This is a genomic window from Paenibacillus sp. Y412MC10, assembly GCF_000024685.1.
Lineage (GTDB): Bacteria > Bacillota > Bacilli > Paenibacillales > Paenibacillaceae > Paenibacillus_AQ > Paenibacillus_AQ lautus_A.
In genome coordinates this window covers 1,132,672-1,190,342 of the sequence record NC_013406.1, presented here as the reverse complement: position 1 = coordinate 1,190,342, position 57,671 = coordinate 1,132,672, and the positions used below count along the sequence as shown (strand labels likewise).

General features: G+C 51.5%; 48 protein-coding genes (2 of these 48 only partly in view). 12 read left to right on the top strand and 36 right to left on the bottom strand.

The annotated features are described in order from the left end of the window. Positions 1–154, top strand: the 3' portion of a protein-coding gene (locus tag GYMC10_RS05040) for a hypothetical protein (protein ID WP_012819151.1). Its footprint begins 32 nt before the window's first position; the window shows 154 of its 186 coding nt (coding positions 33–186); its start codon lies beyond the left edge, outside the window; it ends in the stop codon at positions 152–154. A 216-nt stretch (positions 155–370) separates the two neighbouring features. Here the strand turns inward: GYMC10_RS05040 and GYMC10_RS05035 are convergent, their stop codons facing one another. The 8 genes from GYMC10_RS05035 to GYMC10_RS04995 form a co-directional block, all read right to left on the bottom strand. Next, entirely contained in the window at positions 371–937 is a 567-nt protein-coding gene (locus tag GYMC10_RS05035) for a hypothetical protein (RefSeq protein WP_012819150.1), read from the bottom strand. A gap of 463 nt (positions 938–1,400) precedes the next feature. Continuing rightward, positions 1,401–2,630 carry an alpha-L-fucosidase gene (locus GYMC10_RS05025; protein WP_012819149.1) on the bottom strand — a complete coding sequence of 410 codons (1,230 nt, stop codon included), beginning with the start codon at positions 2,628–2,630 and terminating at the stop codon, positions 1,401–1,403. A 78-nt stretch (positions 2,631–2,708) separates the two neighbouring features. Further along, positions 2,709–4,415 carry an ABC transporter substrate-binding protein gene (locus tag GYMC10_RS05020; RefSeq protein WP_012819148.1) on the bottom strand — a complete coding sequence of 569 codons (1,707 nt, stop codon included), beginning with the start codon at positions 4,413–4,415 and terminating at the stop codon, positions 2,709–2,711. Between the two features lie 132 nt (positions 4,416–4,547). Further along, the gene (locus GYMC10_RS05015; RefSeq protein ID WP_012819147.1) at positions 4,548–5,447 is read right to left on the bottom strand and encodes a carbohydrate ABC transporter permease; all 900 of its coding nucleotides are present in this window, start codon (positions 5,445–5,447) and stop codon (positions 4,548–4,550) included. Positions 5,448–5,501: 54 nt separating this feature from the next. Then, the gene (locus GYMC10_RS05010) at positions 5,502–6,497 is read right to left on the bottom strand and encodes an ABC transporter permease (RefSeq protein WP_009593427.1); all 996 of its coding nucleotides are present in this window, start codon (positions 6,495–6,497) and stop codon (positions 5,502–5,504) included. Between the two features lie 224 nt (positions 6,498–6,721). Continuing rightward, a complete protein-coding gene (locus tag GYMC10_RS05005) occupies positions 6,722–8,986 on the bottom strand; it encodes a helix-turn-helix domain-containing protein (protein WP_012819146.1) in 2,265 nt (754 codons plus the stop codon). Between the two features lie 170 nt (positions 8,987–9,156). After that, positions 9,157–11,454 carry a thiamine pyrophosphate-dependent enzyme gene (locus GYMC10_RS05000; RefSeq protein WP_012819145.1) on the bottom strand — a complete coding sequence of 766 codons (2,298 nt, stop codon included), beginning with the start codon at positions 11,452–11,454 and terminating at the stop codon, positions 9,157–9,159. After that, complete coding sequence (locus tag GYMC10_RS04995) at positions 11,451–12,473, bottom strand: 2-oxoacid:acceptor oxidoreductase family protein (RefSeq protein ID WP_012819144.1); 1,023 nt, start codon at positions 12,471–12,473, stop codon at positions 11,451–11,453. The genes GYMC10_RS05000 and GYMC10_RS04995 overlap by 4 nt, the downstream gene beginning before the upstream one ends. A 207-nt stretch (positions 12,474–12,680) precedes the next feature. Here GYMC10_RS04995 and hcp point away from each other — a divergent pair, with 207 nt between their 5' ends. Then, positions 12,681–14,366, top strand: coding sequence for a hydroxylamine reductase (gene hcp / locus GYMC10_RS04990; RefSeq protein ID WP_049788670.1), 1,686 nt, complete (start codon positions 12,681–12,683; stop codon positions 14,364–14,366). A gap of 163 nt (positions 14,367–14,529) precedes the next feature. On the opposite strand, the gene GYMC10_RS04985 is transcribed toward hcp, so the two are convergent. Further along, complete coding sequence (locus GYMC10_RS04985) at positions 14,530–15,546, bottom strand: carbohydrate-binding protein (protein ID WP_012819142.1); 1,017 nt, start codon at positions 15,544–15,546, stop codon at positions 14,530–14,532. Positions 15,547–16,003: 457 nt separating this feature from the next. Continuing rightward, entirely contained in the window at positions 16,004–16,945 is a 942-nt protein-coding gene (locus GYMC10_RS04980; RefSeq protein ID WP_012819141.1) for a zinc-binding dehydrogenase, read from the bottom strand. A gap of 120 nt (positions 16,946–17,065) precedes the next feature. Between GYMC10_RS04980 and GYMC10_RS04975 the strand changes: the two genes are divergently transcribed. Continuing rightward, positions 17,066–17,968: a hypothetical protein gene (locus tag GYMC10_RS04975; protein WP_012819140.1), complete on the top strand. Its 903-nt coding sequence runs from the start codon at positions 17,066–17,068 to the stop codon at positions 17,966–17,968. A 344-nt stretch (positions 17,969–18,312) separates the two neighbouring features. Here GYMC10_RS04975 and rlmD read toward each other — a convergent pair whose 3' ends face one another. From rlmD to GYMC10_RS04955, 4 genes are all read right to left on the bottom strand, one after another. After that, entirely contained in the window at positions 18,313–19,884 is a 1,572-nt protein-coding gene (rlmD, locus tag GYMC10_RS04970; protein WP_012819139.1) for a 23S rRNA (uracil(1939)-C(5))-methyltransferase RlmD, read from the bottom strand. A 395-nt stretch (positions 19,885–20,279) separates the two neighbouring features. Next, entirely contained in the window at positions 20,280–21,161 is an 882-nt protein-coding gene (locus tag GYMC10_RS04965) for a diacylglycerol kinase (protein WP_009592325.1), read from the bottom strand. Positions 21,162–21,179: 18 nt separating this feature from the next. Continuing rightward, on the bottom strand, positions 21,180–21,944 hold the full coding sequence (locus GYMC10_RS04960) for a sirohydrochlorin chelatase (RefSeq protein WP_012819137.1): 765 nt from the start codon (positions 21,942–21,944) through the stop codon (positions 21,180–21,182). Positions 21,945–21,947: 3 nt separating this feature from the next. Continuing rightward, positions 21,948–22,238, bottom strand: coding sequence for a YerC/YecD family TrpR-related protein (locus GYMC10_RS04955; RefSeq protein WP_009592310.1), 291 nt, complete (start codon positions 22,236–22,238; stop codon positions 21,948–21,950). 292 nt (positions 22,239–22,530) lie between these two features. Here GYMC10_RS04955 and GYMC10_RS04950 point away from each other — a divergent pair, with 292 nt between their 5' ends. Continuing rightward, entirely contained in the window at positions 22,531–23,121 is a 591-nt protein-coding gene (locus tag GYMC10_RS04950; RefSeq protein ID WP_012819136.1) for a hypothetical protein, read from the top strand. 215 nt (positions 23,122–23,336) lie between these two features. On the opposite strand, the gene GYMC10_RS04945 is transcribed toward GYMC10_RS04950, so the two are convergent. The 6 genes from GYMC10_RS04945 to GYMC10_RS04920 form a co-directional block, all read right to left on the bottom strand. After that, entirely contained in the window at positions 23,337–23,702 is a 366-nt protein-coding gene (locus GYMC10_RS04945; protein ID WP_012819135.1) for a YrhK family protein, read from the bottom strand. Positions 23,703–23,908: 206 nt separating this feature from the next. Continuing rightward, positions 23,909–24,865, bottom strand: a complete 957-nt coding sequence (gene corA / locus GYMC10_RS04940; RefSeq protein ID WP_012819134.1) for a magnesium/cobalt transporter CorA — start codon at positions 24,863–24,865, stop codon at positions 23,909–23,911. A gap of 116 nt (positions 24,866–24,981) precedes the next feature. Continuing rightward, positions 24,982–25,971: an inorganic phosphate transporter gene (locus GYMC10_RS04935; RefSeq protein ID WP_012819133.1), complete on the bottom strand. Its 990-nt coding sequence runs from the start codon at positions 25,969–25,971 to the stop codon at positions 24,982–24,984. Positions 25,972–25,985: 14 nt separating this feature from the next. Beyond that, entirely contained in the window at positions 25,986–26,600 is a 615-nt protein-coding gene (locus tag GYMC10_RS04930; RefSeq protein WP_012819132.1) for a DUF47 domain-containing protein, read from the bottom strand. A 231-nt stretch (positions 26,601–26,831) separates the two neighbouring features. Then, entirely contained in the window at positions 26,832–27,965 is a 1,134-nt protein-coding gene (locus tag GYMC10_RS04925; protein WP_012819131.1) for a DUF3048 domain-containing protein, read from the bottom strand. A 344-nt stretch (positions 27,966–28,309) separates the two neighbouring features. Continuing rightward, on the bottom strand, positions 28,310–29,299 hold the full coding sequence (locus GYMC10_RS04920; RefSeq protein WP_012819130.1) for a zinc-binding dehydrogenase: 990 nt from the start codon (positions 29,297–29,299) through the stop codon (positions 28,310–28,312). A gap of 131 nt (positions 29,300–29,430) precedes the next feature. Here GYMC10_RS04920 and GYMC10_RS04915 point away from each other — a divergent pair, with 131 nt between their 5' ends. The 4 genes from GYMC10_RS04915 (at position 29,431) to GYMC10_RS04895 (ending at position 33,500) form a co-directional block, all read left to right on the top strand. After that, positions 29,431–30,285 carry a LysR family transcriptional regulator gene (locus GYMC10_RS04915; protein WP_012819129.1) on the top strand — a complete coding sequence of 285 codons (855 nt, stop codon included), beginning with the start codon at positions 29,431–29,433 and terminating at the stop codon, positions 30,283–30,285. A gap of 287 nt (positions 30,286–30,572) precedes the next feature. Then, entirely contained in the window at positions 30,573–31,109 is a 537-nt protein-coding gene (locus GYMC10_RS04905; protein WP_012819127.1) for a DoxX family protein, read from the top strand. A 261-nt stretch (positions 31,110–31,370) separates the two neighbouring features. Next, positions 31,371–31,895, top strand: coding sequence for a DoxX family protein (locus GYMC10_RS04900; RefSeq protein ID WP_012819126.1), 525 nt, complete (start codon positions 31,371–31,373; stop codon positions 31,893–31,895). Positions 31,896–32,960: 1,065 nt separating this feature from the next. After that, positions 32,961–33,500 (top strand): DoxX family protein, encoded by a 540-nt coding sequence (locus GYMC10_RS04895; RefSeq protein ID WP_009592282.1) that lies wholly within the window; start codon positions 32,961–32,963, stop codon positions 33,498–33,500. Positions 33,501–34,469: 969 nt separating this feature from the next. Here GYMC10_RS04895 and GYMC10_RS04890 read toward each other — a convergent pair. The 6 genes from GYMC10_RS04890 to GYMC10_RS04865 form a co-directional block, all read right to left on the bottom strand. Next, positions 34,470–36,347: a M56 family metallopeptidase gene (locus tag GYMC10_RS04890; RefSeq protein ID WP_012819124.1), complete on the bottom strand. Its 1,878-nt coding sequence runs from the start codon at positions 36,345–36,347 to the stop codon at positions 34,470–34,472. Next, complete coding sequence (locus GYMC10_RS04885; RefSeq protein WP_012819123.1) at positions 36,347–36,760, bottom strand: BlaI/MecI/CopY family transcriptional regulator; 414 nt, start codon at positions 36,758–36,760, stop codon at positions 36,347–36,349. Before GYMC10_RS04885 ends, GYMC10_RS04890 begins: the two co-directional genes overlap by 1 nt. A 227-nt stretch (positions 36,761–36,987) precedes the next feature. Further along, on the bottom strand, positions 36,988–37,728 hold the full coding sequence (locus GYMC10_RS04880) for a hypothetical protein (RefSeq protein WP_012819122.1): 741 nt from the start codon (positions 37,726–37,728) through the stop codon (positions 36,988–36,990). A gap of 337 nt (positions 37,729–38,065) precedes the next feature. Beyond that, positions 38,066–38,842 (bottom strand): DODA-type extradiol aromatic ring-opening family dioxygenase, encoded by a 777-nt coding sequence (locus GYMC10_RS04875; protein ID WP_012819121.1) that lies wholly within the window; start codon positions 38,840–38,842, stop codon positions 38,066–38,068. Positions 38,843–38,919: 77 nt separating this feature from the next. Then, positions 38,920–39,747: an alpha/beta hydrolase gene (locus GYMC10_RS04870; RefSeq protein ID WP_012819120.1), complete on the bottom strand. Its 828-nt coding sequence runs from the start codon at positions 39,745–39,747 to the stop codon at positions 38,920–38,922. A gap of 307 nt (positions 39,748–40,054) precedes the next feature. Next, positions 40,055–40,309: a hypothetical protein gene (locus tag GYMC10_RS04865; RefSeq protein ID WP_012819119.1), complete on the bottom strand. Its 255-nt coding sequence runs from the start codon at positions 40,307–40,309 to the stop codon at positions 40,055–40,057. A 266-nt stretch (positions 40,310–40,575) separates the two neighbouring features. Here GYMC10_RS04865 and GYMC10_RS04855 point away from each other — a divergent pair, with 266 nt between their 5' ends. The 3 genes from GYMC10_RS04855 (at position 40,576) to GYMC10_RS04845 (ending at position 42,635) form a co-directional block, all read left to right on the top strand. Further along, on the top strand, positions 40,576–40,911 hold the full coding sequence (locus GYMC10_RS04855; RefSeq protein WP_009592352.1) for a PadR family transcriptional regulator: 336 nt from the start codon (positions 40,576–40,578) through the stop codon (positions 40,909–40,911). A 2-nt stretch (positions 40,912–40,913) separates the two neighbouring features. Beyond that, on the top strand, positions 40,914–41,576 hold the full coding sequence (locus GYMC10_RS04850; RefSeq protein ID WP_012819117.1) for a DUF1129 family protein: 663 nt from the start codon (positions 40,914–40,916) through the stop codon (positions 41,574–41,576). A gap of 126 nt (positions 41,577–41,702) precedes the next feature. Then, positions 41,703–42,635: a hypothetical protein gene (locus GYMC10_RS04845; RefSeq protein ID WP_012819116.1), complete on the top strand. Its 933-nt coding sequence runs from the start codon at positions 41,703–41,705 to the stop codon at positions 42,633–42,635. A gap of 121 nt (positions 42,636–42,756) precedes the next feature. Here the strand turns inward: GYMC10_RS04845 and ilvA are convergent, their stop codons facing one another. Beyond that, on the bottom strand, positions 42,757–44,025 hold the full coding sequence (ilvA, locus tag GYMC10_RS04840) for a threonine ammonia-lyase IlvA (RefSeq protein ID WP_009592278.1): 1,269 nt from the start codon (positions 44,023–44,025) through the stop codon (positions 42,757–42,759). Positions 44,026–44,172: 147 nt separating this feature from the next. Next, on the bottom strand, positions 44,173–45,075 hold the full coding sequence (locus GYMC10_RS04835) for a LysR family transcriptional regulator (protein WP_012819115.1): 903 nt from the start codon (positions 45,073–45,075) through the stop codon (positions 44,173–44,175). Positions 45,076–45,222: 147 nt separating this feature from the next. Between GYMC10_RS04835 and GYMC10_RS04830 the strand changes: the two genes are divergently transcribed. Continuing rightward, positions 45,223–46,314: an NADH:flavin oxidoreductase gene (locus tag GYMC10_RS04830; protein ID WP_012819114.1), complete on the top strand. Its 1,092-nt coding sequence runs from the start codon at positions 45,223–45,225 to the stop codon at positions 46,312–46,314. Between the two features lie 80 nt (positions 46,315–46,394). Here GYMC10_RS04830 and GYMC10_RS04825 read toward each other — a convergent pair whose 3' ends face one another. The 8 genes from GYMC10_RS04825 to GYMC10_RS04790 all read right to left on the bottom strand — a co-directional run. Then, positions 46,395–48,281 carry a DUF2264 domain-containing protein gene (locus GYMC10_RS04825; RefSeq protein ID WP_012819113.1) on the bottom strand — a complete coding sequence of 629 codons (1,887 nt, stop codon included), beginning with the start codon at positions 48,279–48,281 and terminating at the stop codon, positions 46,395–46,397. A 102-nt stretch (positions 48,282–48,383) separates the two neighbouring features. Beyond that, positions 48,384–49,520: a glycoside hydrolase family 88 protein gene (locus GYMC10_RS04820; protein WP_012819112.1), complete on the bottom strand. Its 1,137-nt coding sequence runs from the start codon at positions 49,518–49,520 to the stop codon at positions 48,384–48,386. A gap of 16 nt (positions 49,521–49,536) precedes the next feature. After that, on the bottom strand, positions 49,537–51,567 hold the full coding sequence (locus GYMC10_RS04815; protein WP_012819111.1) for a heparinase II/III family protein: 2,031 nt from the start codon (positions 51,565–51,567) through the stop codon (positions 49,537–49,539). A 62-nt stretch (positions 51,568–51,629) separates the two neighbouring features. Continuing rightward, positions 51,630–53,252 (bottom strand): helix-turn-helix domain-containing protein, encoded by a 1,623-nt coding sequence (locus GYMC10_RS04810; protein WP_012819110.1) that lies wholly within the window; start codon positions 53,250–53,252, stop codon positions 51,630–51,632. Beyond that, positions 53,245–55,056 (bottom strand): sensor histidine kinase, encoded by a 1,812-nt coding sequence (locus GYMC10_RS04805; protein WP_012819109.1) that lies wholly within the window; start codon positions 55,054–55,056, stop codon positions 53,245–53,247. The genes GYMC10_RS04810 and GYMC10_RS04805 overlap by 8 nt, the downstream gene beginning before the upstream one ends. 98 nt (positions 55,057–55,154) lie before the next feature. After that, complete coding sequence (locus GYMC10_RS04800) at positions 55,155–56,525, bottom strand: ABC transporter substrate-binding protein (protein ID WP_012819108.1); 1,371 nt, start codon at positions 56,523–56,525, stop codon at positions 55,155–55,157. Positions 56,526–56,675: 150 nt separating this feature from the next. After that, complete coding sequence (locus GYMC10_RS04795; RefSeq protein ID WP_012819107.1) at positions 56,676–57,515, bottom strand: carbohydrate ABC transporter permease; 840 nt, start codon at positions 57,513–57,515, stop codon at positions 56,676–56,678. Between the two features lie 15 nt (positions 57,516–57,530). Continuing rightward, positions 57,531–57,671 carry the final stretch of a carbohydrate ABC transporter permease gene (locus tag GYMC10_RS04790; RefSeq protein WP_012819106.1) on the bottom strand. 807 nt of this gene lie beyond the right edge of the window, so the window shows 141 of its 948 coding nt (coding positions 808–948); its start codon lies beyond the right edge, outside the window; its stop codon occupies positions 57,531–57,533.

The window sequence follows — 57,671 nt, the reverse complement described above, 5'->3', positions numbered from 1 at the left end:
CGAAACGAAAGCCCGCAGCCTCACTCATCATGTCGGAAGGGCACTGATCATGGTGGGAGTGGCACTTGGCGGAGCCATCGTCCTGATCGCCATCGTACTTGGTATTTTGTTCTTTTCCGGAGAAACGCAGGAATTTATTTATATGAACTTCTAATGTACATGAAAGCGGCGTGCAATGACTGACTTCCTGTCCTGCATGCCGTTTAGCAATTCATCGTAACGATTGGAACGAAGACGCGATTGCCGCGCAACCCCATTCTCGTCCCCAACTATTTTTAGCATCCTACATATTTGCGTTTGGACCCAAGCTGATCTTAATCTACCGCTTTTGATATTATCGGAAGCGAGTAACGAAAATGATTTATGCTCATCACGCACGGCGCCGCAGTTCATAAAAATATTGCACAATCGGATGCTTTAGCTTCATCCTATCTGCCATGTTTACAATCCGCTTTTTGCCAACTCGTCTGTCTACCAAAGCTAGAATATTCAATAAGATATCATCGCTCTCCATGCTTTCTTCTATAGAAGTAGATAAGAACTTATTCGCTGTAGCAACAAAATTGGATTTACTTAATGCAGCCTGTGCTGACAAAAGCTCCTTTGCGAGGACCGATATTTTTCTATTTCTTGCAATGACGTTGAGACGATCCTCGGGAACGGTCCCTTTGGTTTCCTTTCTGACGGCTTCCAATTCATCGTCGCTGATCGGAATTTGGATATGGGGATCATTCTTAATTTCCAGCTCCGTCTGATACCACCTTATGGAGTTGGTTTTATCACTCATATGGAGTACGTTCTTTTTATCTACCGATATATAACAAAGCCCTGCTTTATCAGGTAAATAACGATAACCGGTTGCGCGATATTCAACTCTTCCGGCTAATGCAGGACTGAGAAAACTCTCCAGCTGTTGTTTCAATTTGCTCCAGGACATGGTTCCTCCTATGTTTTCAAACCCTGAGGGGTGCGGGATCAATCTGCACATCTTTTTCAGTATGAATAAACCCCTGCCAAAAAACAACCCATAACATGTCCCACCTATTGAATGGAATCGGTCGAATCCAAAATGGCATCCTCGAACTTGAGCCCGAAGGGTATCATGAAGCATATGATGATGATTACGATGAAGAATATGTTGACGAATACGATGATGTGGAATATGAAGACGAAAGCGAGGATCGGGGGTGCGGATCTAGATCCATGGAATGTCCGAGCTGCGGAGCCAGGATCATCGTGTATGTTAACGATGAGAAGGAATGCGACTATTGCGGTAACGTGATTAGCGCGTAAACTCAAGATACCCAGGCCGTATTTTCTAAGCTCCACTTAAGAAATATACGAGGTACCAAATACCAAAAACAGACTGCCGTGGCAGTCTGTTCTTGGTTTTACTAATTTCATTCCACGTGATATGCAGCTAAATTGCGGATCAAGGGCTGCTCCACGCTGGAAAGAATACGAACCCGCAATTGATCGGTTTCGATGGTATCGAACCGGTCGATTTTTTTATGCCCGATCGCACTTCTGCGTACAAGCTCTTTCCATTCGCCTTGGCTGTATGCTTCGAGCACGTATTCACGCACACGCTCCCCATGGGCAATGTCTTCCATGATGATGACGTGATTGACTGGCTGAATATACTCCAGCTTCAGCAGCAGCTCGGTTCCTTCTCCACTCGTTTGGCCAACCGGCTGCCCGAATCTGCGGCGGATTTCATCTCCGAATTCAATGACACGCTCCACATCCACTTCAGGCAGCAGCCCGCGGTTGTCCGGGGATATATTCAAGAGCAGCGTAGCGCCATGGCCGACCGAACGGTAATAAATATCCAGCACGTCCTCCAGGCTTCTTAAGCTTGCTTCATCGTCAGGATGCCAGAACCAGTGACGTTTGCGTATCGGAACATCGCATTCGGCCGGTACCCAGGCCGGGGTTCCTTCCATCCAGGTCATCATGTCACTGGTGAACATGCTCTCCCTCGCTGTGGTGGCCGTATTCCAGCAGGGATAAGGCGCAACGCCGTCTTCATTTCCTACCCAGCGGATCGTTGGGCGCCCCATATTAAAGACCATTGCATCCGGCTGATATTGATCTACCAGACCGATGATTCTGTTCCAATCGTATTCCCTGCCTTGGGAACCGGCTCCGTCGAACCATACTTCGACCAGGGGTCCATACCCGGTCAGAAGCTCCGTTAATTGCTCCGCGTAAAAATCGTCATAAGCCTCTTTATCGGGATAGCAAGGTTCATGCCGATCCCAGGGGGACAGATACAACCCGAACTGGAGCCCTTCCTCTCTGCAGGCATCGGCAACTTCACGGACGACATCTCCTTTGCCGCCCCTCCATGGGCTGGACTTCACAGAGTAATCGGTCGTTTTCGTCGGCCACAGACAGAACCCGTCATGATGCTTTGCGGTCAATACCAGATACTTAAAGCCTGCGCGTTTTGCGGTCCTGGCCCACTGCCGGGCATCCAACTGCTCTGGATTGAAGATCTCCGGCGAATCCGTTCCGTCTCCCCACTCCTGATCGCAAAACGTGTTCATACCGAAATGGCAGAACATACCCAGCTCCATATCCTGCCATGCCAGCTGCTGCGGAGATGGCTTTGCAAGTTCATTCATTGAATCATACACCTGCTTTCTATGAAAATGATGATCCCCTGCGCAAGGGAAACCCGTGCGCAGGGAACCGATTCAGCATTATTTTCCGGCATCCAATGCCTTTTGATAGATTTCCAGGTACTGGTTCAGCTGCATGCCATCCAGCCCTTTCACATATGCATCCCATTCTTTGTTAATATCTTTGGAGCCTGTAATAAACTGGGCCATATTGGATTTCACGTAGTCGACAAGCGTCGTCTTGATCTGAGCTACGAGCTCGGCATCTTCAAGCGCGATGAACAATCCCCCTGGATATTGCTCCTTGGATTGATACGGTTCATATTCCTCGGAGACTTTATTCAGACGGGTACCGTATCCATCGGGAGCGAGCGGATCCTGAGGAGCTGTCCAGGACGCACGATAAGCGTAGGTTCTCAGTGATGGACCGATCTGCTCCCAACCGTCATTATGCGTCGGCTTTTTGTCGGGGATAGGAATAGCTGTATATTTAGCCTGCTTTCCATCCATACCCTTTTCTCCGGATTCAGCTTTCCGCCACCCTTTGCCTTCAGGGCCATGTTCCTGCAACACGATCGCTTCTTCCGTATACAGATAATCCGCTAACCGGATGGCGGCAATCTGCTGCTCGCTCGTCGCTTTATTCGTAATCGCAAATTGTGAGACAGCGATTCCCGCAAAATTCAGCGTCTGCTGCACACCATTCGGGCCTTTCAGCGGAGGCAGGGCAACATAATCTTTATGACGCGGCGCCTTATCATCCATGCTGTAAGCATAACTAATTAATGCAGTTGATAACGTACCCATAATATTGTCCGGTTCCCGGTTGGCCATTTGCTGAACAGCATCGGCATTCTGGGTAAAGGCTGCGGGATCAATTAATCCCTCTTTGTACAATTGATTCAGATAAAGGAGGCCTTGCTTCCACTCTTCTTTGTTTGCCGTAAAATCAACTTTGCCATCCATGACGCGGAGGAACGTACCCGAACCCTTGTCGACGTAATCATCAAGGATAAACGAGTTCATCAGGAAGGCGGAGACGTTGCCTGCCCACATTTCATCCGAGCCTGTCAGCGGGATTTCATCTTGTTTGCCGTTGCCGTTCGGATCCTTCTCTTTGAACGCTTTCAGCACAGTATAAAATTCGTCAGTTGTCGTTGGAACAGGCAGTCCCACTTGATCGAGCCATTCTTTATTGATCCACATTTTGAGCGCATTGTCACAATGGTAGCATTCATTGACCTGCGGCAATGCATAGATGTTGCCGTCCGGAGTCGTGATGGAGGCTTTCATGTAAGGGATATCCTCCATCGCTTTCTTGATATTGGGTGCATATTGGTCTATCAAATCATTCAGAGGGATAAACACGCCCTGCGACCCATACTTCATCTGCTCTTCCTTGGTCAAATTCCCTTGGAGAATGACTTCAGGATAATCGCCGCCGGCCAGCATGAGCTGCTTGCGGTCGTTCAAAGCATTTTCCGGTACAAGGTCCCAAGCGATATTGATGTTCGTCTTCTCTTCAAGATGTTTGGTAAATAGGTTGGTATCCATGTTTTCGATTGACGCAAACTGAGGCGCGAACATTTTAATGGTCATCGGCTCCTTCACGATCGGATAGGAACCAACAGCATTAAATAAATCTTCATTGGCAGCACCGGTGTCGGCCGTCTTGCCATTTGACTGATTGCCGGAATTGGTTCCGCCGCAGGCACTAAGCAGCAGCATGCAAGCCATTAGGCAGCTAATGATACCTAGCCAGTTTTTCTTCTTCATGCTCTTTTCCATCGAATATACCCCCCGTTTATCATCCGTATTTCGGGCGTTTGGCCCTTTCCTATGCTTTTGCCTCCACCAGCTTTTGCCGTATCTGAATAATGTACAGCCTCACCTCCTTGAAACATTATCGCTCTGTCATGATCAGCCCTTTAGCGAGCCGATCATGACGCCTTTGACAAAATGTTTCTGGACGAAAGGATATATGATAAGCACAGGCAAGCTCGCAACAACGATCAAGGAGTATTTCAGCAAATCCTTGAGCCCCTGCTGCGCCTGCATCTGGCTCACATCCGCCATCATGGAAGCATCGACCGAATTCAGAATTAGAATGTTTCTGAGAATGATTTGAAGCGGGAACAAGTCAGGACTCCTTAAGAAGATCAGTGCATCAAAATAAGCATTCCAATGCCCGACTGCATACATCAATGTCATGACCGCAATAATGGGTTTGGACAGCGGCAGGACAATGCTGAATATGAACCGGATGTCGCTGCATCCGTCCAGCTCCGCGGCTTCCGCCAATTCATCGGGAATCGTGGTTTGGAAAAACGTCCTTGCAACGATAACCTGGAATACCCCCAGTGCCCCCGGTAAAATCATGGCCCACCGCGTATCCAGCAGATGGAGATTCTTAACGACGAGGTAATAAGGAATCAGTCCTCCTTCGAACATCATCGTGATCACCAACAGAACCATGAAGAAATTGCGGCCGTAAAGCGACTTCTTCGCCAGCGGATAAGCCAGCATAATCGTGAGCGTAACATTGATGAGGGTGCCGACAACGGTATAAAAGAGGGAATTCAGATAGCCGACGCCGATCTGCGGATTATTGAATACCGCCTTGTAGCCGTCCAGCGTAAAATCTACGGGAAACAGCCAAACCTTCCCCGATGTAACTGCCTGAGGCGAGCTGAAGGACGAGCTTACGATGTAGATTAATGGTACTGCTACGGCAATAAGAACCAGGGTCAAGAACAGATAGATCAAGAACATGAATAGGCGGTCGCCTTTCGATTCACGTATAGCGGCTTTTTTGAACATAGGGTCTCCTCTCTTTCCAAAGTTGCTATTGTTTACTGGCTGCGTAGAACAGGCCTACCACAAGCTGCTGTTCGACAGCTTTCTGGCGATGTAATTGACGGACACCAGCAGAATAAGATTGATGACCGAGTTGAAGAGACCGATCGCCGTTGAGAAGCTGAAGCTGGAGCCCAGCAAACCAACCTTGTACACATAAGTGGATATGACTTCCGACGTGCTTAAATTAAGCGGATTTTGCATCAGGTATATTTTTTCAAATCCTAGTTTCATGATGTTGCCCAGATTGAGAATGAGCAGAATGACCGATACGGGAATAAGGCTTGGTATATCGATGTTCAGAATCTTCTGGATGCGGGACGCGCCATCTACTTTGGCTGATTCGTACAGCTCCGGGTTAACGCCGGATAGTGCCGCGATGTAGATAATCGCTCCGTAACCTGTAAATTGCCAAACATCGGACCAGACGTAAATGGACTTAAACAGGCCCGGTATACCCATAAAATTCGTATTACTCATACCAAGCATCTCGAAAAATTTACTGATCATCCCCACATTTGGCGTCAAGTTGACGATAATGATCGAAACCATAATCACCGTAGATATGAAATAAGGGGCATATGAAACCATCTGTACCGTCTTCTTGAATAGGCCGTTGCGGATTTCATTCAGCGCGAGTGCCAGCAGGATCGGTGCGGGAAAGCCTACAATCAATCCGTAGAAGCTAATGCCAAGCGTATTCTTAATGTAGAGCCAGAAGTTCGGCGAATCGAAGAACTGGCGAAAATATTTCAGTCCGACCCAGTCGCTGCCCCAGATTCCCTGGATGACGTTATAATTCTTGAATGCGATTACAATACCGGCCATCGGTATGTATTTGAAAATAATCAAATAAAGAACGGGTAACAAGAGAACGAGATACAACTGCCAATGACGCTTAATTTGTTTTCCTCTGGACCTTCCTTTCTTCACTTCTGGCAGCGCTTTTAATATTATGGGAGGTTTCGGTTCCAGGCTTGGTTCGGTTTGAAGCCTAGCGTTCAGTCTCGGCATGCGGGTTAACTCCTTTCGTCCATTCCTACTTTCAGGTCCTTGCGATGTAAACCGAGTGTATACAACAACGACGCCCGGCAACAAGAAACAAAAATAAAATCGACTAACCATTTTCGCCTGGGCCTACTCATAGAAAGCGAATCAGGGTTCATTCCAGACGGACGGAACGACCTAACAACGGGTTCATTCTCAATCAAAAAAGGCAGCGATCCATGATCGCCGCCTTAACCGTTTTCTACTGCTGAATCATTTTCTCCCCGTTCCTTGGCCTTCCGGCCATTCCTGTATTCGCCCGGGGTAACTCCAGCCGTCCTCTTGAAAACGCGGGTAAACGAAATAGCATGGGCATATCCGACCCGCTCTGCGATCTCCTGCACGGAATAATCGGTTTCCGTCAGCAGCCGCTTCGCTTCCTTCATACGGATATCAATAAGGAAATCAACGAACCTTTGTCCGGTATTTTCCTTAAACAATTTGCTCACATATTTGGCGTTCAGCTGATGCCGATCGCCCAGCATTTCAAGGGACAGATCCGGATTCGCATAGTCACGCTCAATTAAATCGCATATGTTTCTAATGATGCTGGAGTATTGGTTGTCATTATGAATCTGCTTCATCTGTTCATAATGCTCCGTCAGCACTTGTTTGATTTCCTGTCTCAGCTGTTCCAGGGAATGGGAATTATCTACCTTAACCGTCAGCTTCGGCAATCCCTCCTGTGTCCACTTGTTGTAAATTTCCTTGCCGAGTCCCGACATTTCGCGGCCGGTGTAATAAACCAGATAATTCATCAGGCTGAATATTTCATCATTGGTCAAGAGGCTGTTCTTCAGCTGTTCAAACCATTGATCGTAATCCTCGCTCCACTGCTCCTTCTGCATTCTGAAGGACTGGATAATGGCACGAATCTCACCTAAATGCGTATAAACCTCGACAATGCCATGGCTCGAAATATCCTCGCTGCGGATCAAACGATTCTCACCGAGCACGATTTTATACTTTAAGGCTTGCATCGCATCTTTATAGGATTGCGGAATATCGCCAATCTGATCTGTCGACCGACCCATTCCCATCGTAATTGTAAATTTCAAGTTTTGGTGCGTCCATGCCAGGATTTGTTCCGCAATCGGAACCAGTACGGCCTCCTCAAACTTGTCCTGATCCCGTTCTTCAAACAGAATAATGGACAGGTTGGAAGGTGATGTCCATTCCGACCACAGCTTGCAGTCCCATTTCGAAGCGATCTCATCCACGACCGTCCGCAGAGTGAATTTAAGCAGATCTTGATCGGTCTTGGAATAATCCCGACAGAAATCCCCGTACTTATCAATCTCCAGGATGAGCATACGATATCGATCCAGTGGCAGCGGCAAATTCAGTCGAGCCGCTTCAGACTTCCATTCGGATACAGATAGGGGCGAGTCCCCTTCGATCAGCTGGCGGAACATAAACCGGGTCCTCACATGGAGATCCTCCCGGTATTTCTCCTGATATTCCTTGGATTGTTCCAGTATGTTGTCAAAGGCGGATTCGATAAACGCGAATTCATCCAGCTTCCCCTTACGTCGGTTACTGCTCACCACCGGAAGCGAATAGCTGCTGAAACGGGCAGCGATCTCCTCAATGGGCTTGGAATTTCGCCTGGAAACATAAATCATCCATATGAAGCCGATGGCAATCATGCCAAGACCTATGATAAACCAAAGATTATAGAGATAAGAGACAGCGCTTACAAAACCGTTGTTCAACAAACCGCTTCCATAGTTCCAATTCGTATAGCTTGATACATACTGGGAATTGACTTGGGATGGCGGACGATCCGCTTTGGTGCCGAACAAATGATTTCCGGAGGTATCCTGAACCTGAATGAAGCTCATGTTGGAATCCAGCATCTCTTCGGTAAGCTTGTTCAAGGATTCCGTGCTCACATTGACAACGATCATGCCTAAGTCGTTTTTCATGTAAGGCGATCCTCTGACCAGGCTGACCACCTGCTTGCCGCCCTTCATTTTAAATTGTTCGAAATTTCTCGCGCCTGTCCATTTGGGCGTTTTCGATAATTGATATTGCTCGATAAAATCACGATCCGGATATGTACTTACGTATCCATTCGTGGCATTGCTGAGCACATAGCCGTCCGAATTCCTCACCAGATAAATCGAATCGATCAAGGGATAATAATTAATAATCTCCTTGAGCTTCTGAACAGCTTGAATATTAATATATGGATCGCCAACGGCAGATGATTTGAAAAAATCATTCAAAGCCTTGCTGTTGATGCTTTCGAGGACGATCATATTGTCGATCACCTTCAGGGACGTGTCCACCATGCGCATCGCTTGCAAGGAAAGAGATTTATTGGCGTTAAGCGCCTCCCGCCGGCTCTGTTCGCTGAACAACTGAAAGAAAACAAAAAATATAAAGGTAATCACAATAACAAAAATGGGCATATAGGAGAGCAATAGACGCTTGTACCAGGATCTCTGCATGATCAACCCTCCCACCGTTTTTTCACAAATTTTTAATTATTATAACTTAAAAAGCATCTCTTGGGTTATAGTTCTCCATAGTCATAACGATACGCCAATACCTAAACAAAAAAAGAAGCGGGACAATGCCCGCTCCGTTGTTGTAATCCTGGTATGCTGAATTGAATATATTATAGCAGCGGGTTCTCGTGTTTCGCTTTCAGAATCGACCAGCGCCGCTCCACTTCTTTTTCAAATTCGCCAAGCATTTCTTTGTTTTCTTCCTTGAGCAGATGCCTTGATTTGCCCATATATTTCAGCCAGTCGCTGAGCGGCACCTGTTTTTTCTTCGCTTCAGGATCGTACGTAATGTTCGTTTCTCCCTGCTCTACTTCATACAGTGGGAAGAAGTTTGAATTCACGGCCGCGCGGACGATGTTCTCCCCATCCTTGTCGCTCGATTTCCAGTTCAGCGGGCATGTGATCAGCAGCTTGCCGTAGACGGTACCTACATTCTGAGCGTACCACTGCGCTTTGGCCGCCTTTTTCACAAGATCCTGCGGAAATGCTTCCGTCCCCGTGAATACGTATGGAATATGTGCCGCTGCCATCATTTGCACCGTATCTTTATGATGGAACGCTTTGCCCTGCTGCTGTTTGCCGACACCGGACGTACTGGTCATATGCCCTAATGGCGTAGAATACGAAAGCTGTGCACCGGTGTTCATATAGCCTTCATTATCATATTCCAGAATGATCAGGTTATGGCCCCGCAGCGCCGTCCCGATGGCCGAACCCATCCCGATGTCCATGCCGCCGTCGCCGGTCACCATCACAAAAGTGAAATCCTCGGGAACTTCGATTTCCCCGCGGCGTTTCTTCTCAAGGAACGCCTCTACCGTGCCGGATAAAGTAGCCGGTCCGTTCTGGAACAAATTATGAATGAAGCTCTGCTTATGCGAGTTATACGGATAACCCGTTGTTGTGATATAAGCGCAGCCGGTATGGAATAAAGTAACGACATGGCCTTCAATCCCTTTGAAAAAGAGCTCCAGCGCCGGGAAAATACCGCAGCCCGGGCAGGCTCCGTGACCGGAAGCAAACCGTTTCGGTTTCGCGGCTAGCGCCCGCATCGGCGGCACTTTAACGGATAGTTTACTTGTCCCTTCATCTACCTTTACGGTGATCAGGCCAGATTTAAAGCTGTCTCCATTCATCGGGGCAATGACCGGCTGCAGCCTTTGCTCCTCAGCTCCCGGTGTTTGGCCGTAATAATCAAACGGAACTTTGGCATAACCGAGCTCCATGGCCTCGATCGTCAAGGCAAAAAAAGCTTCCGCGTCATCCGCGTAATAGTCTTTCCCCCCAAGTCCGAATATGCGCGACAGCACAATCGGCTGCGGACCACGGATTTCCTGTAGGGCCGCTTTGACCTCATGGGTCAGATTGGCTCCGTGTGCGCCGTAAGAATCGGCACGTTCGCCAACCAGCAGCGCTTTGACACCTGTCAACGCCTCGCGGATTTCTCTTGCCGGGAACGGCCGAAGAATATTCGGGCTGATTATGCCTGCTTTAATTCCTTTCGCCCGCAGTCGGTCCACGACGTCTTTGGAGGATTCGGCCGCCGAATTGAGGAGGAATAAAGCCACCTCTGCGTCTTCCATTCGATATAGATCAAGCGGCGAATAGGATCTTCCGGACAAAGCCGCGTATTCCTCTGCCACTTCCTTGAATACCTCGCCCGCACGGTATATGGCGTTTGACTGTTGGTAGTGGTTGTTCATCAAATCGTCGCCGTTCATATAAGCCCCAACAACGATCGGGTTGTTCTCGTCCAGCACATGTGGATATTCAGGCGCCTGTTCCCCTACAAACCCCTGAACGGTTTCCCGGTTGGTAAATATGTGTACCCGGCGTTTCTGATGCGATGTAAAAAACCCGTCATAAGCTACAATGACCGGCAGGCGCACGTCTTCATGTTCCGCGATTCGCAGCGCCATGATATTCATGTCATACACGGCCTGCGGTGAACGGGCGGTCAAAATCACCCAGCCGGTATTCAGACCGTAGTAAAGATCCGAATGGTCACCGCGAATATCGAGCGGTCCGCTGACTGCACGCGTCACCAAATTCATGACCATCGGGAAACGTGTGCCCGCCTGCACAGGAAGCTGTTCGATCATATACAGGAAACCATTCGCGCTGGTAGCGTTGAATACCCGTGCTCCGGCTGCGGCCGCACCGTAGCAAATCCCCGCCGATCCATGTTCGCCGTCAGCGGGAATCAGCTTGATGTCATGTTCGCCGCGTGTACGCATCATGTCGAGATATTGGGCAATTTCCGTAGAAGGCGTAATCGGAAAATAACCCATAATGTGATAGTTAATCTGGGCAGCCGCCATGGCAGCCATTTCGTTGCCCGATTCGAAGACTGCCGTTTGAGCGGCCGCCAGCTTATTCTCCGTTGTTTCTTGAATTTGCATATTCATGATCGGACTCCCTCCGCAGTTAAATAGGGAAACGATTGCGGCACACGGTGCTGCTCCGCATAATGCGGTTCTTCTAACAGGGCAGCCAAAGCGGTGGTCGGACAAGCTTCGATACACTTCAGGCAGCCTTTGCAATACTGATAATCGATACCTTTCATAAACATCTGCATATTCCCGCGCTTATCCGGCTTCGTCTCCCACACGATGCAGAAATCCGGACATACCGTATCGCAGGCGGCACAGTGAATGCAGTCCTCGATCTTGTACTCTGGCAAATATCCCTGCCGGGAGCCGCTAAGATCCTTCAGGACACTGTTCGCCGTAACGTTCAGAATCCCGCCCAGCTCCTGCGTTTCATATCCAAGAATCGGCTGCGGTCTTGCGAAAGCGATTGGGTCTATAAGCGCTGAGCCGTTTCCCAAGGAAAGGAACCGGACTTCGTTATATCCTCTGTCAAAGGTCCGCACATTCGCTTCCACGAGGTGGGGCAGCTTTTTCTCAAATGTTGTGCGGATCACCTGCCGCATATCGTCCGGGTCTAGAAAGCTGCAAATCCGGAACAAAGCCCCAAGCATGGCCGTATTCACTTTGGTTTTTTCCTCAACGGAAATGTTCAGCGCATCAACTACGGCCAGCGTTCCCTGGGTCATGTTCAGATCAATGGCCACTTCGGACAGCGCTCGCGCCGTATTCACAAGCACCGTTCCATCAGGCTGTAATCCGCTTATGACATCGATCGTCTTATACAAGGCTTCATGAAATACGCCGACGACATGCGGCTGCTCAATGGGACTGTGATCGCGGATTTCCACCTCGGGATCGCAGAACCTTACGAAGCTCTTCACCGGCGACCCTTTTTTCTCCGAACCATAGCTGGAAAAATTCGAACCGTTAAGTCCGGAGCCGGTGACCCCGGCTTCGGCCAGCATTTTTCCGGCCAGATTGGCGCCAAGCCCGCCGATGGATTCGAGACGGATCTCGAAAAATCCCAGTTCATTCTTTTGAGGCAAAATCGACATGTTCTCTCCTCATTTCTTCTTAGGTCATTAATTCCAGTTTAAAAGAAGAAACGGACCGGGTTTGTGATTAAACTCACTACTCAAAAAATTGTGATTCCAATCACTATGTCGGTTGTGGGAGCGAAGTATACTGTCTTCAACAGTCCAATTGCGAGGCAATCATTTACTGACCTTACGACTAATAATCACAAAATTGGAGGAGAAATCATGAATAATAACGCCCAAGAGAGCTTACAGCATCAGCCGTCCATGTTCTGCTTTCAATGTCAGGAAGCATCCAAAGGAACAGGCTGCACCATTGTCGGCGTATGCGGCAAACCGCATGATGTGGCAAACCTGCAGGATTTGCTGATTTATCTGCTGAAAGGTATCTCTTTTCTCAGTCTGGATGTCCGGCTGCCGGAGGTGCTTGAACAGCGCGTATCGCTGTTTGTGATGGACTCCTTGTTTGCAACGATTACGAACGCCAACTTTGACCGCGAGGTTTTTGTGGGAAGAATCCGGGAAGCGATCGAGCTCCGCGGCGAGGTGCGCACCTATTATAACGAACAATTTCCGGAAGGAACCGCCAATCTCCCTGATGCTGCCGTCTGGCAAGCGGATAACGAAGCTTCTTTTGATGAAAAAGCACGTACGGTGGGTGTCCTCTCGACCCGCAATGAAGACATCCGCTCGCTGCGCGAATTGATTACTTACGGCTTGAAGGGGATGGCTGCTTATACGTACCACGCGCTGCATCTGGAGAAGGATGATCACGAATTAAACCGTTTTATGCGCCGAGCGCTTGCCGCCACGCTTGACGACAGCCTTGAAGTGCAGGATCTAGTCGCCTTGACGATGGAAACCGGTAAATACGGCGTCAACGCCATGGCGATGCTTGATGAAGCGAACACCTCGGTTTACGGAAATCCGGAAATTACGAAGGTTAATATCGGGGTAAGCAACCGACCCGGCATTCTCATCAGCGGCCATGATCTGAAGGATTTGGAGGAGCTGCTAAAGCAGACGGAAGGAACCGGCGTGGACGTGTACACGCACAGTGAAATGCTGCCTGCCCACTATTATCCGGCATTCAAGAAATATGAGCATTTTGTAGGCAATTACGGGAATGCCTGGTGGAAGCAGAATAGCGAATTCGCAGCCTTTAACGGGCCGATATTAATGACGACCAACTGTATCGTTCCGCCGAAAGACAGTTATAAGGACCGTATCTATACAACAGGCAACACGGGGTTTCCGGGTGTCCGCCATATTCCAGAAGGAACAGACGGTGCTCCCAAAGACTTCTCCCTACTAATCGAGCAAGCGAAAGGATGCCCAGCTCCAACGGAACTTGAAACGGGTGAGATCATCGGCGGTTTCGCTCATGCCGCTGTGATGAACGTGGCCGATCAAGTCGTTGATGCCGTGAAATCCGGGGCGATCCGGCGCTTCTTCGTCATGGCCGGCTGCGATGGACGGATGAAATCCCGCAACTATTACACCGATTTTGCGGCTGAACTTCCAAAAGACACGGTCATTCTAACTGCAGGCTGTGCCAAATACAAATACAATAAACTGGATCTAGGCGAAATCGGCGGTATTCCGCGGGTCCTGGACGCTGGTCAATGCAATGATTCTTACTCCCTCGTCGTGATTGCATTGAAGCTGAAGGAAGTATTCGGCCTTGAGGATATTAATGATCTGCCGATTTCCTATAACATTGCCTGGTATGAGCAAAAAGCGGTGATCGTGCTGCTTGCCCTGCTATATCTTGGCGTTAAAAACATTCATCTGGGCCCTACGCTCCCTGCATTCCTGTCGCCTAACGTTGCCAAAGTCCTCGTGGATAACTTCGGGATCGGCGGCATTACCAATGTGGAAGATGACATAAAAATGTTCCTTGGCGCCTAATTAGTAGTCGAAGAAAACCTGATAAAGAAAAAAGGGCTTGGGTTATGCAAGCAATGATCTGCTTGGTAACTCATGCCCTTTCAAATTAAATAAGCCGCTTCCACTCAACAAGAAAATCCTTCCACGTCTCGCTATTTTTCAATTTACCTATCAATGTAACACCTTAATTCTTACCGCCATAGCCCTTATAAGTAGCGTAAACTGCATCTGCATATTGATCTGCCAGAATCGGACGGCCATAAGAATCCGTAGCTCCCGGATACCAGTTATCTCCACCGTTGTAGTGTAATAATCCGTTGTAGATATTTCCAAACTTCGTAATCTTCTCATTTAAAATCAACGCGCCCAGATATACCTGATCTTGTTCACTGCTATGATTATACGCACGGCCAAATTTTGAGCTGAATTGAGATAAATACGCATTGCGTGTGTTTGGTTCTACCTGCATCAATCCGTCGCCGGCCGATGGACTACCTGGTAAACCTGCTCCAAAGCTGCTTTCCTTTTTGATAACAGCACTTAGCAATAAAGCAAAATCTCCGCCTTTCCCATAGGCATTGTCCGCATTCATGACATATGTCCATATATGGCTTGGAACCTCGGCAGGCTTTGTTACTGTAGGAGGTGGTGAACCCGTATAAATCTTGACCGATGACATTTTGTCATTGATCGTGTTGCCAACCCAGGAAGAATCTGAAGTAAAGGTCCACTTGGTTCCTCCAAAATTATCATTCTCATATACTTCAACCGTCCAACCGCTTGGAACCTTAAGAGACGACATCCAGTCATTCGGAATTCCGTTTGCGTTCAACTGAGACAGTGTATAATTCCCTATTCCGAGTGTCACTGCTTTACCTCCATAGTTTATATCTGCATAGAATGTTACTCCGTTCGTTGTCGGTGGTGTCGTTGGTGGCGTAGTTCCGCCGCTACCGCCTTTCTGCCATAAAGCAGGGACATTGGACGGTTCCCAACCTACGAGAGAAGTATGTGCCTGAAGACAGGTATAAGTGCTTCCACTATAGGTTACTGTGTCATTTACTGCATATGCCGTATTTGGAGCCCATGTCCCTCTAGCGGCTGCGTTTACTGACGGTAAGGCTGCGCAAAATGTAGATAGAAATACTACTAGAACTAGCAAAAGTGATAGGGGCTTAAAAGAAAACCTTTTATTAGTCATTTTCAAACCTCCTTGTTTCTTTATTTATCTGTAGCGCTCCCATGAGACATGCCACAGATTTTTACTGTGCTATTATCTTACTTTATTTACATTTTCTAAATTAATTCCGCAATTTTTTGATGTTACGGTAGGAATATATGTAGATCGGGACCCAAAAGCAATTAAAGTCGTACTAAACAGAAGAAAGACTATGTTGACGAGTTGAAGCTCCTCCCTGATTCAATAAAAAAACCGAGGAAAAACAGGAGTGGATACCTGAATTTCGCCCGGCTTGTAACACAACTTTAGGCTTTAACACGACTTTATAGGCTTTGAGATGACTTTAATTGCGTTCTACTCCTAACGCACTAACAGTGCGCAACACTCCACATGAATCGTGTGCGAAAGATTTGCGATATTAGCTATATCTTCGGCAAAGAATCAGGGTTACATGCTGATGATCAAATATTTTTACCAATTAACCCAAGTGAAGCACGGCTTTTCCTGAGAATTTCCGTTCCATCAGACTGCGGGCCACGCTGTCAATCTCGGTCCAAGGCGTCTCCACTTCGATCCGTGGCGTTAACCGCCCATCTGCGACCAATCCGGCCAGCAAGCTCAGATCGTCCGCAGCTGATTGACGATTAAGTTCGTCTCCGAGAAAGAAACTGTACAATGTTCTTCCTCCTCTCGTCACCAGATTACTCATATCAATCGTCGCGATATTTGAAGAGGAAAATCCTAAAGCAACGCAAATGCCTTGCGGCGCAAGCTGCGGCAGCAAGGCAGCCAGTGTATCCCCGCCTACCGAATCGATGATCAGATCGTACGGACCGAATTGGTGGGCTGATGAAATTGCCGAATATCCAATGATAACTTCTTCAGCTCCCGCCTCTCGAACAAGCTCGGCCTTCTCTTCCGTGCTGGCCGTACCTACAATGTATGCGCCGGACTGTGCCGCCAGCTGGTGAGCGAACAGTCCAACCCCACCAGTAGATCCTGTAATGAAAATGCGCTTTCCGAGCAGCATGCCGCCTTTTCTAAGTGCATAAAGCGCCGTCAGGCCCGCTACGGGTAAGGTAGCCGCTTCCGTAAAAGTGAGCTTGTCCGGGATTTGGGCCAACATCGACACGGGAGCAGCAACCTGCTCGCTCCAAGCTCCCATCGGGAGCAAACCGACAACCCGGGCCCCTTTCTGCGGACCTGCACCGTTTTTGGCCGGCTCGATGACAATTCCGGCGAAATCCCAGCCGGGGCGCCTAGATGCTTCCTGCTCCTTGACGTCTTTCACTTCTCCGCGATTAAGAGAGACGGTTTTCACTTGCACGAGTGCTTCCCAAGGCTGGGCCTGTGGTGCTTCAACTTCCTTGAACGCCAAATGTGACGGAGCAAGCGGATCAACTACTATGGCACGAATCATATTGTATCTCCTCCATTCGTTATGCGTCATTAGATGACTTTCGTTTTCATTGAGGAGTATAATTTAACTAAATGATTATCCCAAGTGCAGAACTACACTTCATAAAGAGGGGGAGAGAAGATGGATATACCTACTACGGAGAATTCCAGACTTAAAATCGTAATCGGAGAGATCGAAGCGTTGCGGATGAAACGCCAGCACGAGCTTGCCGACCGGCCTCACCCGTACTTAAAACGATTTACCCAACAAGAGCTGAACGACGAGGCATTTCCATCGTATAAAAATCTGCTGGTTGGGCGTTCCCGGCGCATACCGGATCGTCAGATGATCATAAATATTGCAGAATATCTTGATTGTACTTCCGACGAGCGTAACGATCTGCTAATGGCAGCCGGTTACCTTCCGATCCAGACTGAACTGGAGGGACGGGCGCTGGAGCGTGCATTGGAATGGTCGCATCTAACGATGAGAAGCATTCCTTTTCCTGCGATGATTGTAACACACACACAGGATATCAAGGGGGTTAACGAGCCGTTTCGCCATTTGTTCGATATCCCATTGGACCGTAATTACGATGGATTAATGAACAGGATTGATTTACATTTTAATTCCGATTTGCCTATCCGGTCCCGCTCAACTTTCGATAAAGCTTCGTTCGAGCAGTGGGAAGCACACGCCAAAAACGGGATAAATGCGTTTAAGCGAGAACACATACTTTCCCGTTACGATGCGTGGTATCAAAAATTGTTTCATAAATTCCAGAAATATAACGTGGACGAATATCCGAATGTGCTGGATGCAGGGGAAGAAATTGATCATGTGCAAACCATACTAGCCAGAATCGAAAGCTCCGGCGAGCTTGTTCCCATTCGCTACAGACAGATTTCTATTTCTGCAGGCAGCCGTTTATATCCGCAGATCGCGGTTTTCCTGCCGGTCGATGCTGCCGCGCGTAAAGTTTTCGAGGACCTAGGATGTCCTACGGATTGTGAATTTTCCATTCATGGAATATCTTATTCCTAGAAATCATTTTCGGACGAAGTAAAGTTGGTCCAAAAGATGCCTGGGTTGCTTTGTTCCTATCTATGTAGCCTTAAAGTTTAAATGTTGATTGTCAGGAAATAAACCGGTGCTGTAGTTCAGGCTTTCCATTCTTCTTGAACTGGCGGATACGGGACTTCAAGAATTGATATCCTTCATAGGAGGGAAACTCAACGATAGTCAACCACCAATCCTTGAGAAGGACTCGTGGACGGACGGCGGTTCGCTATTAAAGATTAACCTCCTATGACCAACTTTCCTTCATGTGCAAAAAAAAGAGAGGGGTTCACCCCCTCTATGCTATGTCCGCCAATACATCTCAACTATTAGTCTTTCCAAACCAACACCGCCACGCTCTCCACATGCACCGTATGCGGAAACATATCCACCGGCGTAACCTCCACCGTCCGATACCCACCATCTTCGAGTATCCTTAAATCCCTTGCCAACGTAGACGGATTACAACTCACATATACCACGCGCTCCGGCTTCATCTCAAGAATCGTCTCCAAGAGTCGCGGATCGCAGCCCTTACGCGGTGGATCAACCACGATGACGTCCGCCTCGATGCCCTGCTCTTTCCAGCGCGGGATCACGTCTTCGGACGCGCCGACTTCAAACTCCACATGCTTCATACCGTTCAGTTCTGCATTGGCACGAGCATCCTCGATCGCTTCCTTCACGATCTCGACCCCATACACCTTCTTGGCATGTTGGGCCAAGAACAGGGATATCGTCCCGATGCCGCAATACGCATCGATCACGGTCTCCTCCCCAGTTAATCCCGCATACTCCACCGTCTTACCGTAGAGCACTTCGGTCTGAGCCGGATTCACTTGGTAGAAGGAACGTGCGGAAATCGCGAACTTCACATCGCCGATATAGTCATGGATGACCTCACGACCCCACAGGACGCGAGTCACATCTCCAAAAATAACGTTTGTTTTGCGTGTGTTCACGTTCTGGCAGATGCTCACTACAGCCGGGAGTTCCTTACGGATGGCAGCGATCCACTCGTTCACGCGCGGTATCCGCTCGCCGTTCGTGACGAGTACAATCATCATCTCTCGGGTAGCAAAACCGATCTTCACCACCACATGGCGAAGCAGGCCCTGACCTGTCTCTTCATTGTACGCGGTGATACCGAGCTTCCGGCCGATGGCTTTGACGCGGCTAACGACCTCGTCGTTCTGTTCATGCTGGATGAGGCATGTCTCCATGTCCACGATCCGGTGGCTGCCCCGGGCGTAGAAGCCGCCGACCAGGCCGCCTTCCGTTACGCCGATCGGCACCTGGGACTTGTTGCGGTAGCGCCAAGGCTCGCTCATACCGAGTGTCGGCCGCACGAGGATCCCCTCTTGATCTGATTCAACGCCGGACACGGCAGGATTGGTCCCATTGGTTTCAGAAATCTCAATGTCCCCTCCACCATCTGTGCCACTCCGCTTGTCGTCCACACATGTCTCTCCAGCAATTGCCGACTCACGCACCACCCGCAGCTTCCCGATCCGCTCCAGATTGTCCACCACCAGCTGGCGCTTCCACTCCAGTTGACCGGCATAATTCATATGCTGCAGCTGGCAGCCGCCGCATTGGTCGTAGATCGGGCATGGGGCCGCGATGCGGTTCGGGCTCTGCTCGACCAGCTCAAGCAGCTTGGCATAGCCATACTGCTTCTTGGTCTTGAGCACCTTCACCCGGGCCTTCTCGCCAGGCAGGGCACCCTGAACGAACAGGGTGTAGCCGTCGGCACGGCCAACCCCTTCCCCGTCATGGTTCATTCCAATAATATCGATCACGACCTCGTCGTTCTTGGCCACCGGCAGGTCCAGGAGGGCCGCCGAAGCCGCCGGCTTGCCGCTGCGGCGCGTGTCGCTTCCCTTGCGGTTCTTCTTCATGATGTGCAGTTCACTTCTTTCCGTTCAACTTGTCCCTTACCACTCTATATTCCCAATCGGAACACCATCCATAATCAAAGCGGATGATCTTCCGTTATCCTTCATTCGCTTAAACAACAAAAAGCTCCCCCAAGGGAGCTTAGCGCACAAGCTCACGTCCATCATTATACGGGAGCCTCGTATGTTATTCAATCCATTCCGCCTGCAAATCCAATCATTTACTTACAAGAGCCTGGAGCCTAAGCGGCGATCCTCGGCCTGTTCCATCTCATTCCATGGCCCATCGCCCCAATCGCCTATCCATCTCTAATGTGATCAGTCCCCGCTGAGCCTTCGGCAACAACCATCACGCCTTAAGCGCCCGTTGCCTTCCGCCTCTCTACCAGCTAAACATCTCAGCCAAAAATCCGCAAATGCTGCGGCAGAACGCGGAACGTGCCCGGCAGAACGCCGCCGAACTCGCCGTCCAGGTTCAGCTGAACCGGTCCCGGAGAGACGACCTCCATATAGTCGGTGCGGAAATGCACGACTCGCTTGTCGTTGATATGCTCGCCGCGAAGAGCTAGCGTAGCCACGCGCACAAACTCCGCCAGATTGCACTTTCGCAGCGCAATGACGTCGAACAAGCCGTCGTCGATGCTCGCGCCCGGCGCGATTTTGTCGAAGCCGCCAACCGAGTTGCTGTTCGCAATGAGGAACACCATGAACTCGTCATGGATCGCCGGATGACCGCTGGCGTTGATGATGAGCTCCTGCGGCGCGAGGCTGACCATTTTCTCGATCCCCTTCAAATAATACGCCAGCTGCCCGATCATCGTCTTCAGCTTGCTTGGCACCTCGTACGTGAGCTCGGTGAGCGTACCGCCGCCCGCGATATTGATGAAGTAGCGATCATTCGCTTTGCCCACGTCAATCGGACGCGTCTCGCCCCGAATCACCAGATCGCAGTACTCCTCCCAGTTCTTCGAGATGCCGAGCGCCCGCGCAAAATCGTTCGTGGTCCCCAGCGGGAATATGCCCAGCGGCGGGAGGTTATCCCTGCCGGCCATCCCGTTGATGACCTCATTAAGCGTACCGTCTCCGCCGGCCGCGATCACAAGATCGTACCCGCGCTCCACGGCATCCGCCGCTTCGCGAGTCGCATCCCCCTCTCCGGTCGTTGCATGACAGGAGGTTTCGATGCCAGCACTGTCCAGACGGTGCAATATATCAGCAAGCCGACGCTTCATTTCCTCCCGGCCGGAGGTTGGGTTATAGATTAACCTTGCATTTCTCATTAACGATACGCCACCTACTTATGATTTCAAGGATTGAAGAAGACGTTTGGCCTGCGACTCCATCCACTGCGGCAGCAGCGGATGCGGAAGCAAGGTCCTGCCGGAATACCGGCATTCCAGCCCCTGGAGCCGATCGGGTATTACCTTCTCCGTAAAATACCCCTCACTCAAAAAAAGCGGAGCTACGATCACATCGCAGCCGCGCTCCATCCATGCTGTCACCTTGTCCCGCACATCGCCGGGACTGAGTAAGGCATAATCCGCGCCGGTTCCGCTTACCTCGCTAACTCGCTGTGCCAAAGAGTTAATACCCTTTTCCCAGCGGCTGCGAAACAGATCATGCCTGCTGCCGTGTCCGACGAGGAGAATGACCTCCTTCGCCGGGTTCGCGGACAGCTCTTTCACCTTATCCCATACCATGGCCGCAATCTCGGGATCGTCGTCCATCGGCGTACCGAAATGAACCCGGGACCGAACCCGAAACGGCGCCAGGTCCGTCTCCATATCCGGAACGGCCTTCGCTCCTATAGCATAAGCTATTTCGTCGACATGTGTGCTGCCGGACGAGACAAATAGAGGAATGACCACAATGTCGGTGACACCCTGGTCTTCCAAGGCCGTGATGCCGTCCTGAATCAGACGGCCCTCTACCAATTCCAGGTACGAAGATACGACCGGTATATCCATACGGGATGCCAGTCTGTGGACGGCCTCGTCCACAAGCGACACCCATTTCCGTTCACGTGAGCCATGACTGATGACCAGCACACCCGGCTTCGTCATGAATTAACGTCCCAGACGCTCCAGCGTCATTTTGTAACCGTCATTGCCATAGTTCAGACAGCGCTTCACGCGCGAGATCGTGGCGGTGCTGGCTCCCGTTTCTGCTTCAATCTGGTTGTATGTGCATCCCTTGCCCAGCATGCGCGCCACTTCCAGCCGCTGCGACAAGGATTGAATTTCGTTCACGGTACAGAGATCGTCGAAGAATACATAACATTCCTCCACGCTGTCCAGGGTTAATATCGCTTCGAATAATTGATCGATGCTTTTATCATTTAGCTTCTTTAATTGCACTGGATGATCATCCCCTATTGTTACTGTGTGTATAACACTCGCACTCCCATTGTACCCGAGCGGATATAGTATTTTCAAGCATTAACGATTTCACGCACTACAGGACAACCACCCCTTAGGGGGACTCATCCCGCATAAACGCTCTCATTCACGTCCGAAAGAGGCGCGCTAAAATCTTCCTGGGCCATCGCCCGATTCCGCTCCTATCCCGAAAATCGGGACATCCGCCTAAACCCATCGCCCGCCCGTATCATACAGTATAGTATCTTAACTCAAAAAGGAAAGTGATATCATGACGCGTCATTCTCACTATTATCATCGCCGACCCACGAATAACCATCGCTCCCTCAATTCATATGAATCACTGCCGCAGGATCCAACACCGTACCCTGGCATCACGCCATACGGCGATTATCCGGAAGTCGGTGAAACGGCGTTATATCCATATACCGACGGCGTAACGGATCTGGAGGCTTCGGCTTCGGCTCTCGCTCCCTCCACGAATTCCGGCGGCGGCGGGCTGGCAAGTCTCCTCGGCGGAGGAGGCGGCAGCGGCGGTGGATTAAGCAAGCTTCTCGGCGGGCTCGGAGTCAACAATATGAGCGACATCAAGGGCCTCATCGACCGGATGGGCGGCATCGACGGCATCGTCAACAACATCGGCAAGGTACAAAAGGTCATGCAGGGCTTCCAGCAGCTTGCGCCCATGTTCTCCGTGCTGGCAGGCGCACTTAAGAAGAAGGGTAGCGGATCGTCTTCGACTGCCTATACGGATCAGAATGAAGACGGCTACGAATACAGACCGAGAAGACGGCGGTCCTCGGGAAGCAGACGCCGCTCCGGCTCGCGCAAATCGTCTTCCGGCAAAAGACGGCGCCGTTAACCTATGTAATCGGTGCACACGACACTTTATATGCCGTGCAATACTATCAAACAGTGCAGGTTCTGATTAGCGAAGTATCAGATCTGTCGGGATGGGTCCATCAGATACGTTAGGGCCCACCATGGCGGTATGCACGGAACCCTCATACATCACGCAGGCTCCAGTCTGTACCCCCAGACTGGAGCCCTATCTTTTTTACGGCCTGTATATCCTCATCAGCGCGTCCAGTCCCCTTCGGGGCCGGCTTCTTTATTCTCGACGTTTTCCAGCGATTTTAACCGGAACCAATACGAACCGCGCAAACCGGAACGCAGCAGCATCGTGATACTGCCGAGCAGGTACAGCACCGTCGGGATTCGTTTCATCTGGGGATAGAACATCATGATGCTGCCTGCGATGAACAGCAGGCCCGTGGCGATCTCGCTGATGACCATGCCCGCCTCGTAACGGTTCGTGACGGCGAGCTTTCGTTTTCGTTTCCTAGCTAAGCGAAGCATCCGGCGCAGCAGCCGGGAACGCAAAGGCTCGTCAGGTTGACGCGATGAACGCTTCTTAGGATGTTGTTTGAGCCCGAGTTTCATATGCAGTCCCTCCTCAGCAAGCCTTTACCCTTTACGAAAGAACAAGAAACGACAGCTATTTAGCATTCGCTCTTCTTGTATGGGACAACCTTCCCCGCTTTATCTCTCTTCAAACTACCGCTAACCCAGAACTTCGGCCGACACAGATCCACCGGCTGAATCCCTGCTTCCGTTGGCTTAACAGTATTTACCGCCTTAGAACCTCCTTATTTAAACCAGCCTCTGCGCATAAACCACAACACCATGCCTCCGCCCAACACGAACATGAGGAGGAGCACGAAGAAGTATCCATAATGCCACCCCAGCTCCGGCATGTTCTCGAAATTCATCCCATAGATCCCGGCGATCAGGGTGAGCGGCATGAAGATCGTCGTGATAACGGTCAATGTCTTCATGATTGTATTCATCCGGTTCGAATTCACCGATATGTAGCTGTCCCGTAGATCCGCCGTCATCTCGCGGTCCGCCTCGATCATGTCAGCGAGCTTCAGCAGATGGTCATAAATGTCGGAAAAATAAGCATGATGCGCGTGATGCTCCATATGCTGCGAGTTCACGATCCGGTACAGCAGATCCCGCATCGGCACCACCGTGCGCCGCAGGCGGAGCAGCCTTGAACGCAGCGCGAAGACCTGATTCATCAGGTCCTCGACCGAATCCTTCTCCCCTTGGCTTTCCAGCTCGGCCAGCTCGTCCTCGATGGCAAACAGGCTGGGAAAATACTGGTCCACCAGCTTATCCATAATCGTATACGCCGTGAAGCTCGGGCCGTCCTGGCCCAGCGGCCCCTTGCCGGCAGCCGAGAGCACGCGTTCCCAAGCCTCGTCCATTTCCGGCAGCGCCTGCTGGTGGAAGGAGACCACGAACGAAGGGGCCAGGAACACATCCACCTCGACCGCCTGCAGCGTATCCGGCTGAAGGGCATGCAGGACAAAGAACTGCATGTTGTCGTAATAATCCAGCTTCGGCCGCTGCAGGACGTGCAGGCAATCCTCCACCGCCAGCGGATGGAAGTGAAAATAGGTCTCCAGCTTCCGCGCTTCCTCCGGCGTGGGATTGCTGAAATCGGCCCAGATCCAGGCATAGTCCTCCATCCGGATCTCTTCCAGCGTAAGCCCGGTTACCGGTTCATAGCTTGGCGTAATCGCCAGTACGCGTATCATGATTGGCTGTCCCCTTCCCCTGTCCTCTGTAGCATCGATTCTTTTAAACAAAAAAAGCCAATCGATTCCTGATTGGCCCCACAACTATCCGTTTCTCTATGTGTAATGATTCATGTTTAGAAAAGAATTTTAAAGATGACTCCTGCCAGTACGGCCGTAATCGGAATCGTAATAAACCAGGTTACCACGATGCGTCCTGCCAAGGACCATTTTACGGCAGAGAAGCGTTTCGCCGAGCCTACGCCGAGAATTGCCGACGTAATGGCATGCGTCGTACTGATCGGCAAGTGAAGCAATGTTGCCGAGAAGATAACGGAAGCGGCCGAGAAGTCAGCGGCGAACCCGTTGATCGGCTCGATTTTGAATATTTTCGTACCCATGGTCTTGATGATCTTCCAGCCGCCTACCGACGTACCGAGCGCCATCGCTGTGGCTGCAGAGACTTTAACCCAGAAGGGCACTTCCATCTCCTGCAATTGACCGGACGTCACGAGAGCAAAGGTGATGATACCCATCGCCTTCTGCGCATCGTTGGTACCATGCGTAAAGGACTGCAGCGCTGCCGTAAAGATCTGCATCGTACGGAAGCCTTTGTTTACCGTATGCGGACTGCGCTTGGCAAAGATGACCTTGAGCAGCTGCATGACCAGATAACCGATCACGAATGCGATAATCGGCGACAGGACCAACGCGAGCACGATGTCCTTAAATCCGCCGTAATTCAGCATGTCGCTTCCCGCACCGACGAATACTGCGCCGGCCAATGCCCCGATCAGGGCATGGGAAGAGGACGAAGGCAATCCGAACCACCAGGTAACCAGGTTCCAGATGATTGCTGCAAGCAATGTTGCAATAACAACCTCGATCCCGTTATCCAGCTTGGTCGGATCCGCGACGCTGCCGCCGATGGTTTTGGCAACGCCCGTGAACATCATCGCGCCGACGAAGTTCATGCTCGCTGCGAGCAGTATGGCTACCCGCGGCTTCAGGGCCCGGGTCGATACCGACGTTGCAATGGCATTCGCCGTATCGTGGAACCCGTTGATGAAGTCAAATGCAAGCGCCAAAAAAACAACTATTACTAATACTAACATCGTTGTATCCATTGTTCAGGACTCCCTTACGAGTTGCGCATAATGATGGATTCCAGCATATTTGCCACGTCTTCGCAGGTGTCCGTGGTCGTCTCAAGACGTTCGTAAATCTCTTTCTTCTTGATCAGCAGAATCGGGTCAGAGACGGTGGCAAACAGATCCTTGATACAGATCCGCAGCAGCTCGTCGCCTTGGTTCTCCAGATCGTTCAAGCGGATCGTGTATTCACGAATCGCCAGAAGTTTCTTCTGGGAGAGCAAATGAATGGCTTTCTGGATTTCATAAGCCGATTGACGCAGAATCTCTGCAAACTGCACCATGTACTCGTCAGGCTTGCCCAGCTGATACATATAGAAACGGGATGCGGTCGCTTCCAATCCGTCCATTACATCGTCCATGCTGGTTGTCAGGTCCATGATGTCGTCGCGTTCGATTGGCGTAATAAATGTTTTGTTGAGTTCAGTAATGATGGTATGCGTGTAGGTATCACACTGCGACTCGTACTTCTTCATTTCGTTGGCAAATTCAAGCACATCTTCAAGATTGGAAACGTGCTGCGAAAAATAGTCTGCGGCTTGTACCACCGTATCGGCCATATTCTCCAGCGTTTGGAAGAATATATCCTTTTTCTTCATTTTCATACTCTTAACCCCTTTTTTCGATAAATTGCCGCGAACGCCCTGAAAAGATAGACAACCTTGACTATCTTATCACATCCATGGCAGGGTGTGTATAGAAAAGTAACACTCAAAAATGTAAGGAACTAACAAAACAGAAGATGCATGGATATCCCTTCGATTCCCTTGCCTATTAACATCTCCGTATGCGTGCAAATTATCCCGAAACGGCAGGCTGATTCGCTGCCTCGAATTCTAGGGATTCGAGATCGTCACGTGGCTTTCAAAAGAAGGCGTGTTGGGCACAATGTTGAAATATGTCGTTCCCGGAACCAGCGGCACTTCCTTGCCGTCCTTCACGAAACGGATCGCATCGCCCGCAGCGCGTACCCACTGCCCCTTGATGACTTCCCCGCGCTGGAACAGCATCGCTTCCCCGCCCGCTTCCACGTTCACGGCAAGCCGGCCCACGTCATCCAGCACCTTATGGTCCGCCCCCAGCACGATCACATTCGCGGCCTCCAGCTGAACGTTATCGTTGAGGTCCACATGCGGCGATCCGTTGATCGACCGTTTGTACGTGTTGGAGGAACCGTCATATTGATAATCCACGACATAGCTGTCCAATAAAAATTTGATTTCTACCTTCTCGGCAGCCTCCCCTGAAATAACCTCAACCGGTTCAGTGCCCTCTTCACCATCGGCGCTTGCAGCGATCGCCTCCGGATAGAACGTATACTCTGGCACCTTCACATCGTTGCCGTAATTCAGCTTAGCGGCTCCTTCACGAAGCTTCTCGTCGCTGGAATACAGATTATGCGGCGCTTTGCGGTCCTTGGCTCTCCAGAAGTAGGCGCCTGCATTCCCGATTTCGTCCATGTCCTGCTTGCCTTGCCTCTGAATGATGCTGTAGGCTTCCGGGCTTCCTCCCGCATGCACCAGAACGCCTCCGTAGCTCTCGCCAAGATTGATCAGATACGGTCGGATGCTGCGAATCGGCCCGATCTTCTCAATGTCGCTCTGGCTTTGGAAGATACCGATCAGCCGCGTGATTCCTCCCTCCGCCAGCACTTCATACACCATGTCCGCTTGACTGAGACCCGACTGCGGCCTAGCAGCCGGTGCGTTATTGATCATAACGGCCAGCGGGCGCTGCGTCAGTGACGCTTCTAACGGCAATCCCGTCAGAGGTGCCTTATATGGAGAAGAGGTTTCCTCCTGGGGCACTTCGACCGGCTGCTCGACCGGAGCCTCCACCACGGGTGCCGGCGTTGGCTCCGCCTGCTGTTTACCGCCGCTGCATCCGGACAGCAGCAATGCTGTCGCCATGGACAACAAGCTTGTCCTCCACGCGAAATTACGAAAAGACAAAGACCCTTTGCTAAACATATTGTTTCCCCCTATGAACGCTCCCATTACTTATTACCCTAAATTTCCAGACCATTTACCCGTAATTTCCAACCGACGTTTCAACTTTAATTTACATTTAATCACAAAATCCGTGCTTTGTCTGTATATAGAAGAGATACTATCCTTTAATGAATCACCTTGACAGCATGGCCTTGGCAGCAGTTCCAACTCAAACCATGGTGAGGTTCTTAATGACCCGGTTTGTGACATAAAAAAGTCTCTTAGAAGGCATACGTACAGTGCGTATGCCTTCTAAGAGACTTCCTGCTTCCATCCATTTATTTAGCCGCAGAAGTTTCCGAAGGGAAACGAGAAGCCGACTATCATTCGATCCGCAAACCAATATTGCCAAACTGCTCGCCCGCCGTCATCCGCCGGAACGCATCCAGAATCTCATCCAGCGGGTACATCCGGTCGATCAGGGGCGCAATGGTGTGCTCCTCCATGAACCGAAGCATCTCTCCGAACTCCTCGCGGCTCCCCATCGACGTACCGATCCAGGACAGCTGCGGAAAAAATAATGCTCTCAGCGAAACCTCGACCGCGTCGCCGGAGCTGGCCCCAAAGCTGACGATCCGCCCATTCGGCTTGATCACATCCAAGTATCGGGGAAAGGTTGCCGGACCGATACTATCCAGAATCACGTCCACCTTCTCCCCTTGCAGCTCTTCGTTCCAATCCCCGCCGCTCGAAAAAGCCCTATGCACGGAATAGCGCCGCGCTTCTTCGAGCTTGCCTTGGCTTCGGGAAGTGACGCTGACGACAGCCCCCGCATTCTGGGCCATGAGCATGGCGTAGGTTGCAACCCCGCCTCCTATACCTGGTATAAGCACATGCTCGCCAGGCTTGATATGTGCCCTCGTAAACAGCGCACGGTAGGCCGTTAGCGCGGATAAAGGTAATACTCCCGCTTCCTCCCATGTCAGGTATGTTGGCTTTCTGAAGGCATTGTCCGCTGGGATGACGACCGTTTCAGCAAACGTACCGTCCGTGGGTCCGCCCAGGATCTGCGGCACCACCGGGACCTCTTCGGTGTTATCCCAACCGATCGTCGGATGGATGATGACTTCCGTGCCGACCGTCAGACTCCCCACTCCTTCACCCACGGCATCAATGATGCCTGCGCCATCTGAGCCCAGAATGAGCGGTGCATCCGCCGCATGACGTCCCTTCATCAGAAACAGATCGCGGTGATTGAGTCCGGCCGTCTTTAAACGGACCCGGATCTCACCAGGACCCGGTTGTTTCGATTCCATATTGCCGACCCGAAGTCCGTCCAGACCGCTCCGGCCGCGATGAATGGCTGCTTTCACATGAATCTCTCCCTTCTTCCGGCTTGTGTAGGCCATGTTAGGTTCAATTGTATAGATCGCCTCAGAGCATGTAAAATGAGTAGTAATGAATATGGCATTCAGTCAGAATGAAAGTCAGGAAGGTGAGACTAATGGAAAGCGGAGATTTACGGATATTCCGCGCAGTAGCGGAGGAAGGCAGCATTACACGGGCGGCCCAACGCCTGCAGTATGTTCCCTCCAACGTCACGGGCCGGATCCGCCAGCTGGAGGACAGTCTCCAGACGCCCCTGTTTATCCGAAGCAATCGAGGGATGGAACTGACCGGGGCCGGCGAGCGCCTGTTTGGATACACGCGTCAAATTTTAAATTTGCTGGATGAAGCGGAGAAATCCGTACAGGCAGAGGATACGCCGCGGGGACCGCTACGAATCGGTGCGATTGAATCTACCGCCGCTGCATATCTGCCAGGACGCCTGGCCGACTATTATGCCCGTCACCCCGAGGTCAGCCTGTCCCTCACCACGGGCAACTCCAGCGTGCTGATGCAGCAAGTGCTGGACCGCGAACTGGACGGCGCTTTCGTGTACGGACCTTTGACGCACCCTATGCTGAAACAGATTCCTTCGTATAATGAGGAACTGGTGCTCATCTCCGAAGCCGGAGCGGCAAGCCAGCAGGAGCAGCTGCAGAAGCCGATGCTTATTTTGTCGACAGGCTGCACTCACCGATCCAGAGTGGAGCGCCTGCTGGCCGAAGCTGGCGTTCAACATCCGCAAATCATAGAGTTCGGTTCGCTCGAAGCCGTGTTAGGCGGGGTTGCTTCGGGTCTCGGCGTAGCGCTTCTCCCAAGGTCCAATGCCGTTTCGCTTTCCAACGAGAAAAACATTGCAGCCATGACACTGCCGGAGTCCTACCGCGATGTCGTGGTGTATTTTATCTATCACCGCGACGTGCCGCTGAGCAGCGCCCTTCGAGCTTTTCTGGAGCCGGAGAATCAAAAATGATTGAAGTTTGACCCTCAAAGCGGGCACATCGGATCGAATAACCACAGCGAGAGAATCCCTGCACTCCTGAAAACGAAAACGATTGACTAATCTAGTCAATGGGAGGATTAGATTGAATGTTCACAACTTTGTGATATTTATCACGTGTATTGTGAATATTTTCACTTATAATAAAGACATAGAGAAGGTGATCACTTCCCAAGGCAACATGAACAAACAACATCGGCATCAGAAACAAGCAATTATGTTAATCCAAAAAATTAAAACTCATTTAAGGAGTGGTTTATATGTTTAACAATTGGCTGAGAACAAACAAAGTGGCAATGTGGTTACTGACATTCATCCGGGTCTACATCGGGTATGAATGGATGACGGCAGGTTGGGGCAAATTGACGGGCGGATTCGAAGCAGGCGGATTCCTGCAAGGCGCGATTGCCAAAGCAGCCGGCGATCACCCCGCCGTCCAAGGCTGGTGGGCAGCGTTCCTGGAGCACGCGGCACTGCCGGGCGTGAAGCTCTTCAACTTCATCATCCCGCTCGGTGAGTTCCTCGTCGGTGTCGGACTGATCCTCGGTACCTTCACCACCTTCGCTGCCCTGATGGGTCTGGTCATGAACGCCGCGTTCCTCTTCTCGGGCACCGTGAGCACCAACGCCCAAATGCTGCTGCTTGAAGTGCTGATCATCGTTGCTGCTGCCAACGCCGGTAAAATCGGTCTCGACCGTTGGGTTCTCCCTTACCTCCGCGGCCTGTGGAACAAAATGACGCACCGTGATCATGAGCCAAAAGCGCCGACGACTCATCTGAAAAAACGCACAGCTTAAACATCGTAAAGATCATGCAAGACGGTGGAGAACTCCGGTTCTCCATCGTCTTTTTTTCATACCAAGAACCTATGCCAAATCACAGTCTATGCGAATACTGTATTTAAATACAGATTTTTGCAAATATGAATAATTTGTGATGATGCGACATTATATAGATCGTTGCTGTTTTTTTCGGCTTCCGTCGCGCTTATGAATTTCAAATTTGCAAAAATCCGAAAACAAAAAAGAGAATGATTATTCATCGGAGGAGTGGTGTTGATGTTTATTCAATGGTTACAATCCAGCAAAATCGCGATGTGGCTGCTGACGGTCATTCGGGTGTACGTCGGGTATAAGTGGTTGTCGGCTGGCTGGGGCAAGTTAACGGGAGGCTTCGATGCGAGCGGATTTATGCAGGGAGCCATCGCCAAGTCCACCGGCGAGAATCCCGCGGTTCAAGATTGGTGGGCCGTATTCCTCAAGCATGCTGCACTCCCCGGCGTCAAATGGTTCAACGTCATCATTCCGCTGGGCGAATTCCTCGTCGGGCTCGGCCTGATCCTCGGCTCGTTCACCGTGTTCGCTGCGCTGATGGGGCTGGTGATGAACTCGGCGTTCCTCTTCTCCGGTTCGATCAGCATCAATGGTCAGCTCCTGCTGCTCGAATTCCTGATTATCCTCTCAGCGGCCAACAGCGGAAAACTCGGCATCGACCGTTGGCTCATGCCTTATCTTCAGAATAAATTCACGCGCAAAGCGAAAATCAGCAGCGACTCCTCTCCTTTACAGAATCAAGCAGTCTGATTTACAGGGAATGCGGGGGTAAATTAGAGTTCAAAAGTAATTTTAAATAATCTCAAGTTGGATCGTATCCGGTCATACGCTTCTCGTCAGCTAAATTCGCGTCCCATAGCTAAATCCATCTCGTTTCTTCTTCCTAACAGTAAGATTTGAATGTTTCTCCTCTATCCGTACTTTTTCTGCTTGCCTTTTCAATAAGTCATCGGGTGACCGCGGCCACCGGTACCGGTCATCCGTGTTTTATAAGCGGTTTTGCCTAGTAATACATTCACGACGAACCTCATGGTCCAGGGAATGGCATCTCCCAATGCGTTACGCATTATCTACTCGCTCCAGGTACTAGGTGCTTTTTTACGCTTACTGCTAACAGCTAGCTGAGTTTCCGCTGACGATTTACTACTCCGCTTGCTGATTTTGCATTTACCACTTCCTATTTTGCATATCATTTACTGGATATGTGCCTACTCCATGCAGCTTTTTCTTATCACTTACCGGTTTACGTCTACTGCATATTGCTTTGCTTATTACTTACTGGCTTTATACGTAAAACTTACTTATGCTCTGCTGATTGATATTGGTTGTGCGTGTGTTTCTTACCGTTTGATGTCTTTTGCTTTATTCTATTTCTTCTGCCATTTGAACACTTTGCCTTACTTATTACATACTGGTTACTGCCACTACATACAGTTCTGCTCATTGCACATTTCTTACTATTTACTACTTATTTCCCTCCTACAATACTCCAAACAACCATGCTAACATCACGTATCATACTGGTTAATCTCCATCACACCCCGTATTTTCTCCTAAGCCTCTACATATACTGCTCCTATTTCTCCACCCCTTTCACCTGTCACTCCCCCTGCCAACTCACGAATTTAAAGTTTTTTATGATTTTTATCACTAATGTGATTTAAATCACATATATTGTGATTTATTTCACTTATAATAAAGACATGAAAGAGATGATCATCTTCCTAAAGAACAACATCACAGAACTTCAACATCCGAGAATTGGCAAGGAAGCTTTCATAAAAAAGAAAATCATACTTTTAAGGAGTGGTTTATATGTTTAACAACTGGCTGAGAACAAACAAAGTGGCAATGTGGTTACTGACATTCATTCGGGTCTACATCGGGTATGAATGGATGACCGCAGGTTGGGGTAAATTGACGGGCGGTTTCGAAGCAGGCGGCTTCCTGCAAGGCGCGATTGCCAAAGCTGCCGGCGATCACCCCGCCGTCCAAGGCTGGTGGGCAGCGTTCCTGGAGCACGCGGCACTGCCGGGCGTGAAGCTCTTCAACTTCATCATCCCGCTCGGTGAGTTCCTCGTCGGTGTCGGACTGATCCTCGGTACCTTCACCACCTTCGCTGCCCTGATGGGTCTGGTCATGAACGCCGCGTTCCTCTTCTCGGGTACGGTGAGCACCAACGCCCAAATGTTACTGCTTGAAGTGCTGATCATCGTCGCTGCTGCCAACGCCGGTAAAATCGGTCTAGACCATTGGGTTCTCCCTTACCTCCGCGGCCTGTGGAACAAAATGACGCACAGAACAACGAAAGGCGACGGCACCACCCACACACCTTTCAAAAAACAAACCGCATAACATTGTAAGCAACTGAAACCTAAACAACTAACCTATTGATTAAACAACCCGACTTGAGCAATCAAGCCGGGTTGTTTTTGTTGTGGCACGTTGGAGTTACGGCATATCACCTCGTGTTTTAGCATACGTTTGGGTTTTGGCATGCTGCTCATGCTTTGGCATATGTCTGAGCTTAGGGTTTTATTTGAGCTTTGGCATACGTCTGAGCTTTGGCATTTGTCTGAGCTTTGGCATACTGCTGAGCTTTAGCTTACGTTTAAGCTTTAACATACGTTCGAGCTTTAGTATACGTTCGAGAGTATACGTTCGAGAGTATACGTTCGAGCGTTGTGCTTACGTTCGAACGTTAATTTATACGGCACTAACTAACTACTTACAATTTTAGCGGACTCAGCGGACCTTATTTTGACCAAAACCACCTTTTCTTTAATGCTAACGGACCAGAGATCCGTTATTCTCCGAATTTGGCCTTCATATTACGTGATATCCGCTATTTAACGGATCGTGTGTCCGATAGATCCCCCAATTGCGAGCAAAAAGCAAAAATAGCGGATCTGAGGTCCGATACGGCCAGGCCGTAACTGTGTGACATACAACTTGGGAGCCTACGAACTCTCTTTAGAGCGCTGCCTGGAAAGCCAGGCTTTTTCATGCAATCGCATTTTTGGCATTTCGAATCATGATTTACGAACCGCTAAATTCCTCAAAATTGAAAAGTGGGCTCTATTTTTGACCGCAAATTAAGCCAATGGGATCAGGTCTTCATTCGTCAACGGATGTCCCGGATCGGTTGTGATGCTAAATGACTTGCCGTTTTCAATCCAGAAAAGCAAGTTGATTATATATTCCTTTCCCAGTTTGGATTCTCTTCTTTCGGACTGCAGAAAAATCATGATCAACAAAAGAACCCATGCAATCCCATTTACAGGACTGCATGGGCCTATCGCGCAAAATAGCTAGCTCAAAATGTTATTTCTGCACCGCTGCTTTCAGAATTTCGACCTTCTGTTCCTTGGACATATCCCATGTGGTTGAAATGCTGTATTCGAAGCCGCCTTCATGCCAAAAAACGTATTTTGGATAGATATCCGCCGGTAAGTCATCCTCAAAGAAACCTTTTTTCTTACTTCCTTCTGAGTCCAACGTATATTTAGAAATGGCCAGCGTGTCTTTCCCGTTCGTATATTCAAGACGGATGGTTGCCGCCTCTTTCCAGTCTATCTTTTTCGCGTAGACGGGTTTTCCGCTCTTCTTGCCTTCGGACCTTACTTCTTCAAGGAACATTCCTTCGGTTGGACCTTCAATTCTCGCTTTGGCAAACTTATATCCTTCCGGCAGGTTGGCAGGCTGCTCCAGGATGGAACCTTCCAGCGTGGAAGCTCTTTTCAGGTAGTCCTCGTAAGCAGAGAATTTTTCTATTCCTCCCCAATAACTTAGGTCGAATCCGCTGTTAAGATCCTTATATTTATGATACAGAACGTACATATCACCAGTCTCTTTACTTAGTTTCTTCACTCGATTGGTCTCATCTTCGATATACTTCTTTTCCTCTGGAGTTAGAGCCTTGGCTGCGGCTTCTGCTTTTTTCCGGGCCTGTTCCATTTCTTTCTTGTAAAGCTCGCGGTCTATATCCCCCTCGGGATAGATCATATCCTGATCATTATTCACAGCAGCTTTTGAATCCTTCTCCGATTGCACTGGAGCTTTTTGCGGTACGTTCCCCGCATTGCTTTCCTTTGCATTAACCAACGTCACGCTTCCAAGCGCGAGAATCATTCCCAGCCCCAAAATGGACAGGCGGTAGGATTTTTTGTTAAAATGCTTAATCATTTTAAGTCTCCTTTTCATTTGTTTATGCGTGGCGGACAGGCCGGCAAGCCCCGGCTGGCGATGGTATCCTGAAAAATGCTCCAACACATGGATGATCGTTTGTCCGTATGCATTGTTTTGCTGCGGGCTCATCCGATCCAAGACGCATGCATCGCAAGCCATCTCCTGGTCTTGCCTTGCCTTATGTACGGCTAGCCATAATAACGGATTAAACCAGTGGATGATCAGGATGATATGCATCAACCAGTTCACTGCCACATCCCGCCGCTGAATATGCGCGAACTCATGCGCAAGAATATATTGAAGCTGCTCCTGTTTCAATGTGATGAGCAGGCTTGGCGAAATGACGATCGCCGGCTTACTAAAACCGACCACGGCAGGTCCGGGAATTCGCTCGCTAGCCAAAAACTGAACTTTTCGCTTCACGCCTAATTGCTGTTTCGTCTCGTGAAACACTGCCGATAGAGAAGGCGTATCCATTTTTCGGCCCGCGCGCAGGGCTTGTTTCAATCGAAGCTGGTCGTAGACCGTTTTCGCGGCAAGAATCAGCACGCCCGCAAGCCAAACCGACATCAGTATATTGGTGTAACCTATTTGCTTGAACCCATTCCACCAAAAACTGCTCTCCTGCACGGGTTCTGATTCAAGGGATGGAGCAGGTACTTCCGAAGTTCCGCCTGCTTCCAGATTTAAAGAACTCTCAGCGCGAACCAGCGCTTTGCTGATTCTCCCCGTTTCCTTCCAAAGCGGTGGAACTTGAGTTTGTTGATGAATGCCGGGCACGATGGCCTCCAGAGACAACACATTGTATAGGCTAAGCGAAGATTCCGGGGCCCAAGGGAGCAGCAAGCGAATGGCCACAGGAAACCAAAGCCAGTATCTCCATCTGGCTTCAATCTTGTTTTTTAGTAGAAATTGCAGGATCAGGACAAGGACGATCATGATGCCGGCCATGAACGATCCGCGAATGACCCAGCCGAAAAACAATAATAAATTTTCATGCAATGTATGACTCATCAGGGCTCTCTCTTTTCTGCTTCCCCGTCGCTGCTGTTCTCGTCAAACAAAGCCTTCAGATCCTCGATTTCTTGCGCATTCAGTTTTTTATCCTGCAAAAAGTTGGCCAGCATTGGCTTTAAGGCCCCCCCATAAAGTTTTTTCATGAAGGATTTGGTTTCAGACTGCAGATACTCCTGCTCGCTGATGATCGGATAAAATAGTTGGGTGCGCTTTGAACCCTTTTCCAGTTTCGCACCCGCTGCTTCCTTCTGCACCAGACGACTGAGGAGCGTCCGAGTTGTATTGGGGTTCCACCCCATCAGATCCGTCATTTTCTTTACGACCTCGCTGGAAGGGCAGTCCGGATTAGCCCACAATACGCGCATAATTTCCAGTTCTGCATCCGTAATCGGTGGTATTTGATGATTCATGCATGAAACCTCCAATGTTAATTCATTCAAACTACATGTGTAGTTATGTTAATGCTACGATTGTAGTTTGATAATGTCAACATGTTTGGTGAAGAAAATATTCTTGGTTTAGTTACATGCAGTATACTTGTACCGCTTGTGGGCATGTTGATCTGCAAAAGAACTCATGCCATCCTATTTCTAGAGCTGTATGGGCTTGTCCGCAAGACCTATAGCTGACGCGAATGTTATTTTTTCACCGCTGCTTTCAGAATCTCGATCTTCTGTTTCCTGGACAGATCCAATGAGGTTAGTGAAATACTGTATTCAAATTTGCTGCCATCATTCCAAAAAACGTATTTTGGAAAAACATGCGTCGGCAGCTTATCGTTAAAGAAACCTTTTTTCTTGCTTCCCACCGAATCTACCGCATACTTGGAAAAGCCCAGCGTGTCTTCTCCGTTCGTATATTTAAGACGGATGGTTGCCGCTTCTTTCCAATCTATCTTTTTCATGTAGATGGGCTTTCCGCTCTTCTTGCCTTCGGCTCTTACTTCATCAACGAACTTTCCTTCGATCGGGGCTTCAATGACCGCTGTTAAGAACTTATATCCCTTTGGCAGGTTCGCAGGCTGCTGCAGAATGGATCCTTTTAGGGTTGAAGCTTTTTTCATGTAGTCCTCGTACGTAGTGAATTCATGCACCCCTCCCCAATAGCTAATATCAAATCCGCTATTTAACTTTGGGTATTTATGATACAAAACATACATATCACCCGACTCTTCGGTTAACTCCTTTACTCTCTGGATCTCTTTTTCGATAAACTTTTTTTCCTCTGCCGATATAGACTTGGCTGTTTCGGCTGTTTTTTTAACAGCGGATGCTTGAGCTTTCTTGACGGATTGTGCCTCCGCCGCAAGGTTTGCGGAAGTACCCAGTAATAGAATGCTGCTTAGGGTCGCGATTGCTACTTTCGTTGCTGCTTTCATTTGGTAATGCTCCTCTCCTATAATCTTTATTCATAAACTACAGCTGTAGTTACAAATCAATACTACAATTGTAGTCCAATAATGTCAACACGGTTTGTGCAGAAAAATTTTTGGGTTTGGTTGAATACAAAAAATAGCCCCAGCGCCTGCGGATCATGGCGAAAAAAACCATGCAATCTTATTTCAGACTGCATGGGCTTGTGTATAAGACCTATGGCGCTACGTTCTGGTTCTCCGGCATCCGCATAGCGGGTGTTTTTTTGTTTCGCGCGTTTCACGCGCTCAAACGGCCCAAACACAACAAAAGCCGAGCTTGTGATCCAAGCTCGGCTTCTCATTATTCGAATGACCAGCAGTTCAGACTCAAACTGCCATATTGGTAAGATTGAAACAATCGCTTTGCCTTGCGGCCGTTGTCCGCAGCTCCCATCGCATAGAACAAGGGAACAAAATGCTCCCGTCCGTAGGAAGGTACGGCGTCGCTGGCATGAGGCGCTTTTTTGTCATACGCAAACAGATTGTGCAGGTCCCAATTCGACAGCTGCTCCGCAACCCATTCGTCGAATTCAGCTGCCCATGCATCCGGCTCATCGCTCTGATGCACCATCCGCAGATTGTGCACCAAGCCGCCGCTGCCGATAATCAGAATGCCTTCATCACGCAAATCGGACAGCATCGCACCGATGGAATATTGTTCGCTTGGTGAGCGCTTGGAGTCCACGGACAAGGCCACCACGGGGATATTCGCATCGGGGTACATTTTGCGCAGAATGACCCATACCCCATGGTCCAGTCCGCGGCCGGTTACGGCTTTGGCGTGCAGATTCTTTGCCTCAAAACGCTGACGGATCTGAAATGCCAGCTCCGCACTGCCTCGGGCAGGGTACGTAATCTTGTACATCTCTTCCGGAAATCCGTAAAAATCATGCATGGTTCCATGCTCGGCGTCCTCAGTCAACCGTTGATCCGGATCGTCCCAATGGGCAGAAAATACCGCAATACCTCTAGGTGCAGGCAGCTCCCGCCCCAACTGCTCAAGGAAGCGGGTGTACTCGTTGTCCTCCAGGGCCATCATCGGCGAACCATGGGCAATAAATAAAGCAGGTAACGTCATCGATGCCACCTCCAGCTTCAAAATCAAGGGACAACTCTATTGTACCGTTAAATCGCCCATTATGCCAAATAACTCCCTTAAATCATCCAGTTCTGCCATTCCTGCTGAATGTTCTCCTGCCCGTTTAACCAATCCCGCGTCCGCTCAAGGAGCAGCTGGCGCTGAGGTCCGGCAGAGTACGTGTGATCGGCCTGGAAAATAATCTCCTTGTCGCAGCGGCCTTCCTGACGCATCCAGAACACCTTTTGAAACAGGAAAGCGTAGTCCACCGGAATCACCTCATCCGAGGTACCATGGACGACCAGCACATTGCCCGTAAACTTGATCGCTTCCTGGAATGGCTGCCCCTGAGCCAGCGAATCGAAAAAGACCGGGGTAAACGAGTATCCCAAATAATCGGCGGAACCCGACTTAACCGAGGTGTCGTACACGTCGCGACCGGTGATTTTGACGATATCGTTGAACGGGTATCCTACCGCAGACCACAGAATCAGATTTTTCACCCGGCGATCGCGAACGGCCGTCTGCAGGGCGACGGCGCCGCCCAGGCTATGTCCGAGGAGCGTGATTCGCGTCGGATCGACATCCGCGCAGCTGAGTCCGTAATCAAGAACGGAACGCGTCTGGGCAATCATCGAGTCGAGTCCTTCGCTGCCGTAATTGCCCGAGCTTTCCCCGCATCCGATATAGTCGAAACGGATCACCATGTACCCGTCTTCGGCAAACTCGCGCGCCGTTTTGACAAACAACCGATCCACGCCGATCCGGCTTCCCACAAAGCCATGGCAGATGATGACCAGCGGGACCCGATTGCACCGGCTTCCGTGAGCCGATTCCTTCAATGGGTAATGGATGGTTGCCGTAAGTTCCTCTTGATTATGCCGGATTGTAATTTGCCGCTCCATGCCGATTCCTCCTTGCGATAACGCGCCGTAATCATAATATTAATAATTCCGATAAGATTAATATGAATTAATTAAACTTATCTTAGCATCGTGATTATGGATTGTCAACGCAATTGAGCATCGGCAAACGCAAACTGAGCATAGGTGTGACGGTGCGATGAACGCTGAATTGGCGGTATGCAGCGAGATTCAGCCTATTTAAAGCTGGCGGTTAAGAAACGGCCATTCTGCCCTCTACCTGTATTACGGACTAACGTAGCATCCGTTTGCCAAGTCGTTCATCCCGCTGACGCCCGCACCTCCAGCCTTACTCGTAACTCTGGCGAAACATCGCATGAGTTTCTTCGCGCCCGCTCCAATCGTTCATCCAGGTCTTCCCGACCGGATCATTCTCCCATAAGGATGCGGCGGAGAGATCATGGTCCTCACGCTCGGAGACGAATTCTCCTTCAGGCTGGGCCGGTGTCACATCCAGAGCACCGCTGTTTGCGATTACCTCCTGCCCTTGTACCGGCACAGCGTCTCCTCCGTGCAATTCATCGTCAAAAAAGCTAGCGCTCATCTGAGAACTCCTCCTTCTTATCCCTGAATGATCAGGGCGTTGTGTATAGATTCAGAATGCTTATTATTGTGAAATAGGAGCCGGAGAATTATACCTTGTTCACGAAGGTGACAAGATTCAGCAGCACTACCTTGCATTGCAAGCATGTTGTCTGCTATCATATATTGCATAACAAGGTAGTCTGCTATCGTGCCTACTCGCAGCCCAACCCTTTGCGCCTCACTACCTTGCATTGCAATATACCTGAAGGAGGAATTCCCACATTCATGACCACCCAAAGTCAAATGCTAAAAGGCATTCTCGAAGGCTGCATCCTCTCGCTCATGGAGCATCGGGAGGTTTACGGTTATGAGCTCAGCACGCTGCTGGAAGACAGTGGGCTGACGTTTGTGAGCGAAGGCAGCATCTATCCCCTGCTGCTGCGCATGCAGAAAGAGCAGCTGATCGAAGGTACCCTAAGGCCCGCGCCAGGTGCCGGGGGACCGCCACGCAAATATTACAATTTGACCGATAAAGGCCGGCAGGTTCTTCAACAATTCAAGGAACATTGGGGAACGCTTAAAGATAGTGTGGACCACATTTTAACCCGCGGAGGACAGTAAAGATGAATACCAAACAGATGATCAAAGAGAACAACCGACTCCAAGATGCCATGAAGCCGAACAACCTAAGCTATTACCAAGACATGGTGGTCTATATCCGCAGCAGCTCCGTGCAGGAGCAAAAAGGCGAGGAGCTGCTGCTCGAAATCGCCCAGCACCTGCTGGACGCGCAAGCCAAAGGCAAAAGCGCCGAGGAGGTATTCGGAAGCGATCCCGAATCCTATTGCAAGGAGCTGGTCGAGCAGCTGCCAAAAATGAAAGGCCTCAGCAGCCTCCAATTCCATCTCATGATCCCGTGGGTGGCCTTAACCTGGTTTTTCTTCGTTCAGGCTCTGGTCGGGTTCATCACGATGTGGGCCGGGGGTCCGGTCGAACGCATGACGCAGGTACGCATATCGACCCTGATTCTGATCGCAGGCGGTTCCTATGTGCTGATCCACGCATTGCTGAGATGGATGAAGAACGACGCCTTCAAGCCGGCGGAAGACAAACGCAAGGTGAATGCTCGCAATATCGGGATTTATGTCGCCATCACGGTAGTGATATTGGTAGCGGGCGTGTGGCTGGGACGGCTGCTGCCGGTGCTGACGGTTGCGCCATGGATCAGCCTCGTCATATTCCTGATCGGAATCGCAGGGACCAAACTTCTTTTTTCGAGCAAATAATACAAACTCGTCATGAATTCGCGGGCGGCGCTTAACAAAATCTTTAATATTTTTTCGTTCTTTGTAAACTAATGTTCTATAGAAGATGATAGGATAAGGGTAATGTGTGGTAAGGGAGGAAAAACCATGTTAAAGTCGAAAAAATCCGCGATTGCTGCCATCCTTGCACTTATTCTATCGATCCAGACCGGCGTTATCGCTAGCGCAGCACCTGCATCCCAAGCTGGCTCAAATGCAGTTTCAAGCAAAGCTACCGCCTTCGGCAATGCCGTGTACAACAAAGCCAATAAACTGCTAAAGGAATCCGACGTGGCTTATGCCAAGTCTTACATCACCAAGCATATCCGCAGCGTGACCGCGTATCAGGCGACCATGCTGGTGCTTAAGCTGGAGAATGCGATGAATGATGCGCTCCCGGCAAAAACCGACAAGGTGTACGAAATCGGCATTCAGGATAAACTGATGAACTTGTACAAATTCGGGGAGCCGATTAATACCACCATTAACAAAACCAAGGATGAAACGCTCCGAAAGGTGCTCATCAACCTGCGCGACAGCGGCTACAGGCTGTATACCACCGAGGGCGTGATCTTCCCGATCATCGACTATACCACGCTGAAGCCATACAAGCCTTATATCAACAAGGATATTCAGGCCTATATCGACATCATGGTCGTTGAATCCGAGAAGCCTGCCGTCAGTGATGCCGCTTTGGTGATTCCATGGAGCGAGGTCATCGATCGGGGACTAACGCAAGAGGCCTTTATCAGTGCGCACCCCAAATCCAATCGGACTGCGGACGTGAAGCTGAAGCTTCGATTCACCGAGCTTAGCTTATACTACGGTTATAACAACACGCCGCTGTTCAAATACGAGGACAATCTGCTGGACCCGGAAGTGCGGCAAGCATTCGATAAAGTACTGAAGGACAGCGACGCCGTTTCCAAAAGCGCGCTTCTCAAAAAGCTCAAGTCCTGGTCCGACGTGCTGGAAAGCAACAATGACAAGCTGAACCAGGAAGTGGAGCGGTACCGTGCCAAGGCGGTTCCGATTGACTGAGCCATCCTGGCGTTAACGGCGGGTGACGCCATGGACCACAAGAGGGCCATACATGAAATAACTAGAAAAGCCGGAGTTCCCGTTAGGGGAATCCGGCTTTTTATGGTGTTCCATGTACCTCTTAAATCAGCAGATTGAACAGGTTCATGTTCTTGTTCAGCTCCGTGTAATCCAGTCCCTTGCGCTGCATCCGCTCCACCAGCGGGCCGTAATCCTCCGGCCTCAAGAGCTCGATGCCCACCAGGGCAGGCCCGTCTTCCTTGTTATGCTTCTTCGTATACTCGAAGCGCGCGATATCGTCGTCGGGACCGAGCACTTCCTCCAGAAACTCGCGGAGTGCACCCGCACGCTGCGGGAAGTTGATCATGAAGTAATGCTTCAGCCCTTCGTAAATCAAGGAGCGTTCCTTGATTTCCTGCATCCGGTCGATATCGTTATTGCCGCCGCTGATGATGCAGACGACCGTTTTCCCGCGAATCCGGTCCCGGTTCATATCCAGGGCCGCGACGGCCAGCGACCCCGCCGGCTCCACAACGATCGCATTCTCGTTATACAGCTCCAGGATGGTGGTGCAGGCCTTGCCTTCCGGTACCGTCACGATATCGTCCACCAACTCGCAGCAGATGTCATACGTCAGCTGCCCGACGCGTTTCACGGCAGCGCCATCCACGAATTTGTCGATCTCATGCATGGTGACGACTTCGCCCTGCTTCTTGGACTCGATCATGGACGCTGCGCCAAGCGGTTCAACGCCGATGACTTGCGTCGTTGGGCTGACGGTTTTGACGTACGTTGCCACGCCGGCTGCAAGACCGCCGCCGCCGATGGTGACAAACATATAGTCGGCAGGCGCGTCCAGCTCCTCCATAACCTCCATCCCGATCGTGCCGTTGCCCGCGATGATCTTCGCTTCATCGAACGGGTGGATAAAGGTCATGCCGTACTCGTCGCATGCCTTAATCGCTTCGGCATATGCATCATCGAAGGTATCCCCTGTCAGAATGACCTCGACGCTGCCCCCGCCAAAACGCTTCACCTGCTTCACCTTCTGGTTCGGGGTCGTGCTCGGCATGTAAATCTTGCCTTTGATATTCAGCGCGTTGCAGGAGAAAGCCACCCCTTGCGCGTGGTTGCCCGCGCTTGCGCACACAATGCCGTTGCTGCGTTCTTCCTCCGACAAGCTGCGAATCATATTGTAAGCGCCGCGGATCTTGAAGGAGCGAACCACCTGCAGGTCCTCGCGCTTCAGATACACTTCGCAGTCATACTTGGCTGACAGTACTGCATCCCGCTGCAGCGGCGTGCGTACGATCACTTCGCGAAGCACGTGGTGTGCGCGCACGATGTCCTCCATGCTGACTGCCCGTTTTGCCGTATACGTCTCTTCCATTCTCTCGATCACACTCCCACTTCGCTGCCAGGTAAACGTTGATCCATCCGCTACCCTTATTTACGTATTTCTATCATTGTATCACTTTTCATGAAAATATCCCGCCCTTTTCTGGCAAGCTTTCGCAAACTGGTGATGTTTTCAAGTTCAGGAGGCATGAATTCCAGTGGAATTCAGACCGCCCGCTTCTCTGACGCATTCCGCGAAAGCGGCAAACGCCTTGCTGCGGAATGATTCATTGCGACGGAGCAGCCGGGTCGTGGCGCTGCGATACTCTTCCGGTACGGGGTAGGTCCTTAATCCTGGATCGGACCAAGGAATCGCCGATGCCGGCAGAAGCGCGCAGCCCAGTTTGGCCCGTACGCAACTGAGCATCGTTTCCAAGGTGCTGATTTCGATCATGTTCGCTGCGGCGATCCCTTCGCTGCTAAGCCATTCTTCGTTAGACTTCCGGAACGGACATCCCTTAGGAAATACGATCCAAGAAGCGCCCGTTAGTGCGAATGCCTCGAATGCCCCCTCTGCTTCGGATTCCTCCGACGAAACAAGCAGCGACACCTCCTCCCGGATTTCCAGCTCGCTCTCCAGCAGCGACATATCATAATCACCGGTAATGAACGCACCATCTAATCTTCGGCTGAGCATGCCTTCATAATGCTGTGGAGATGTTCCGCTAACGAGAGATAGCGCGACCTCCGGATAGGTTCGTTGAAAGTGGGACAAGGCCTGAATAAAGGATTGCGATGTCGCCATCGTCTCCACGACGCCGATCACAAGCGGACCGCTTGGATAGAGCGGCTCCTTCACGGCGGCAACAGCTTCCTCAGCCATGTCAAGAATCTGCTTGGCATATCGGTAGAGAACGAGCCCCTTCTCCGTGGGCGAGACTCCTTTGGGATGCCTATCGAACAAAGGAACACCCAGCTCGGATTCCAGCTTGCGTATGCGCGCCGTCACGTTGGATTGCACATACCCCATCTTCTCGGCAGCGCCTGATACGCTGCCTTCCTCCACAATGGCGGCAATCATCCTCAGATCCGTTAAGTCCATCCAGTTCACCTTCTCGGCATCATTTTTATTGATACATATATTAATTTCTATCATTTTACAGTATAGACCATGCGAAATACAATCAGATCATACACTTACAAGCGTCGGTCGCCATAAGACTGATCAGCAATTGAGGAGGACAAAACCATGCATTCATATCCCAACCTGCTAACCGAAGCTTCATTAGGATCTTTGAAACTGCCCAATCGGGCCGTGCTCTCCCCTATGACTAGAACGAGCGCAGATCCGAATGGCCTGGCTAACCACCGAATGATCCGATACTATCAGAGATTCGCAAAAGGCGGGTTCGGTCTGATCATTACGGAAGGCCTTTATCCGGATGCCGTACAGAGCCAGAGCTATCTCAACCAACCCGGCATGGCCAATGACCAGCAGGCCGCGTCCTGGAAGCCTGTCATCGAAGCTGTTCATCGGGAGGGGAGCAAAATCATCGCGCAGCTGATGCACGCCGGCGCCTTGGTTCAGCATGAGCGATTCGTCCCGGTTGCGCCTTCTGCGGTGAAGCCGGTGGGCGCCATGCTTGAGGATCATGGAGGAAGCGGCGAATTCGCCACCCCTCGGGAGTTAACGCAGCCTCAGATTAAACAAACGATCCAAGATTTTGCGCAAGCGGCACTCCGAGCCAAGGCTGCTGGATTCGACGGGGTTGAAATCCATGCGGCAAACGGCTATCTGCTCGATCAATTCATAACCGATTACACCAACCGCAGAACGGATGAATACGGCGGGGCCACGGAGAATCGGATTCGAATTGTCGTTGAGGTGTTGGAAGCCATTCGGGCAGCCGTTGGCCCGGATTATATCGTGGGCGTTCGGGTTTCCCAAGGCAAAGTGAACGATTTCCATCATAAGTGGGCACAGGGAGTGGAGGATGCCCAAACGATATTCGGTAAATTGAGCGGGGCATCGCCATCTTACATTCACACGACGGAGTACAAAGCTTACGCCCCCGCTTTCGCTGAGGGCGAGACCACCTTGGCCGAGCTTGCCGCAACATACGGCGGCGTTCCCGTCATCGCGAACGGCAAACTCGGCGAGCCGGCGGTCGCAGAACGAATCTTGGCTTCTGGCCATGCGCATTTCGTTGCGATCGGCACCAGCGCCTTGGTCAACCCGGATTGGGTGAATAAAGCTCGGGCAGGGACAGAGCTGCGGCCCTTTGATCACCAATTTCTGCAGCCCATCGCCACGATCAGGGAGGATGAGGTGCTTATATGAAGCGCACGAAAGCCGGGGGTCATCATTCCCCCGGCTTTCGTGGTTTAAATTAATATTGAAGGCGTATGACGGCAAGCCCGTTAGTCCATCGGAATCACGATGATATTCCCCGTCTGCGTCGTAATTTTAATCTCACGCTGTCCTATCTCTACGCCCAGCCTTTCTTTCACGTCTTCCATGGAAGGCTCCTCAATGGAGGGAGTGCCGGAAGCGCTGGGGGTGCCATGCACGGCCGCGATGAGCCAATGGGTTCCGGGTTCGAGCGCCGCCCTCAACGTAGGAATGACGGTGCGGGGACGCAGGAGATTGGTATTGGCATGGGGATAGATGAGCTCTGCCGTATCGTAACCAAGCATGCCATAGATGGCACTCGTGCCGAAGGTGCCGGAAGCCGATGCTGCCCCGTCTCCCGTTCGGGAGCTGTTCAGTAATCCCAAGCCTAAAGCAAACCCGCCCTCGGCAGCATCGAGCATTCGTTCCGTACTGATCCGATGGATGCGAATATGCCATGGCAGCCCTGCCGCTATCCAGGTCCTTACCTCGACGTCTCTCCACGGCTTCCATTTTGCGTACAGCACATGCTCCTGAATCCGCGTCTCCTCGCATAAGCGCTTGACCCGGAACAGCCGATCGCCCTCGCTAAGGGCAAGCATGGAATCGAAAGCTCCCTGGGCCAGTCCCCATTCCGCCCTCGGCACGCTGAACGCAAAGGCGGTAGAGTAGACGAACTTCTCGTACTTGGCGGAAGTATGCGTATGCTCGTTGGTAGACGGGTGGCCCGTATTGAACGCAGCCACGTGGCCGGTCTGCGGCTCGCGGCAAAGCACCAGATGTGCAGGCTCCTGTACCGAAATACGTCCTGTCTCCGCCAGCTCCTGCTCCTCTGCCGCCCAGAACGGATCCCCGTCCGGCAAAGCCAGGATCAGGAACGTCTTCAGCGACCAGTACACGGAGCCAGCCGCGTTATAGTTCTCCGACATGATTCGGTTCGGGTAAGCGTAGCCCACCGTCAACACGCCGTCCCGGTCGAATATAGGCTGCTGAAACCACCATCTGAGATTTCTAAGGACCAGTCCTTTCAGCTGGCCCGGACTAAACCCGTCCAGCCCGGCATAAGCCGCAGCCGACCAGAAGGCCGACTGCGCAAAGCGGTACGTCAAGCTGCGTCCGTAAGGAACGGCCGCCCCGTCGGGAGCAAACCATTGGATGAAATCGCGTGCAAACAATGCCGCCCGCTCCCTGTAGCGCCCGGCGCGTTCCGGATCTTCGTCTCCCATCAGCTGCGCATAGATCAAGCCATAGAAATGAAAAGCATACGGCACGTAATAATCACAGTGCCCCCCGATCCCGTCGCTATACCAGCCTGCATCCAGATAAAATTCCTCAATGCGCTGGAGATTGTTCTCCAACTGTCCGGCATCGTAGGGTAAGCCTGCTTTGCGGAAACCAACGTTGACAAATACATGGAAGAACAGCCAATTGCAATCATAGCAAGGATGATGGTTGATTTGATCGAGCCACTGATAGAGGTTGGCCTTCTCCTTCTCGCTCAGCGGCTGCCAGATGCGGTCCGGAATCAGGGCAAAGGCCAATCCGAACACCGCCATCTCCACCAGCCGTTGATCATAGTCATTAACCTGCCCCCAGTACTCCGCATGCTCCGGATCCGTCCCTGCGCGTATCCCTTGCAGGCACAGCTCCCACAGCTCGTCATGGGAGCCGCCGGCAACGGCGGGAACGAGCCCCCACAAGACGCGAGAGAAACCCTCCATCTCCGCAATATCGGCATAGGCATCGGCGCCCGAACGCTCTAGGATCAAGCGTGCGCGGCCCTCGCTGTAGCATTTGCTTAAAGGCTCCAGCAGCTGCGAGAGCGCCTCCTGCACGTCCCGTCTTGTTCGCAGCGGATTCCGCGCGACCGGATGGATCAAGCCGTCCTCGGAATTCCAAGTAACCTGAATGCTCATCTTAAATGCTCACTCCATTTCCGGAATGCTTCTTCTAATTCCCTTATCCTCTTCCTTGCCTTACTTCTACTATTTCCTTCCAGAGCGCCGCTTCAATCTCCGTTATTCCCAGTAAAAAGGCCCCTTCTCTCTCAGCCGCGCCAGTCCTTCCACAAAGAAAAAGTCGCCGTAAATTAGGGGCACGTCGATATTCTTGCCTTCCGGATAATGACTGGTGCCGTGGAGAATCAGGCCTTCCTCTTTATCGTTGTCCCACATACCGTAATTCCGGTACAGCGATTCCAGAATCCGGACTGCGGATTTCCGGTATACGGCCGCCTGTTCCGGTTCCACCTTGTCCGCTAAAAGCAGCAGTCCGCTGGCTGCGCAGGCACCGGCAGAAGAATCCCGATATATGCGGGCCTCATCCGGCGCGCGGAAATCCCAGAACGGCACATGGTCTTCCGGCAGGTTTGCCAGGAAGAAATGCGCAACCGTTTTGGCCGTGTCGAGAAATATCGATTTGCCCGTATGATGGTAGGCAAGCGTCAAGCCGTAAATCGCCCACGCCGTTCCCCTGGACCAGGCGGATTCCGGCGCAAAGCCCTGCCCTCCGATCCCTTCCAGGCGCTCACCGGTTACCGGATCGTATCGAACGATATGATAGACGGAACCATCCGGCCGAACGAAGTCCCGGACCACCGTATCCATGTGGGCTTCGGCAATATGCCGATAGCGGGGATCGCCGCTGATCTGCGATGCCAGGAACAACAAGGGCGTATTCATGGCGCAATCGATGATGGCAAGCCCCGCGTTTTCCTCCCCTTCCGACCACGGATTCCAGGCTCGAATATATTGGCCCTTCAGGTTGAAGCGTGCCGCCAGGTAGTTGGCTGCCTTGAGCGCGCGTATCATGGACTCTTCGCTGCCGGTCAGCTTGTAGGAGGCCACGCTGGTCAGCGTCCACATGAAGCCGAGATCGTGGTCCAGACGCACATATTCGTTCAGCACGTCATCCAGAATAAGCTCGCACTGCTCGGCGGTTGTTCTAAGCTCCGCCACCCCGCTGTCATTGTACAGAAGCCACAGCATGCCCGGCCAAAAGCCGGCCGTCCACCAATGCGGAGGCTCCAGCTGGTAGACTCCATTCTGGCTGGCATGCGGAAAGCCCGCCCCAATCCGCCTTACGTTTCGCTGTGTCTTCACAAGCGATTTCTCCCAGGCTTCCGTCAACCAATCCAAAGCGATCTCCGTTTTCATTCCTCTCCACTCCTGTTCATATGAATTGAAATCTGAATTCGATATTCGCATGCAAGCCAGAGGCCTTCACGTTAAAATCCACGGCATACCAAGCAGCTTCCTTTCCGAAGTGATCACGGAAAACATGGCTTGTCAGCTCAGGCTGCACCAGCTCGTTATCATAGTGGATCAGCAGGCCCAGCCTGTCGTCTATTGAAAAAGTAGGTCCCGGGATAGTGTCCTGTACCTTAGGCTGCTCCCGATTACCTCCTCGGTGATGAATCGGTTCCTTCCGATTTCCACCTCGAACCTGTGCCGGCTGCTCCCCGGTTCCTTCTTCAGCTGCAATCGGCTCCACCTTCTTCTCTATGGCCTGAACGGCTTCTTGCCCTACTGCCTCTGCTTGCTTATAAGTTCCCGGTGCCCGCAACCTAACAACCTCCCTGCCATCCATCAGCACCAGCTCGGGCCGTATCCTGGTAACGATCCGCTCCACCAAGCTGCCTGGGGGTGAATTGAACGTGAAGCGGTCGCTCAGCGTCAGTTTGGGCCGAAGCCCCTCCTTGTTCCATTCCAGCGTCCTCGTGAATGACTGAAGCGCCGGAACACGGTAGGCCGAGGTCAGCTCAAGCGCAAGCCGATCCACGGCTTCGCCCGTCACCGCTTCCAATATAACCGCGGCGCTATCCGGGCCCTCTTGCTGGAAATGGCCGTCGATGATCGGCACGGAGTGGCCTTGGGAACCGTTACAATCATAGCCATACCGTCCTTCGCCGAAATACTCCGCTGTGTACTCGCCGCAGCCGAGGTCCGAGCACCATGCTTCCCCGGCGCCGTACAGAATAAAATGCCCGAGATCATTATGGTTGTGCGGCTCGCCGTTGCTGCCGCCCTTGGCGGCAAACGCGTACACTTCGCCTCCATGGGAGCTGCGGGAGATCAGCCACTGGGCATCGGGCAAATAATAACTTGCCTCTCCCCAATCGCTTCCCGCCAGCAAGGGGTTCCGCCAGATCAGGTTGCGCAAGGCCGGAGCCCAGCGGCTGCAATGGTCGTCGCCGTAAGCCGACCGGAGAGACTGCGGCGGAGACTCAAAGTCTGCATACAATCCGGCCAGATAATGAGACAAGCCGATATGTACCCGGCTTTCCGGCTGCGAATCGGAGAAGTTGACGACGGCCTTGCCTCCCAAAAAGCCCTTTTGCTGAAACAGGGCGATGCGGCCCACCTTCTCTGCACGGAACCAGTCCATCTCGCCTCGGGTGCGCTTGCGCAGCAAATCGGCATAATACACAAAATACCCGAACCCGTAATTCCAGTATCCCAGCCCTTCCAGACAAGCTCCATCGGGGCCAAAGCCCTGCAGGTAATAATCCATGCACCGCTCCGTCTTCAGCAGAACCTTCGCAAGAAATTCCCCGCTTTCCATAAGCAGCAGCGCGGCGGAGCCGATGGAACCGGCACAGACGGCAGACCAATTATGCGTGGCGGTCTCCCAGCCGTGCTCATGACTTAGGAAAGGGGTGAACAAGCGCTCTTCAACCTCTTCCTCGATTCTTGAAATCAGCAGCGGAGGCAGATGGTCCCGCAGCAGCACGCGGATTTCGCTGAGGGTAAACCCAGTCTCGGCGCTGAACAGATCAATTGTCCCCTTGATGCCGCCGGGCGATTCCGCGTTCAGATGCGCCGGCAAACACCAGGTATACTCATCGCAGATGGACCAGATCATCTCCTGGAGAGCAATCCGGTACGCTTCCTTATCCGGCTCGAGAAGGGTCAGCAGGGCAAAGGTATTCAGCCGGCGCCTACGCTCGAAATACACCTTCTCATAATCCAGCCTCGTTCCCTGCCGGGCAAACCGGGTGAATAAGTCATACGTCAGCGGCGGGTTCGGGACAGACAGCAGCCGCTCCCCTTCCTCGCGAATCTCGGATATGTCCTGCTCGTAATCTTCGCTTTGCCGGATCCCTTCCCAGAAGGACCTCTGGTCCCCGCTTTGGTAATACATCCGCAGATCGGCAGGAGCCATCCCGTTCACGATCGTTGTCAGCTTCTGAATCCTGTTCATCGGACTAGGACCCTCCTCCTTCCCGTTTCAACGCCTGTTGGTGACGCCGGTTAGACATTCTTTCAACCGTTCCGGAACTCTACGGGGGTTACCCCCGCATACGCTTTGAATGTTTTGCTGAAATAACTCACATTGTCGTAAGCCAGACTTTCGCAGATTTCCCCGACCGTGCGGTCCGTCTGCCGCAGCAGCTCCTTGGCGCGCTCCATCTTCATGCGGGTGACGTATTCGATGAAGGTCACGCCGGTTTCTTTCTTGAACATCCGGCTGAAATAGCTCGGATTCAGGTGCAGGCAGCCCGCAACGTCATCCAGCGTGATCCTCTGGTCAAGCCGAAGGGACACGTATTTGCAGGCCTCCGCCACTTCCGATCGTCTGCTGCCCCCGAATCCTCGATCCATAGCCTGCATGGTGGATTCCAAATAATCGTGAAGCCAGGATTTCAGCTCGTTCAGGGAATCCATGTCCATGATCTCTTTGTGCAGCGCATCCGCCGTATAGGCGGGTGACAGCGAATGCAGGAGATGAAGCCTCAGCTTCAGATCCAGCAGCAGCTTCAATACCCAGTCCTTGACCGATTCCGGTGCGTACCGCTTGCCTTGAATCCATGAGATCCACCGATCAACCGTATCGCGCGCCGCGCCGGAGCCCTCTTTGCCGAGCAGCGATTCCCGCAGCTCCGAGCTGGCCCGGTCATAATAAACGAAGAGATCGGGATCCCCATGCAGACTTTTCTGTTCAAGCGCTCCGTTCAGTTTGGATATCTCAAGCGGCTCCAGATAGAATCGTTGATGCCGGCTGGCCAGCAGTTCATTGAGCCCTGCCTTTAAACCTTCTGGATCGGCACAGCCCCGGCCGATCAGGAACGACATGCGGATTCGCAGCACGCGCTCGAGCGTTCGCTGCACCTCCTTCAGGCAGGCGGCGGCCTCATCGTAAATGTTGCTGCCCAAGCCGGGCCGATACGCGAACAGGAGCAGCGAAGACTTTGCATCGTATAGGACATGCACCGCATCCGGATTCAGTTGATCCAACACCTCCCGCAGCACGTTGCCCAGGGCAAAATGCAGCGTCTGGTTGGAAGCGAAGCGGTGCTTGATCTCCCGGACATCCTCCAGATGTCCGACCGCGGGAAGGCAGTGATAACCCGGCTTCAGCACCCCGTACTCCGACAGCTCATGCCGCCATTTTTCGGGGGACAGCAGGGGCTGGTGTATGAAATTTTTGAGGCTCTGCTCCTTCCGCAGCTCCTTGGATTCGTCCACCAGATGGATCATCCGCGACCGCTCCCAGCCCTTCTGGGCTTCCTCGTCCATCGCCTGCTTGAACCGCCTCAGCAGCTGTGCCAGCTCCTCGGGATCGAGCGTATCCTTCAGCAGATAATCCTGCACGTTCAGGCGCATGGCCTGCTGGGCATATTGGAACTCGTTGTGGCAGGACAGAATGGCGATCCGCACATCGGCCTTCACTTCTTTGATGCGTGCGGACAGCTCAAGCCCGTTCATTTTGGGCATGCCGATATCCGTAATCAGAATGTCCGGGGGCGAAGATCTCGCCTCCTCCCAAGCACTCATTCCGTTCTCATAGCTTCCCATCAGGTTCAAGCCCAGCTCATTCCACGAGATGGCCTCCGACAACAGCTCAATGACCGGGTAATCATCATCCACCAGCATCACGTTATACATCCGCATTCCCTCTTTCCGGTATATACATCTCGATCACCGTTCCTTGGCCAGGCTCGCTGTAGACGTGGCATTGAAAAGCCTCGCCGAACACCATGCTCATCCGTTCCATCACATTTTGCAGACCGATATGGGAGAAGCTGCCCCCGCTTGCCTCCTCCTGCGTCGAAGACCCGGCGGAGCCGCCCTGGATTCTCCGGGCAATCGACTCCCGGATGGCGGCATCCATGCCGATGCCGTCGTCCTTCACCGCCAGCACGAGATGCCTGCCCTTCATGGCGGCTGCAATCCGAATCGTCCCGGCCTGCTGGTTGAGTCCATGGATTAATGCATTCTCCACGATCGGCTGAAGAAAAAAGCGCGGCACCTTGAAGAGGAACGCCTCCGGCGCGATATCCAGCTCCAGCCTGACCTCCTCCTTCTGCCGAAGGTTCATCAGGGCGACGTAATGCGAGATCAGGTCGATTTCTTCGTGAAGCGCAATCTCGTCCTCCTCGCGGCTGATCGTCATGCGGAGCAGCACGGACAGGGAGCCGATCATCTTGGCGCTTTCGGGATCGCCCCGTTTCATGACCTTCATCCGGATCGAATTCAGGACATTGAACAGAAAATGGGGATGGATCTGGGCTTGGAGCATTCGGAGCTCCGCTTTTCGTTTTCTCGCCTGGTTCTCGGATATTTCCGAGATCATGGCTTTAAACCGGTCCAGCATGTCGTCGAATAAATGCCCCAGCCGTCCAACCTCATCATTGCCATGAACATGCGACCTCACTTCCAGATTTCCGCGCTGCACGGCGGTTGCGACTTTACCGAGCTTGACTAACGGCTTGGTAAACGCACGGACAAGTCCAATGAGCAGCAGCAGAAAGATCAAGAAGGAGCACATCTGGAACCAAAACACGCGGTTGAAAATCGAGTTGATATTGACGATCGCATCCTTGTACGGCTGCATCAGCACCAGGCGCCACCCGGCAAACGGGATGTCCTGGTGTACCATCAGCTGCTTCTCCCCCTTCATCGATACGATCGAATACGGCTTTTCTTGATCCAAGTCATCGTGATATGCAAAGGTCGTTCCGATCTGGCTCTGATGAGTGCCGGAAACGATGGTTCCCTTGGCATCCAGCAGCACCATATCGTTGCCTTCCGAAAGGGAGTTGAAAATCCCGCTGATCTGATCCTCCATGAACGTCACGATCACGTAGCCGTAAATTTCGGAATCCGGCAGCCGGAGCGTTCGAACCACCGATAATTGCGTCGGATGATCGATCTGGTCGGAGCGGAACATCGTGGCCTCCGGCTCCGTCCATAGGGACTCCAAGCCTTGCAGCTCCGAAATCTGGCCAAACCAAGGCCGCTGCCTGTAATCGAGCGGATTGTAATCGCTTACGGAATAATTCATGTAATAGGAGCCGTTCTCCAGAATGACGGTGACATAGCTTTTCTCGCCGACGACCGTCAAGCTGTCCAGATGCTCCAGCACCCGGTTGGATTCAATGAACCTGCGATAAGGATCCGGGTCTTCGTTGCCGGATACCACCTGCTTGAAATAGGAATTCAAACCGGAATTCATCTGGATATAGTTGGCGATATTGATTTTGCTTAAGAGCAGATTCGTCACCGATCCGCGGACCAGCTGAAGGGCATCGCTTGCGTTGGATACCGCCTGCTGCCTCAAGGCTTCCTTCGTTAACGAATTATACAGAATCAAGCTGACGATGGCAGGAACCACGATGCAGGTGACGGCAGCCAATATCAGCTTATGCCTGATGGAGCTCGGGATCAGGCTCTTCAATCGTGCGGGCATAGAATCCACCTCGGGTATGGCGTGACGGGAATAATGTACGCGAATTCAAAAAAAGGGACGAAGAGTTTCGTCCCGATTTTTTTGTCTATTATACCAGATCATTTTTTGTTGGATTCTATAATTTTGTTCACTCGCTCCTGCGAATTCGCGATGGTCTGGTCAATATCCTGATTGCCCAGTATCAGCTTCTCGTATTCCTCGTTCACCGCCTCGTACACTTCCGCCTGATAAGGCGCCGGCGGCACGATGGCCGAGGCCTTCGAGGCAACCAATGTGTCCACGAGCGATTTCTTGTCTACCTTCTCCGGACTCTTCGTGCCCGCCAGAATGGTGTCGATGATCTCCTCCACCTGCTCGGTTTTCACCTGCTGCCAGGCCGGAATGTTCTTGCCCTGCACGATCTGCCCTTCCGTTGTATACCAGCGGACAAACTTATAGGCCTCTTCCTTATGCTTCGACTTGGCCGCCACCGCCACGTAATCCGTGGTTACCGGCGTAAGTCCCGTCGGATCGCCTGCCTCGTTTTTCGGGAATGGGGCTACGGCGACATTGAAGTCCAGCGGCACTTTATCCGTTCCGCCGATCTCCGTGTTCATCCAGCTGCCGATCGTGATCATGCTCGCGGATTGATTGAAGAATTGGGTCCGGTAATTCAGCTTTTGGGAGATCATGTCCGTATAAGGCACCGAGGATTGGTCCTCCTTCTCCATCCGCACGCGCAGCTCCAGCGTCTGCCTGAAGGTCGGGTTATCCAGATTGGAAGAGCCGTCAGCCTTCAAATAGTCGGTATCCTGAGGCTGATTGGCCATCATCAGCTTCAGAAATTCCAGCCATCCGCCCCCTTGCGGACCGTGGAAGTACGTCCCGTAGCGCTTCGACGCTCCTTCGCCCTGGGTCAATTTTTTGGCATAGTCCGCATATTCGTCCCAGGTCCAGTCCGTCGGAACCGGCAGCCCCGCTTCCTCCAGGTGATCCTTGTTCAGCAGCACATACCAGGGGTTGAACTTGCCGGGCAGCGCATAGACCTTGCCGTCGAGGCGGGTATCCACTTTATAATCCGTTTCCACGCTGTAGCCGTCCTTCGCGATAAAGTCGTCCAGCGGCTCGGCCATGCCGAGCGCCACCCGCTGCGCATAACCCGCCGGATCGCTGAACATCAGGATGTCCATCTGGGCCGAGGATGCCGCCTCCAGGTCAAGCTTCTTGAATGCCTCCTGCGTATCCCCCTTCTCGCTGAGCTGGACCAGCTCAATGGTCACGCCCGGCGTTGCCTCTTCATAGGCTTGGATCGTTTTCTTCCAATTGTAAGCTTCCTCCGTGCCATAGGTGTACAGCCTCAGATTGGTCTTGCCCCCGCCTTGCGCGGAATCACCTTGCGCCGCATTCTCTTTCGCTCCGCCGCAGCCGGACAGCAAGCCGATCACCATCGCGGCCGCGAGAACGCCTGACCACCATTTCTTGTTCATCATTGTCTATAACCCTCCCCATTGATATCGGTATGTAAGGTCGTGACGATTCTAGCTGTGACTATCCACATTATATAGAGCGCTTACATCATAACCATAAAACAATCTTTACTGATGTTGGAACTATTTTTACCCCGTTCATTCCCGAGATCCCTAGCCCTTGACCCCGCCCAGCGCAATGCCTTCGATGACGCTCTTCTGGCCGATGATAAAAACGATCAGCAGCGGGAATATCGCCGACACGGCTGCCGCCATGATCAGGGAATAGAATTCTCCGCTCAAGGACGTGAATTTCTGCATCGCCAGCGGAATCGTGAACAGCCGGTCCGTCCGCAGGAAGATGAGCGGATTCTGATAATCGTTCCACGTCCAGATGAACCGCAGGATCGCATACGTGGCAACAGCGGGTTTCACCAGCGGCAGCGCAATCGACCAGAAGATCCGCGGATGGTTCGCGCCGTCGATTTTGGCGGATTCGATGAATTCCTGATGCACCCCCATGAAGAATTGCCTTAGCATGAACGTTCCGAGCACGCTGAAGCTTCCCAGCATAATGAGGCCGAAGTGGTTGTCGAACAGCCCTATGTTGCGGTACAGAATAAACTGCGGGATCAGGATGGCCTGGCCCGGAATCATATAGGTCACCAGCACGATGATGAACAGCCAATTGCCGGCGGCAAACCGGATTTTGGAGAAGCCGTAGGCCGCCAAGGCGGATACCATGGCCGAGATGATCGTGGTCAGTATGCTGACCTTGATCGAGTTCCAATAATAGAGGTAGAAGGGATAATCCCCGAACCATACCTCCTTGTAATTCTGAATCGCGTTCCACTCCCGCGGAATCCATTGAATCGGATATACGAATACGTCACGCTCCACCTTAAAGGATGTCACCAGCATCCAGATAAAAGGAAGGAGAAACAGAATGCTCACCGCGAACATCGCGATCGTGACGATAAGCTTGCGCCAGTCGACGCCGACTCTTGTCCCCATATAGCACCCTCCCTCTTAGTAGTTGACCCACTTCTTCTGAGCGGCCCACTGCCCCAGCGTAATCAGCATGACAAAGCCGAACAGAACCGCGGCAATGGACGATGCGTAACCGACCTTCAGGTTGACGAATGCCGTATCGTACAAATACCACACCAT

Excerpts from the sequence above, each read along its gene's own strand:
- GYMC10_RS04995 (WP_012819144.1), bottom strand. The coding sequence starts at position 12,473 with ATGTCGATTTTGCCTCAAAAGAATGAACTGGGATTTTTCGAGATCCGT.
- GYMC10_RS04805 (WP_012819109.1), bottom strand. The coding sequence starts at position 55,056 with ATGCCCGCACGATTGAAGAGCCTGATCCCGAGCTCCATCAGGCATAAG.
- GYMC10_RS04820 (WP_012819112.1), bottom strand. The coding sequence starts at position 49,520 with ATGAAAACGGAGATCGCTTTGGATTGGTTGACGGAAGCCTGGGAGAAA.
- GYMC10_RS04855 (WP_009592352.1), top strand. The coding sequence starts at position 40,576 with ATGACCACCCAAAGTCAAATGCTAAAAGGCATTCTCGAAGGCTGCATC.
- GYMC10_RS04875 (WP_012819121.1), bottom strand. The coding sequence starts at position 38,842 with ATGACGTTACCTGCTTTATTTATTGCCCATGGTTCGCCGATGATGGCC.
- hcp (WP_049788670.1), top strand. The coding sequence starts at position 12,681 with ATGAATAATAACGCCCAAGAGAGCTTACAGCATCAGCCGTCCATGTTC.
- GYMC10_RS04900 (WP_012819126.1), top strand. The coding sequence starts at position 31,371 with ATGTTTATTCAATGGTTACAATCCAGCAAAATCGCGATGTGGCTGCTG.
- GYMC10_RS04965 (WP_009592325.1), bottom strand. The coding sequence starts at position 21,161 with ATGAGAAATGCAAGGTTAATCTATAACCCAACCTCCGGCCGGGAGGAA.
- GYMC10_RS05035 (WP_012819150.1), bottom strand. The coding sequence starts at position 937 with ATGTCCTGGAGCAAATTGAAACAACAGCTGGAGAGTTTTCTCAGTCCT.
- GYMC10_RS05010 (WP_009593427.1), bottom strand. The coding sequence starts at position 6,497 with ATGCCGAGACTGAACGCTAGGCTTCAAACCGAACCAAGCCTGGAACCG.
- corA (WP_012819134.1), bottom strand. The coding sequence starts at position 24,865 with ATGATACGCGTACTGGCGATTACGCCAAGCTATGAACCGGTAACCGGG.
- GYMC10_RS04800 (WP_012819108.1), bottom strand. The coding sequence starts at position 56,525 with ATGATGAACAAGAAATGGTGGTCAGGCGTTCTCGCGGCCGCGATGGTG.
- GYMC10_RS04930 (WP_012819132.1), bottom strand. The coding sequence starts at position 26,600 with ATGAAAATGAAGAAAAAGGATATATTCTTCCAAACGCTGGAGAATATG.
- rlmD (WP_012819139.1), bottom strand. The coding sequence starts at position 19,884 with ATGAAGAAGAACCGCAAGGGAAGCGACACGCGCCGCAGCGGCAAGCCG.
- GYMC10_RS04950 (WP_012819136.1), top strand. The coding sequence starts at position 22,531 with ATGACGCGTCATTCTCACTATTATCATCGCCGACCCACGAATAACCAT.
- GYMC10_RS04960 (WP_012819137.1), bottom strand. The coding sequence starts at position 21,944 with ATGACGAAGCCGGGTGTGCTGGTCATCAGTCATGGCTCACGTGAACGG.
- GYMC10_RS04795 (WP_012819107.1), bottom strand. The coding sequence starts at position 57,515 with ATGGGGACAAGAGTCGGCGTCGACTGGCGCAAGCTTATCGTCACGATC.
- GYMC10_RS04810 (WP_012819110.1), bottom strand. The coding sequence starts at position 53,252 with ATGTATAACGTGATGCTGGTGGATGATGATTACCCGGTCATTGAGCTG.
- GYMC10_RS04895 (WP_009592282.1), top strand. The coding sequence starts at position 32,961 with ATGTTTAACAACTGGCTGAGAACAAACAAAGTGGCAATGTGGTTACTG.
- GYMC10_RS04885 (WP_012819123.1), bottom strand. The coding sequence starts at position 36,760 with ATGAATCATCAAATACCACCGATTACGGATGCAGAACTGGAAATTATG.
- GYMC10_RS04915 (WP_012819129.1), top strand. The coding sequence starts at position 29,431 with ATGGAAAGCGGAGATTTACGGATATTCCGCGCAGTAGCGGAGGAAGGC.
- GYMC10_RS04980 (WP_012819141.1), bottom strand. The coding sequence starts at position 16,945 with ATGATTCGTGCCATAGTAGTTGATCCGCTTGCTCCGTCACATTTGGCG.
- GYMC10_RS04925 (WP_012819131.1), bottom strand. The coding sequence starts at position 27,965 with ATGTTTAGCAAAGGGTCTTTGTCTTTTCGTAATTTCGCGTGGAGGACA.
- GYMC10_RS04815 (WP_012819111.1), bottom strand. The coding sequence starts at position 51,567 with ATGAACAGGATTCAGAAGCTGACAACGATCGTGAACGGGATGGCTCCT.
- GYMC10_RS04880 (WP_012819122.1), bottom strand. The coding sequence starts at position 37,728 with ATGAAAGCAGCAACGAAAGTAGCAATCGCGACCCTAAGCAGCATTCTA.
- GYMC10_RS04985 (WP_012819142.1), bottom strand. The coding sequence starts at position 15,546 with ATGACTAATAAAAGGTTTTCTTTTAAGCCCCTATCACTTTTGCTAGTT.
- GYMC10_RS04845 (WP_012819116.1), top strand. The coding sequence starts at position 41,703 with ATGTTAAAGTCGAAAAAATCCGCGATTGCTGCCATCCTTGCACTTATT.
- GYMC10_RS05025 (WP_012819149.1), bottom strand. The coding sequence starts at position 2,630 with ATGAATGAACTTGCAAAGCCATCTCCGCAGCAGCTGGCATGGCAGGAT.
- GYMC10_RS04865 (WP_012819119.1), bottom strand. The coding sequence starts at position 40,309 with ATGAGCGCTAGCTTTTTTGACGATGAATTGCACGGAGGAGACGCTGTG.
- GYMC10_RS04945 (WP_012819135.1), bottom strand. The coding sequence starts at position 23,702 with ATGAAACTCGGGCTCAAACAACATCCTAAGAAGCGTTCATCGCGTCAA.
- GYMC10_RS04850 (WP_012819117.1), top strand. The coding sequence starts at position 40,914 with ATGAATACCAAACAGATGATCAAAGAGAACAACCGACTCCAAGATGCC.
- GYMC10_RS04870 (WP_012819120.1), bottom strand. The coding sequence starts at position 39,747 with ATGGAGCGGCAAATTACAATCCGGCATAATCAAGAGGAACTTACGGCA.
- GYMC10_RS04905 (WP_012819127.1), top strand. The coding sequence starts at position 30,573 with ATGTTTAACAATTGGCTGAGAACAAACAAAGTGGCAATGTGGTTACTG.
- GYMC10_RS04835 (WP_012819115.1), bottom strand. The coding sequence starts at position 45,075 with ATGGACTTAACGGATCTGAGGATGATTGCCGCCATTGTGGAGGAAGGC.
- GYMC10_RS05015 (WP_012819147.1), bottom strand. The coding sequence starts at position 5,447 with ATGTTCAAAAAAGCCGCTATACGTGAATCGAAAGGCGACCGCCTATTC.
- GYMC10_RS04825 (WP_012819113.1), bottom strand. The coding sequence starts at position 48,281 with ATGAGCATTCAGGTTACTTGGAATTCCGAGGACGGCTTGATCCATCCG.
- GYMC10_RS04890 (WP_012819124.1), bottom strand. The coding sequence starts at position 36,347 with ATGAGTCATACATTGCATGAAAATTTATTATTGTTTTTCGGCTGGGTC.
- GYMC10_RS05020 (WP_012819148.1), bottom strand. The coding sequence starts at position 4,415 with ATGGAAAAGAGCATGAAGAAGAAAAACTGGCTAGGTATCATTAGCTGC.
- GYMC10_RS05005 (WP_012819146.1), bottom strand. The coding sequence starts at position 8,986 with ATGCAGAGATCCTGGTACAAGCGTCTATTGCTCTCCTATATGCCCATT.
- GYMC10_RS04830 (WP_012819114.1), top strand. The coding sequence starts at position 45,223 with ATGCATTCATATCCCAACCTGCTAACCGAAGCTTCATTAGGATCTTTG.
- GYMC10_RS04935 (WP_012819133.1), bottom strand. The coding sequence starts at position 25,971 with ATGGATACAACGATGTTAGTATTAGTAATAGTTGTTTTTTTGGCGCTT.
- GYMC10_RS05000 (WP_012819145.1), bottom strand. The coding sequence starts at position 11,454 with ATGAATATGCAAATTCAAGAAACAACGGAGAATAAGCTGGCGGCCGCT.
- GYMC10_RS04975 (WP_012819140.1), top strand. The coding sequence starts at position 17,066 with ATGGATATACCTACTACGGAGAATTCCAGACTTAAAATCGTAATCGGA.
- ilvA (WP_009592278.1), bottom strand. The coding sequence starts at position 44,025 with ATGGAAGAGACGTATACGGCAAAACGGGCAGTCAGCATGGAGGACATC.